The following is a 57,671-nucleotide window of genomic DNA, read 5'->3' on the forward strand; positions in this document are numbered from 1 at the left end:
CAGCGCATCGAGACGTCCGGCGGTCGCGCCACCGGTGTCCTCACCCGCGACGGTCGTCGCTGGGCGGCCCGGCGGGCCGTCCTGGCCGACGTCTCGGCTCCGGCACTCTACGGCGACCTCCTCGACCCGGCCGTGGTCCCCGCACGGGTGGCCGACGATCTCGAGCACTTCGAGTGGGACATCCCCGTGGTCAAGATCGACTACGCCGTCGGCCGCACGATCCCGTGGCGCAGCCGCTCACTCGTGGACGCGGGCACCGTCCACCTGGGCGCCGATCGCAACGAGATGGTCCGCTGGATGGCCGATCTCACGACGGGCGTGGTCCCGCGCCGGCCGTTCCTGTTGATGGGTCAGATGACCGTGGCCGACCCGTCTCGATCACCGGCGGGCACCGAGAGTGCCTGGGCCTACACGCATCTGCCCCGTGGGGTCACCGGTGACGACGAGGCGTATGCGCTCGCCGCCCGCGTCGACGAGACCATCGAGGCCCATGCGCCGGGGTTCCTCGACGCCGTCGTGGGTCGCCATGTGCAGACGCCGTCCGATCTCGCCTCGTCCGACGCGAACCTGACCGGTGGGGCCGTGAACGGCGGTACGGCACAACTCCACCAGCAGCTCGTGTTCCGCCCCACCGCCGGTCTCGGTCGACCCGAGACCCCGGTCGAGAGGCTGTATCTCGCGAGCGCGTCCGCGCACCCCGGCGGCGGGGTCCACGGAGCGTGCGGGAACAACGCCGCCCGTGCGGCCATCCGCGCGGACGGCCGCACCGGTGCGCCACGACGGCGGATCACGACGACGCTGATGCGCAGCCTGTCCCGCTGACCACCCACGACAACCCATCTCGACCACGGAAGGTGCCCCACCATGCCCGCAGTGACACTCCAGACCTCCGCCACACCCGCCCAGGTGTGGTCGGTCCTCTCCAACGGTTGGCTGTACTCCTCGTGGGTCGTGGGGGCGTCCCGCATCCGCGAGGTGGATCCGGAATGGCCCCGCGAGGGAGCCCGCATCCACCACTCCGTCGGAGCGTGGCCCCTGCTCCTCGACGACGAGACGCACTCGGTCGCCTCCAGCGCCGGACATCTCGAACTGTCTGCGCACGGATGGCCGTTCGGGACCGCGCGCATCGCGCTGACCGTCGAGAAGTCCGAGGACGGATCGCTCCTCACCATGGACGAGCACGCCGAGACCGCCCCGTTCCGCTGGGCGCCGCGCGAGGTCCAGCGTGTGACCATGGCGCCGCGGCTGCGGGAGTGCCTGAGTCGTCTCGCGCTGCTCGCCGAGAACGGCGCCGCCTGAGCCGTCGGGTCCACGCCGACGTGGGCGGCCGGGTCAGTCGCGTGCGGGGAAGTGCTTGATGAGGGCCTCCTGCGCGACGGTGGTCGCGAGCACACCCTCGCGGGTGAAGAAGCGGCCCGACGCCAGCCCGCGCGAGCCGGCCGCCACGGGCGACTCCGTCGCGTAGAGCATCCAGTCGTCGAAACGGAAGTCGCGGTGGAACCACATCGAGTGGTTCACCGTGGCGGCGAACAGTCGATCGATCCCCCACGACAGACCGTGTGTGCTGATCACCGAGTCGAGCACGGTGGTGTCCGAGGCGTAACACATCGTCGCGACGTGCAGAAGCGGGTCGTCGGGCAGTTCGCCGTCGGCGCGCATCCACACACGGTTCTTCTCGATGCGTTCGCCGGCGTCGCGTGCCTTCCACGTCGGGTCGTTGGCGAAGCGGATGTCGATCGGGTGGATCGCGTCGACGAATGCCGCGATGCGGTCCTCGTATCCCTTGAAGTGCTCGCCGAGCGGCGGCAGGTGCTCGGGGTAGGGCACCTCGGGGATCTCGACGGCGTGCTCGAGCCCCGCGGTGTTGTCCTGGAAGGCGACGAGCATCGTGACGATCTCGGCGTCACCCTGCATCGCGGTGACCTGGCGGTTGGCGAAGCTGCGGGCGTCGCGCGACCGGTGCACGTGGTATTCGAGCGGCTGCGAGGTGTCGCCACCGCGGATGAAGTGCGCGTGCACCGCGTGCACGGGCGGCGCGCCCTTGGTGATGGTGCGCCCCGCGGCGATCACACCCTGCGCGAGCAACTGCCCACCGAACGTCCTCGGCGTCTTCTGCTCCGGATGACGGCCGACGAACACGTCGTCGCCGGCATCGGTCAGATCGAAGAGTTCGAGCAGTGTGTCCAGATCACTCTGCATCGTCGTTCCCACACGTCCGCCCCCCGGTCGGTCCGCTAGTGATCCTCTTCCCCGATTCGGTGGACGTGGATCAGATTGGTGGAGCCCACCGTACCGGGAGGGGCGCCGGCGACGATGACGACCTGGTCGCCCGCGACGAGTCGACCGATCTTGAGCAGCGAGCTGTCGACCTGACGGATCATCGCGTCGGTCGTCTCGACGGAGTCGACGAGGAACGTCTCGGTGCCCCAGCTCAGGGCGAGCTGGCTACGGACCTCGGGGAGCGGCGTGAACGCCAGCAACGGGAGCCTCGTGTGCAGGCGGGCGAGACGGCGGACGGTGTCGCCGGACTGGGTGAACGCGACCAGCGCCTTGGCGTCCAGGCGCTCACCGATGTCGCGGGCGGCGTAGGAGATGATGCCGCGCTTGGTCCGCGGCACGTGGCTGAGCGGGGGCACGTCCCGGGTGCCGTTCTCGACGGCGTTGACGATCCGCGCCATCGTGCGGACGGTCTCCATCACGTACTTGCCGACCGAGGTCTCCCCCGACAGCATCACGGCGTCGGCACCGTCGAGCACCGCATTGGCGACGTCGGAGGCCTCGGCACGGGTCGGACGGGAGTTCTCGATCATCGACTCCAGCATCTGCGTGGCGACGATGACGGGCTTGGCGTTCTCGCGGGCCATCTGGATGGCCCGCTTCTGCACCAGCGGCACCTCCTCGAGCGGCAGCTCCACACCGAGATCTCCACGGGCGACCATGACGGCGTCGAAGGCGAGGACGACGGCCTCGAGGTTGTCGATCGCCTCCGGCTTCTCCAACTTCGCGATCACCGGGACGCGCCGCCCGACGCGATCCATCACGTCGTGGACGAGTTCGATGTCCGACGGCGACCGCACGAACGACAACGCGATGAGGTCCACGCCGAGGCGCAGCGCGAACTCGAGGTCGGCGATGTCCTTCTCCGACAGGGCCGGGACGGAGACGTTCATCCCGGGCAGGGAGACACCCTTGTTGTTGCTGACCGGGCCGCCCTCGGTGACACGGCAGACGACGTCGTTGCCGTCGATGTCGGTGACGGTCAGTCCGACCTTGCCGTCGTCGACGAGCAGCCGGTCACCGGGTTGGGCGTCGGCGGCGAGCTCCTTGTAGGTGGTCGACACCCGGTCGTGGGTGCCCTCGACCTCGTCGACGGTGATCCGGACCTGCTCGCCGGTCGCCCACTCGGTGCGTCCCTGCTCGAACCGACCGAGTCGGATCTTCGGGCCCTGCAGGTCGGCGAGGATGCCGACCGCGCGCCCGGTGGCGTCCGAGGCGGCGCGGACACGCTCGTACATGGCCTGGTGGTCCGCGTGGCTGCCGTGGCTGAAATTCAGCCGCGCGACGTCCATCCCGCTCTCGACGAGGTCCCGCACGCGCTCCGCGCTGTCGGTCGCTGGGCCCAGAGTGCAGACGATCTTGGTGCGGCGATTCACGGACGTGAGCCTAGTCCTCCCCACCGGGTGCCACCACGACCGCGCCGAGCTGTCACCCGCCGTCCACCCGGCCGTGACCCGACGTGCCTGGCACGCCTCGGATCTCGGACGCGTGCGTCAGTGAGGCGGGGGCGCGGGCGTGTCGGACTCGCCGTCGGACGACGTCGATGTCGTCGACGCGCGCTCGTCCGCGGCCCCCGACTCGTCCGGTGATCTCGATGCGTCCACCGCGTCCGGGGCGTCTTTCTCGTCCCTGGCCTCCGGCTCGTCCGGCTCGTCCGGGGCATCCGTCTCGTCCGCGAGCTCCGGGTCGTCCTGCGGTCCCGGCTCGTCGGGGTGCGCCGGTTCGTGCCCGGGACGGTGCACCTCGTCGGGATGCTCCCGGCCCTTGGGGGCGAGGACGACGTAGGCGAGGGCGCACAGGAAGACGATCGCCGCGGTGAACACGTTGATCCGGACGCCGAACACGTGGGTGGCGGTGTCCTCGCGCAGCAGCTCGATGAAGAACCGTCCGAAGCAGTACCCGGCGACATACCCGGCGAAGAGCCGACCGTGGCCGATGCGGAAGCGGCGGTCGAGGGCGATGAGCGCCACGACGACGAGGACGTCCCAGACGAGTTCGTAGAGGAACGTCGGTTGCACCGTGTCGACGACGGTGCCGGTCGAGTGGCCGTCGATCAGCCCGGGACCGACGTTGCCGTTCGCGTCGACGCGTTCGTAGATCTTCAGGCCCCACGGCAACGTCGTGTGCGCGCCGTAGAGCTCCTGGTTGAAGTAGTTGCCGAGTCGGCCGATCGCCTGCGCGAGCAGGATGGGAGGTCCGATCGCGTCGCCGAACGCCGGCAGCGAGATGCCCGAGCGCCGGGTCCCGATCCACGCGCCGACCGCCCCGAGCAGCACGGCACCCCAGATGCCGAGGCCGCCGTCCCAGATCTTCAGTGCGTCGATCGGGGTCTTCGGACCGTCACCGAAGTACGTCCGCCAGTCGGTGGCGAGATGGTAGAGCCGACCGCCGATCAGGCCGAAGGGGACCGCCCAGATGGCGACGTCGAGGACCTCGCCCTCACGACCGCCGCGCGCCACCCAGCGACGGCTCCCCCACCAGACGGCGACGATGATGCCGACGATGATGCAGAGGGCGTAGGCGCGGAGCGGGAAGTCGCCGAGATACCAGACACCCTGCGGCGGGCTCGGGATGTAGGCGAGGACCGTCGGGGCACGTGAGGTGTCCGGGGCAATCACCGTGTCACAGTAGCCGAGCGCACTCCGTCGGCCAGCTCACCGACGAGCCCCGCGACCGCGGCGTCGCCGTCGTGTACGGCACTGACCAGCGCCGACCCGACGATGACACCGTCGGCGTAGGCGGCGATCTGCGCGGCCTGGGCGCCGCTGCGCACGCCGAGCCCGACACCGATCGGGATCTCCGAGTGCGTACGGATGCGGGCACACAGTTCCGGGGCCGCGTCCGACACGGCGTCACGCGCACCGGTCACACCCATCGTCGACGCCGCGTAGACGAACCCGGAGGACTTCTCGACCGTCATGGCGAGGCGCTCCTCCGTCGACGACGGTGCGACGAGGAAGATGCGGTCGAGACCATGGGTCTCGGAGGCGGCGATCCAGGTGTCGGCCTCCTCCGGGATGAGGTTGGGGGTGATGATGCCCCGACCGCCTGCGGCGGCGAGATCGCGAGCGAACGCGTCGATCCCGTAACGCAGCACCGGGTTCCAGTACGACATCACCACCGGCGCGCCTCCCGCGTCGGCGACGACCTCCGCGGCGGCGAACACGTCGCGCACACGCGTACCCGCGGCGAGCGCGGTGTCGGCCGCGGCCTGGATGGTGGGACCGTCCATCACCGGATCGGAGTACGGGATCCCGAGTTCGACGATGTCGCAGCCGGATTCGACGAGGATGCGGACCAGCTCGCGGGAGCGGGCGGGATCCGGGAAACCCACGGGCAGATAGCCGATCAGTGCGGCCCGCTGCTCGGCGGCGCACCGTGCGAAGACGTCGGCGAGCCGGTCGGTCACGACGCCGAGCCCGGCTCGTCGAAGAGGCCGAACCACCGTGCCGCGGTGTCGACGTCCTTGTCACCCCGGCCGGAGAGGTTGACCAGGACCGCGGCGTCGGGACCGAGCTCGCGCCCCAGGGTCAGAGCACCCGCGACGGCATGGGCGGACTCGATCGCCGGGATGATGCCCTCGGTGCGACTCAGCAGCGACAGTGCCTCCATCGCCTCGGTGTCGGTCACGGGCCGGTACTCGGCGCGGCCGGTCTCCAGCAGGTGCGCGTGCTCGGGACCGACGCCGGGATAGTCGAGACCGGCGGAGATGGAATGGGATTCGATGGTCTGCCCGTCGTCGTCCTGCAGCAGGTACGAGAACGCGCCCTGGAACGCGCCGGGTGTCCCACCGGTGAAGGTCGCCGCATGCCGCCCGGACTCGACGCCGTCACCGGCCGCCTCGAACCCGACGAGACGCACACCCTCGTCGGAGATGAACGGGTGGAAGATGCCGATCGCGTTCGACCCGCCACCGACACACGCCGTGACCGCATCGGGCAGCCGACCGATCGTCGAGAGCATCTGCGCGCGCGCCTCCAGGCCGACGATGCGCTGCAGGTCACGGACCATCAGCGGGAACGGGTGCGGGCCCGCGGCGGTGCCGAAGCAGTAGTAGGTGTTGTGCGCGTTGGTGACCCAATCGCGCATCGCCTCGTTGATGGCGTCCTTGAGGGTGGCCGACCCGGCGTCGACCGCGACGACGGTCGCACCGAGCAACCGCATCCGCGCGACGTTCAACGCCTGGCGCTCGGTGTCGACGCGGCCCATGTAGACGATGCACTCGAGCCCGAACAGCGCGCAGGCGGTGGCCGTGGCCACGCCGTGCTGACCGGCGCCGGTCTCGGCGATGATGCGCGTCTTGCCCATCGTGCGGGCGAGCATCGCCTGGCCGAGGACGTTGTTGATCTTGTGCGAGCCGGTGTGGTTCAGGTCCTCGCGCTTGAGGAAGATCCGCGCGCCGCCCGCATGCTCACGCAGCCGCTCCGCCTCGAACAGCGGGGACGGACGGCCGCTGTAGTCGCGCTGCAGACGGTCGAGCTCGGCGAGGAAGTCGTCGTCGACGCGGGCCTTCTCGTAGGCGGTCGTGACCTCGTCGATGACCGCCATGAGGGCCTCGGGCACATGCCGCCCGCCGAACGAGCCGAAATATCCTCGCGCGTCGGGATCGGACGCGGTGCGCTCCGCCAGTCCCCTGCTCGCGGTGGGGAACTCGGTGTCGAACGGTGATCGGTCGTGCGTGGTCATCGGGTCACCGGACCGGCTTGGGGCACGACGGGTGCGTGCCGGCGGTGACGAGTTCGGCGACCGCGGCACGCGGATCACCCCGCGTCACCAGCGCCTCCCCGACCAGCACGGCGTCCGCGCCGGCTCCGGCGTAGGCCAGCAGGTCCGCGGTTCCGTTGACGCCGCTCTCGGCGACGCGGATGGTCTCGGTGGGCAGTCCGGGGGCGATCCGGGCGAACACGTCCCGATCGACCTCGAGGGTCTTGAGATTGCGGGCGTTGACGCCGACGACGGTGGCCCCCGCCGACAGCGCACGGTCGGCCTCGGCCTCGGTGTGGACCTCGACGAGCGCGGTCATGCCGAGGGATTCGACGCGATCGAGCAGGGAGGCCAGGACGTTCTGTTCCAACGCGGCCACGATCAACAGCACCACGTCGGCACCGTGCGCGCGGGCCTCGTGGATCTGGTACGGGCCGACGATGAAGTCCTTGCGCAGCACGGGGATACCGACGGCGGCGCGAACGGCGTCGAGGTCCGCCAGGGAGCCGCCGAACCGTCGCTCCTCGGTGAGCACGCTGATGATGCGGGCGCCGCCGTTCTCGTAGGCGCGCGCCAACTCGGCGGGGTCCGGGATGTCGGCCAGGGCGCCCTTCGACGGGCTGGACCGCTTGCACTCGGCGATGACCGCGATGCCGGGCTCCCGCAGGGCCGCGGTCGCGTCGATCGGGTCCGGGGCCTTCGCGGCGGCGGCTTTCACCGCGGCGAGGTCGAGCGCGGCCTCCCGCGCGGCGACGTCGGCGCGGACGCCGTCGAGAATCGAGTCGAGGACGGTGGGCGAACTCATACGCGGTCCCCTTCCAGCGTCTCGAGATCGATAGGCGGCACCGTCACGGTGTGACCTGTGATGTGCAGCCAGGGTAGCCCGCCCACGGGAGGCCCCCGGTGTCGGGGTCAGCGCGTCAGGCCCGCGTCGTCACGGGGCGGGATCGTCGCCGCGCCGCCCGTCGTCCGGTCGCCCGTCCGAGGAGGTCGGCCTGGTGGCGGTCGGGTCGGTGGGGTCGTCGCCGGTGTCCTGGGCGTCCCACAGCATCCGCTCGGTCACACCCGTGGCGGGGTCCGCACCGGTGGTCGTCGGCGCCGGCGACGCCTGGTCGTCGGCGGGCCGCTCGGCGAACACGGTCGCCTCCAACTCGGCGCGCCGGGCCGCGGGCGAGCGGTAGCGCGACGACATCGCGGCCCCACCCCGTGCGATCCGCAGCAGCACCGTGGCGGCGCAGACGGACAGGACCGCCCCGAGGACCACGACGATCGCCACCCACGGGTGGGTGTCGACGGATGCGACCTGGTAGCGACCGGCGAGGTCGATCGACCGGGCCGCGTAGCTGCCCGGGTCCTTCCCCGTCAGCAACGAGATGACCGGCAGCAGCGAGACCACGCCGATGAGGGCGACGACCACCGCCGTGAGCCGCAGGGCCCATCCCTTGAACGCGGCGGCCGCCGCGACGGCGGCGACGAGCACGATCGCGACCGGTGTCAGCCACGGGCTCCAGTCCGACCCGTGCACGGTGAACCCGCGGGCCGGGCTCAACCCGTCCTGCGCGGTCAGGTTCGCCCACGGCAGGCGCGACGCACCCCACAGTGCCGCCGCGGCGAGGACCAGGAGGACGGCCGCGACCCGGACGTTGCGCCGACGCATCGTGGCGGCGTCGGGAACGACGACCGGCCGGCGCGGGGTCTCCGGATCGGGTGCGGGGTCGGTCATCGGGGGGCTCCCGCCTGGGCGTCGGGTGCGACGTCGCCGGACGCCTGCGGCGTGACGGTCGCGGGGGTCATGGTCTCGGCGGCCGCGATCGCGGTGAGCACCGTCCGCGCCTTGTTGCGGGCCTCGTTGTACTCGTAGTCGGCGTCGCTGTCGGCGACCACACCACCTCCGGCCTGGACGTAGGCGGTGTCGCCGGACATCACGGCGGTACGGATCGCGATCGCCGTGTCGGCGTCGCCGGCGAAGTCGAGGTAGCCGACGACACCGCCGTAGAGACCACGTCGGGTGATCTCGTGGGTGTCGATCAGTTCCATCGCCCGGACCTTGGGCGCCCCGGTCAGGGTCCCGGCGGGGAAGCAGGCGGCGACGGCGTCGAGTGCGGACGCCTCGTCGCGCAAGCGCCCGGTCACGGTCGAGACGAGGTGCATCACGTGGCTGTACCGCTCGATGTGGCGGTAGTCGTGCACCGTCACGCTGCCCGGCTCGCACACGCGCCCCAGGTCGTTGCGTCCGAGGTCGACGAGCATCAGGTGCTCGGCGTTCTCCTTCTCGTCGGCCAGGAGGTCCTTGGCGAGCAGGTGGTCCTCGTCCTCGGTCGCGCCCCGCCAGCGGGTCCCGGCGATGGGGTGGGTCGTCGCCGTGCCCTGGGACACGGTCACCAGCGCCTCGGGCGAGGACCCGACGATGGTGAACGGCTCGCGCCCGACACCGGGCATCCGCAGGAGGTACATGTACGGGCTCGGGTTCGACGACCGCAGCACGCGGTACACGTCGACGGGGTCGGCCTCGGTGGTCATCTCGAAGCGCATCGAGGGCACCACCTGGAACGCCTCGCCCGCCTCGATCTCGCCGACCAGCGAGGTGACGACGGTCGCGTACTCGTCGCGGGTGCGCTGTGCGGTGTAGACCGGGTCCGGCCGGTGATACGTCGAGACCGTCGACGGCGCCGGCGCGGTCAGCGCGGCCGTCATCCGGTCCAGGCGGGCGACCGCGTCGTCGTAGGCCTCGTCGACGCGGGCGTCGGTGCCGTCCCAGTTGATGGCGTTGGCGATGAGGGTGATGGATCCCTCGTGGTGGTCGACCGCGGCGAGGTCGGCGGCGAGCAGCATGACCATCTCGGGCAGGTGCAGATCGTCGACGCAGGTGTCGGGGAGTCGTTCGAGGCGGCGTACCGCGTCGTAGGCGAGGTAGCCGACGAAACCGCCGGTGAGCGGGGGCATGTCCGGGAGGCGGTCGGTGGCGAGCAGCCGCAGCGACTCGGCGAGCGCGGCGAGCGGGTCCCCGTCGCGGGGAGCACCGTCGGGCACGGTTCCCCACCAGTGCGCCTCACCGTCGACGACGGTCAGCGCCGCGGGCGCACCGGCCCCGATGAACGACCACCGCGACCACGACCGGCCGTTCTCCGCCGATTCCAGCAGGAACGTCCCCGGCCGGTCACCCGCCAGCTTCCGATACGCCGACAACGGCGTCTCGGAGTCGGCGACGACCTTGCGGGTGACGGGCACGACGCGGTGATCGCGCGCGAGGTCCACGAACTGCTCACGGGTCGTGGTGCCGTCGGTGGGGACGCCATCGCGGCGCGTCGCGTCGGTGCTCACGGTTCCCTAGTGTCCCAGCGGCTCGCCGCCGACGCCCCAGTGGGACCGCGGCACCTCGGTGATGGTCACCCACACCGAGTCGGGGTTCTTGCCCGTGGCCTTGGCGTACGCCTCGGTGACGGCGGCGATGGTCTCCCGCTTCACACGGTCGGACAGTCCGGGCGTCTGGCTGATCTGGATCAACGGCATGGGCTACTCCTGGGAGGGGGTCGTGGTCAACGGGAGGGTGCGGGAGGCGTCGAAACAGCTGTACGTCCCGGTGTGGCATGCGGGTCCGGTCTGCTCGACCGTGAGCAAGACGGCGTCACCGTCGCAGTCCAGGCGCACGTCGCGCACCCGCTGCACGTGCCCGCTGGTCTCCCCCTTCACCCAGTACTCGCCGCGCGAACGCGACCAGTACGTCGCCCGCCCGGTGCGCAGGGTGCGGTCGAGCGCCTCGGCGTCCATCCAGGCCAGCATCAGCACCTCACCGGTGCGGTGCTCCTGGGCGATCGCGGCGATCAGACCGTCCGGCGACACGGTGAGCCGCTCGGCGATCTCCGTCGGCAGTGCCATCGCTCTCCTCCTCCGACCTCGTCGGCGGGACCATCCCGTCAGCGGACGGTGATCCCGTCCCGGCGCATCGCGTCCTTGACCTCGCCGATCCGCAGTTCCCCGAAGTGGAACACCGACGCGGCGAGGACGGCGTCCGCACCCTCCCGGACCGCGGGTGCGAAATCCTCGACCGCCCCGGCGCCACCACTGGCGATCACCGGCACCCCCACCGCGGCGCGGACCGCGGCGATCATCGGCAGGTCGAAACCGTTCTTCGTGCCGTCGGCGTCCATCGAGTTGAGGAGGATCTCCCCCACCCCGAGATCCTGTCCGCGACGGGCCCATTCGACGGCGTCGATGCCGGTCCCCCGGCGACCGCCGTGGGTGGTGACCTCCCATCCCGACGGGGTGGGCGCCGAGCCCTCGGGCACGGTCCGGGCGTCGACGGACAGCACGATGCACTGCGACCCGAAGTGGCGGCTCATCTCGCCGAGCACCTCGGGACGCGCGATCGCGGCGGTGTTGACGCCGACCTTGTCGGCACCCGCGCGCAGCAGTTGGTCGACGTCGGCGACGGTGCGCACCCCGCCCCCCACGGTGAGCGGGATGAACACCTGATCGGCCGTGCGGGCCACCACGTCGAGCATCGTCGAGCGACCGGAACTCGAGGCGGTGACGTCGAGGAACGTCAGCTCGTCGGCACCGGCGGCGTCGTAGGCGGCCGCGAGCTCCACGGGATCACCCGCGTCCCGCAGGTCGACGAAGTTGACGCCCTTGACCACGCGTCCGGCGTCGACGTCCAGGCACGGGATCACGCGTACCGCGACCGTCATCGCACATCCTCCCGGTCTCGTGTCATCGGAAGTCCTCCGGATCGCCCACGCCCGCGATGATCTCGAGCAGCTCCTCGTGCACACCCGGGCTCGCGGCGAGCATCGACGACGACGACGCGGTCCACGGTGCGCCGGTCAGGTCGGTGACGACGCCACCGGCAGCCGTCACGAGTGCCGCACCGGGCGCGTTGTCCCACGGGTGGTGACCGAAACAGACCGCGCCGCCGAGGTTCCCGGCCGCGGTGAACGCCATGTCGATGCCGGTGCTGCCCAGCAGGCGCAGGCGGGACACGCGCCGCGACGCCTCGCCGAGAACGTCGACACGCCACCGCCCGGGGAACCGGCCGCGACTGTCGAGGTTGAACGCGCCGACGGCGATCACCGTGTCGTTCAACGCGGTCCGCGACAACCGCGGCAGCGGCTCGCCGTTGCACAGCACCGGTCCGTCCACGACGGCGGCGTACCGACGGTCCATCAGGGGGAGCCAGGTCAGACCGAGGACGGGCTGCCCGTCGTGCAGGAGCCCGAGCAGCATGCCGGCCAGCGGCAGACCGGCCGAGTAGTTGTAGGTGCCGTCGACGGGATCGACCACCCACACCGTCCCCGTCGTCGGGTCCGGCCCGCCGAACTCCTCGCCGTGCACACCGATACCGGTCTGCTCGGCCAGCTGCGCCGACAGGGTGCGTTCGAGTTCGAGGTCGAGTTCGGTGGCGAAGTCGTTGCCGCCCTTGTCGACCGCGCTGGGCGCACCGACGCCCTCGACGAACCGCGGCTCGGCCGCGTCGAGGAGTGCCGAGGCGATGGACAGCAGACGCGGCGGGTCCAGATCGGACGGGAGATCGGGGGGCAGTGCCATCAGACCGCGGCCACCGCCGCCAGCGCGTCGGGCAGGGTGAAGCGACCGGCGTAGAGGGCCTTGCCGACGATCGCGCCCTCGACACCGTCGTCGACGAGTCCGGCGATGGCGGTGAGGTCGTCGATGGTCGAGACGCCACCGGAGGCGACCACGGGTGCGGTCGCCGTCTGCGCCACCTGTGCCAGCAGGTCCAGATTCGGGCCGGTGAGGGTGCCGTCCTTGCTGACGTCGGTGACGACGTAGCGGGCGCACCCGTCGCGTTCGAGGCGCTCGAGCACCTCCCACAGGTCGCCGCCGTCGGACACCCAGCCCCGACCGCGCAGCCGCCATCCCCGGTCCTCGTGGACGGCGTCGAGTCCGATCGCGATGCGGTCGCCGTACTCGCCGACGACACGGGCGCACCAGTCCGGGTTCTCCAACGCGGCGGTGCCCAGGTTGACCCGGGTGCATCCGGTCGCCAGCGCGGCGCGCAGGGAGTCGTCGTCGCGGATGCCGCCGGACAGCTCCACCTTCACGTCCAGTTCGCCGACGACCGCGGCCAACAGATCCCGGTTGTCGCCACGCCCGAACGCCGCGTCGAGGTCGACGAGGTGGATCCACTCGGCGCCGTCGGACTGCCACGCCAGGGCGGCGTCACGGGGTGAGCCGTAGGTCGTCTCCGACCCGGCCGCGCCCTGCACGAGACGGACCGCCTGACCGTCGGCGACGTCGACCGCCGGCAGCAGTTCCAGGGTGGTGCCCATTCAGCTCTGTCCTTCTTCTCGGGGGGATGTGGTGTCGGGGGTGTTCGCGGCGACGGCTCGGTCGACCATGCGGCGGGCGACGAGGCCCATCACCGCGACGACGGCGACGATGCCCACCAGGACGACGACCAACGCCGCGACCGGGGACGCCTGCGCCACCGCGAGCGTGGCCACCGCGACGACGGCGAGACCGACGACACCGGCGCCCATCACGCAGACCGCCAACCGCGCGACCGAGAACTCGCGCCCACCGGTCACAGGCTGCGCACCCAGTTGGTCAGCAGCGCCGCCCCGGCGTCACCGGACTTCTCGGGGTGGAACTGTGTGGCCGACAGCGCGCCGTTCTCGACCGCCGCGAGGAACGGCCCGCCGTGCTCGGCCCAGGTCAGCGTGGCCGGCCGCAGACGGGTTCCGTCGGTGTCCATCTCCCATTCCTGCACCGCGTAGGAGTGCACGAAGTAGAAGCGCGTGTCGGCGTCGAGGCCGTCGAACAGGATCGACCCCTCCCCGGCGCGGACGGTGTTCCAGCCCATGTGCGGCAGGACGGGGGCGGGCAGTCGGCGCACGGTGCCCGGCCACTCGCCGCAGCCCTGCGCGTCGACGCCGAACTCGACCCCGTGCTCGAACAGGATCTGCATCCCGACGCAGATGCCGAGAACCGGACGGCCACCCGCGAGCCGGCGACCGATGATCCGCTCACCGCCGACGGCGCTGAGTCCGGCCATGCAGGCGGCGAAGGCGCCCACACCCGGGACGACGAGGCCGTCGGCCTCGAGGGCCGCATCTCGATCGGCCGTCACGGTCACCTCGGCGCCGGTGCGTTCCAGGGCACGTTGTGCCGACCGGAGATTGCCCGACCCGTAGTCGAGGATGGTGACCCGTGCCGTCACAGGGCGCCCTTCGTCGACGGCACTGCCCCGCTGCGACGCGGGTCCGACTCACACGCCGCGCGCAGGGCGCGGGCCACCGCCTTGTACTGCGCCTCGGTGATGTGGTGCTGATCGCGGCCGTACTCGACACGCACGTGCAGCGCGATCCGCGCGTTGAGGGCGAACGACTCGAAGACGTGCCGGTTGATGACGGTGTTGTACGCGACGCCGGGGTTGCCGCCGATCACCGCGGTGAGGAGGTGCTCGGGTTCGCCGGTGTGCACGAAGTAGGGCCGTCCCGACACGTCGACGGCGGCGTGGGCGAGGGTCTCGTCCATCGGGATCCAGGCGTCGCCGAAGCGACGGATGCCGACCTTGTCCCCCAGTGCCTCGCCGAAGGCCTGTCCGAGCACGATCGCCGTGTCCTCCACGGTGTGGTGCGACTCGATCTCGACGTCGCCGCGAGCGCGCACGGTGAGGTCGAAGCTGCCGTGCGCGCCGAACGCGGTGAGCATGTGGTCGAAGAACGCCACGCCGGTGTCGATGTCGGTGGCGCCGGTGCCGTCGAGGTCGAGGTCGACGGTGATCGACGACTCACGGGTGGTGCGTTCGATGTGCGCCGTGCGGTGCTCGCTCACTGGGCTGCTCCTGACGATGTGGTGGCCGCGACGCCGGTGTGGGCGACCTGCGCGGCCGCGGAGAGGAAGGCGTCGTTCTCCTCGGGCAGACCGACGGTTGCCCGCAGGTGGCGCTCGATGCCGACGTCCCGGATGAGGACCCCGCGGTCGAGGAACTCCTGCCAGGCGGCGTGGGCGTCGTCGAAGGTGCCGAACAGCACGAAGTTCGCGTCCGACTCGACGGTCACGTACCCGAGGTCGCGCAGTCCCTCGACGACGCGACCGCGCTCGGCGACGATGTGCGCGACACCGGCCAGCGTCTCACCGGCATGACGTAGCGCGGCCCGCGCGGCCGCCTGGGTGAGCACCGACAGGTGATACGGGAGACGCACCAGCGCAAGCGCTTCCACCATCGCCGGTGCGGCGACCAGATAGCCCAGTCGACCTCCGGCGAACGCGAACGCCTTGCTCATGGTGCGACTCACGACGAGGCGGTCGCCGAGTTGGTCGAGCAGCGAGACGGCACTCGGGCGGTCGGAGAACTCGGCGTAGGCCTCGTCGACGACGACGATCCCCGGTGAGGCGGCCGCGATCGCGCGGATCTCGTCGGGCGCGAGGGACTGACCGGTCGGGTTGTTCGGCGACGTCACGAACACCACATCGGGCCTGCGACGGGTGATCTCGGCGACAGCGGCATCGACGTCGAGGGAGAAGTCGGCGCGACGCGGCGCGGCCAGCCAGGCGGTGTCGGTCCCGGTCGCGATGATCGGGTGCATCGAGTACGACGGCACGAAACCCAGGGCGGTCCGCTCGGGCCCACCGAACGCCTGCAGCAGCTGCTGCAGGATCTCGTTCGAGCCGTTCGCCGCCCACAGGTTGTCGACGGTCACCGCGACCCCGGTCGCCGTCGTCACGTAGGCGGCGAGGTCGGTACGCAGCGCGACCGCGTCCCGATCGGGGTAGCGGTGCAACCGATCGGCGGCCGCGCGGACGGACTCGGCGACGTCGTCGACGAGCGCCTGCGACGGCCGGTGCGGGTTCTCGTTCGTGTTCAGCGCGACCGGCACGTCGAGTTGTGGTGCGCCGTAGGCGGACCGACCCCGCAACGCGTCGCGCAGCGGCAGGTCGTCGGTGCCGAACCGGGCGCCGGGCGCGGTCATCGGCGACCACCGGGCTCGGCGAAGCGGACGCGCACGGCGTCACCGTGGGCCGGGAGATCCTCCGCGGTGGACAGGGCGACGACGTGGGGGGCGACCTCGGCCAGGGCGTCGCGGTCGTAGTCGACGACGTGGATGCCGCGCAGGAACGTCTGCACCGAGAGTCCTGAGCTGTGCCGTGCCGATCCCGACGTCGGCAGGACGTGGTTGGACCCGGCGCAGTAGTCGCCCAGGCTCACCGGCGCGTAGCGCCCGACGAAGATCGCGCCGGCGTTGCGGACGCGGTCGGCGACGGCAGGGGCGTCGGCGGTCTGGATCTCGAGGTGTTCGGCGGCGTAGGCGTCGACGACGGCGAGCCCGGCGTCGATGTCGTCGACGAGGACGATGCCGGACTGGGGTCCCGCCAGAGCCGTGCGGACGCGGTCGTGGTGCTTGGTCTGCTCGACCTGACGGTCCACCTCGGCATCGACCGCGTCGGCGAGGGCGGGACTGTCGGTGACCAGCACGGAGGCGGCGAGCACATCGTGTTCGGCCTGACTGATGAGGTCGGCCGCGACGGCGACGGGATCGGCGTCGCCGTCGGCGAGGATGGCGATCTCGGTCGGCCCCGCCTCGGAGTCGATGCCGACCATGCCGCGACAGAGCCGCTTGGCGGCGGTGACGTAGATGTTGCCTGGGCCGGTGATGAGGTCGACCGGTTCGAGCTCGGTGTCGTCGGTGTCGGTACCGCCGTAGGTCAGCAATGCGACGGCCTGCGCGCCGCCGACGGCCCACACCTCGTCGACGCCGAGGAGTGCGCATGCGGCGAGGATGGTCGGGTGCGGCCACCCGCCGAACGCACTCTGGGGCGGCGACGCCACGACGAGGGACCCGACCCCGGCCTCCTGCGCCGGGACCACGTTCATCACGACGCTCGACGGGTACACGGCGTTGCCGCCGGGGACGTAGAGACCGACCCGACCGACCGGGACCCACTTCTCGGTGACCGACCCGCCGGGTGCGACCTCGGTCCGCGTCGAGCCGCGGCGCTGGTCGGAGTGCACGATCCGGGCCCGCCGGATCGACTCCTCGAGTGCCGTCCGGACGTCGGGGTCGACCCCCGAGAGAGCACGGTCGAGCACGTCCGCGGGGACGCGGACGGAGTCGGGACGGACACCGTCGAACCGCTCACCGGCGTCGAGCGCCGCGGTCGTCCCCTCGTCCCGGACCGCCGCCACGACCGGTGTGACCGCGGACAGCACCGCGTCGACATCCGTGCCACCGCGCGGCAGGGCACGCCGAAGCTGGGCCGTCGACAGGGTCGAACCACGCAGGTCGGTTCGGGCGAGCATCGGGACGCGATTCTCCTCGGGTGGGATCCGGATGGGCGTGTCCAGCGTATTCGGTGGTGCGACCCGTTTTCGAATCGCACCTCGCCCGGGACGACGACAGCGGCCGCCGACCCCTGCGGGGGTCGGCGGCCGCGGACGGACTCCCGGCGTCAGGCCGGGGGCATTCTGACGATCAGGCCAGGCTGGCCGTGTCGATGACGAAGCGATACCGCACGTCGGAGGCGACGGCGCGGTCGTAGGCCTCGTTCACCTGGTCGGCGTTGATCTTCTCGATCTCGGCGGCGATGTGGTGCTCGGCGCAGAAGTCGAGCATCTCCTGCGTCAGCCCGATCCCGCCGACCATCGAACCCGACAGCGACCGACGGTTGGTGAGCAGCGAGAACGCCGCGACCTGCAGCGGGTTCTCGGGCACACCCAACTCGACGAGCGCGCCGTCGATGGCGAGCAGACCGATGTACTGGTCGAGCGGGAGGTTCACCGACACCGTGTTCAGGATCAGGTCGAACTGGCCGGCCAGATCCGTGAACAGCTGCTTGTTGTCCTTGGTGGCGTAGTAGTGGTCGGCACCGAACCGCTTGCCGTCCTCCTCCTTGCTGGTCGTCTGGCTCAGGACGGTGACCTCGGCGCCGAGCGCGTGGGCGATCTTGACACCGACGTGCCCGAGGCCGCCCATGCCGATGATCGCGACCTTCTTGCCCGGCCCGGCACCCCACTTCTTCAGCGGTGCGTACAGGGTGATGCCCGCGCAGAGCAGCGGGGCGGCGACGTCGAGCTCGATGCCCTCGGGGATCTTGAGGACGAACTTCTCGGTCACCACGACCTGCTGCGAGTACCCACCGTGGGTGAACTCGCCCTCGTAGGTCTTCGAGTTGTACGTCTGGACGACGCCCTTCTCGCAGTACTGCTCGTCGCCGTTCTTGCAGGGGGCGCACTCACCGCAGGAGTCGACGAAGCAGCCGACGCCGACACGGTCGCCGACCTTGTGCATCGTGACCTCGGAGCCGACCTCGGCGACGATGCCGGCGATCTCGTGGCCCGGCACCACGGGGTACTTGGTGCCCTTCCACTCGTTGCGCGCGGTGTGGATGTCGGAGTGGCAGATGCCGGCGAACTTGATGTCGATCCGGATGTCCTTGGGACCCAGATCGCGACGCTCGATGGTGGTGATCTCCAGCGGATCGGTCGCGGAGACAGCGGCGACGGCGTTGACGGTTGTCGTCACGAAATCGGTTTCCTCTCGTACGTCGTGGCACGCGTGCGGATGACGCGTTGTACGAGCGGTTCCAACTCATGAGAGCGCGAAAGTATGCCCGCATGCGCATGAACGACGGACGAAAGGGACAGATCGGGACTAGAGATCCAGGCCCAGATCGAGGGCGGCGACCGAATGTGTGAGACCGCCCACAGCGAGGAAGTCGACGCCGGTGCGGGCGTAGTCGTGGGCGTCGGCGAGCGTGAGACCGCCCGAGCTCTCCAGCAACGTCGCCGATCCCGCGCGCGTACGGCGCGAGACCGCCATCTGGGTCTCCCACAGCTCGAAGTTGTCGAGCAGGATCAGCTGCGCGTCGAGTGCGAGCGCCTCGTCGAGTTGGGCGAGCGAGTCGACCTCGATCTCGACGGCGATGTCGGGTGCGGCGGCACGCACGGCTCGCCACGCCGCCTCGACCGATCCGGCCGCGGCGATGTGGTTGTCCTTGATGAGCGCGGCGTCACCGAGACCCATCCGGTGGTTGAGACCGCCGCCGGCGCGGACCGCGTACTTCTGCAGCGACCGCAGACCGGGGAGCGTCTTGCGGCTGTCGCGCACGGCGGCGCCGGTGCCGTCGATCGCATCGACCCATGCGGCGGTCGCGGTCGCGATCCCGGACAGATGGCACAGCAGGTTCAGCGCCGTGCGTTCCGCGGTGAGCAGTCCGGCCGTGGGACCGGTCAGCCGCAGGACGGTGTCCCCGGGGGCGACCCGGGTGCCGTCGGCGACGCGGTCGTCGATCGTCGGCGCCCCGCCGAGCACCTCGGCGAAGACCGCGAGCGCCACGTCGACGCCGGCGACCACACCGTGGCCCCGGCTCGCGACGACCGCGGTGGTCGTCGCACCCGCAGGGACGGTCGCGGCGGTGGTCACGTCGGGTCCGTATCGCAGGTCCTCGGCCAACCCCTCGGCGACGACGCGCCGGACGTCGTCCGCCGGCGGGGGGACCAGCACCGTGTCGCCGCGCGTGGTCTGGCCGACGGCCCCGTCGGCGCTCACTCCCCGCCGCCGCCGGGTGTGCCGATCGCGATCATCGCCTCGACACTCGCGCGGGCGGCGTCGGCGACGGCGCGGTCGAGGTGTACCTCGTCGGTGCCGTCACGCAGGCTGCGCAGCAACGCCTCGGGCGTGATCATCTTCATGTACCGGCACGACGCCTTCGGGTTGACCGGCTGGAAGTCGACACCCGGCGCGGCGCGGCGCAACTGGTGCAGCATCCCGATCTCGGTCGCGACCAGCACCTCCCGGGCCCCCGTCTCGCGGGCCGCGTCGAGCATGCCGCCCGTCGACAGGATCTTCACCTTCTCGGCCGGGACCGCACCCTCACCGGCGAGGTAGAGCGCCGAGGTCGCGCACCCGCACTCGGGGTGCACGAAGAGATCGGCCTCGGGGTGGGCGCTCGCCTGGGCGGTGAGCTCGTCGCCGTTGATGCCCGCGTGCACGTGGCATTCACCGGCCCAGATGTGCATGTTCGTCCGGCCGGTGACGCGCTTGACGTGGGCGCCGAGGAACTGGTCGGGCAGGAACAGCACCGTCCGGTCGGGATCGATGGACGCGACGACCTCGACCGCGTTCGACGACGTGCAGCAGACGTCGGTGAGCGCCTTCACCTCCGCGGTGGTGTTGACGTAGGAGACGACGACGGCGTCGGGGAACTCGGCCTTCCACGCGCGCAGCTCGTCGGCGGTGATCGAGTCGGCCAACGAGCACCCCGCGCGCGCGTCGGGGATGAGCACCGTCTTCTCGGGCGCGAGGATCTTGGCGGTCTCGGCCATGAAGTGGACACCGCAGAAGACGATCGTGTCCTCCGGCGCCGACGCCGCGATCCGCGACAGGGCCAACGAGTCGCCGACGTGGTCGGCGACGTCCTGGATGGCCGGCAGTTGGTAGTTGTGTGCGAGCAGCGTCGCCCCGCGCAGGTCGGCGAGCCGCCGCACCTCGGCGGCCCATTCCGGTCCCGGATCGGTGGGGTCGACCGGACCCGGGGTGACACGGTCGGGGGTGGCGGCGGTGGTGATCGACACGACCGCCCTCCTTTCGGTGGAGGTCTCGACGGGGCTGCGCCGAGCTGGTGTCGACGCGAACGTCGAGAGGTTTTCGACTGGCGGTCGAAAACGTGCGTCCAGACTAACACCGCCCGGCGGGGCCCTATGCTCAGGCCATGCCGCCGAGCATCCTGCACGAGGTGCTCACCGCCGTCTTCGGTGTGCGGGGCCTCTCCGAGGGCACACCCCACCTCGCGGTCCTGTTGTGGCAACGAGGTCTCGACCCCCAGGCGGGCACCTGGTCGCTGCCGGGCGGTCTGCTCGGTGCCGACGAGGACCTGCGGACCTCGGCGCGGCGCCAGCTCGCAGAGAAGGTCGACCTGCGCGAGGTCGCGCACATCGAACAGTTGTCGGTGTTCTCCGCGCCCGACCGCGTACCCGGGCCGCGGGTCGTCGCGTCGACGTATCTGGCTCTCGTACGACCGGATTCGGTGAGCACTCCCCCGTTCGACACCCGCTGGCACCCCGTCGACGACCTGCCGGTGACGAGCTTCGACCACGGCGCGGTGGTCTCGTCCGCGCGGCGACGTCTCGCGGCGAAGCTCTCGTACACGAACATCGCGTTCGCACTCGCCCCGACCGAGTTCTCGATGTCGACACTGTCCGACATCTACGGTGCCGCACTGGGATACCCCGTCGACTCGACGAACCTGCTGCGGATCCTGTCCCGGCGGGGTGTCGTCGGCGCGACGGGCACCACCGGACCGACAGGGCGGTCCGGGGGGCGTCCGCCCGCGCTCTACCGCTTCACCGACACCGGGCTACGCGTCACCGACGAGTTCGCCACCCTGCGACCGCCGCCCTGATCGCAGCCGCTCGGTGCGCCCCTCGGGAGGCGACGCACTACCGGTAGACGACCTCGACGCTGCGGAACGCACCGAGTGCATGATCGGCCCGGAACATCTCGTGGTCGGCGTGGTGCCGGCGGGCCGAGTCCTCGGCGAATCGCACGATGTCGTCGACGAACAACTCCTGGTTGCCGATCGCGTCCAGGATCGCGGGCTCGATGTCGTGGTCGACCAGACCCGACTCGTCGGAGTTGGCGTGTGCCTGGGCGAGCGAACCGCCGCAGATGCGCGCGTACCGCCGCCATTCCTTGGACGACAGGTCGTCCAGGTCGATGTCGTCGCGGAACGGGGCGCGCTCGCGGATCATGTGGCTGACGCCGTCGAGTTCGGCGTACCCGTAGAAACGATCGCCGCGCACCAGGTGCACGTGCTGGGCATGCGCGATCCGCTCGGCGCGGCCGTCGACGACGACGGGCGCCTCCTGCACGAGACCGTCGAGCGCGGAACGCCGCGCCTGCTTCGCCTCCAGGATGATGTCGTCGTACCCGGTGCGGTCGGGACCCTCGACGAGCATGTAGTAGCGGTCCAGACCGAGTGAGGCGGTCCCCTGCCCCTTGCGCTCGCACACGTCCTTGATCCGCATCCGGCCGGCGCGGTCGGGGATCGTGATGTCGTTGTCGGCGACGTAGCGATCGAGCATCGCCTGGAACTCCCCGACCCGATGGGTCACCGGCACGTGCTCGTCGTCGGCGCGGAAACCCGTGCGGGACTCGTTGCAGTACTTGCGTTTCAGCCACTTCTTCCGCGACTCCCACGCGGAGTCGAAGAGATCGACGATCAACTCCGGGGCGTTGTCCCGGCGCATCTGTTCGTCCTTCTCGTGACCCTGCGAGGCGAACCGTGACATCGCCGCCACGTAGCCCTCCAGGAACGCGGTGACGATCGCACGGCACTTCTTGGCGCCCTTGCCGCCCTCCTCGTCCGCCGCCAACCAGAACCCGACCGCGCCGCGCTTGAGATCCCACGTGAACGGCGCGTAGAACGCCTCGTCGAAGTCGTTGGGGCCGAAGACGGGGACGTTGTCCACGTCGGGCATCACCCCGAAGTTCTCCGGGTGCACGTCGCCGAGGGCCAGGACCGTGGGCATCGTCGCGTCCTCGCCGGCCATGTCCCGGTAGAACAGCAGCGCGGTGCCGCGGAAGAACGAGAACACCGAGCCGGCCAGCTTGTCGAATTTACGCTGAGCCTCGATCTCGCCACCGGCGATCCGGAAGTGGTGGTCCTCGCGCAGGGTCGCCCGCAGATACTGTCGGCGGTCCTCCCCGGTGAGAGCGCGCGGCAGCATGACGACCACGCCGGAGGCACATGCCTGCGCGAGAGCGCGGAACTGCTCGTGACGGTCGACGGCACCGGATCGGCGCGCCGAGTCGCCGCCGCCGCCGTCCGATCCACTGTCGGCCAGCTCCTCGATGAGCTCCGCCTTGGTCATCGTGGACCGGCCGGGGATGTCGTGCTGCTGGGCGATCTCGTACAGCTCGGCGCGGGTGGACTGTGACAGCTCGTCGGGTGAACTCACCGTCTCGACCCTAGTCGGACGGTGTGGTCCCGACATCCGGTTGCGGGAGCGGCGACTCCGTCACCCTCGGGCCGTCCCCGGTGGGGGTCTCGACACCGAGATCGGCGCGTCCGGCCATGAGCAACGCCGGCAGGTAGGCCAGCAGCACCCCGAGGGGCGCGAAGATCACGACGGCCCAGGAGAGTCCGAGCGCGCCGACGGCGTCGAGTGCGGCGCCGTCGAGGCGCAGACTCGGCGCGGTCCGGAAGAACCCACCGACCGGCGTCGTCGAGGGTCCCGGGAGTCGGGCCGAGGCGATCAGACCGCCGATCCACACGGCGACCGCCGAGCCCGCCATCGCCCCGGCGGTCGCGGCCACGACGGCCACCGACCCACGCACCGGACGCGCCCACCAGGCGCCCACGCCGCCGATGACCCCGGCGACGAGGCTGACGCAGGCGAACAGGGCGACGGCGTCGAATCGATGACCGGTGTCGGCCCCGAGCGTCCCGGCACGACCGGGCGCGACGACCACCCCGGTCACACCGGGAACGATCAGCCCCCAGACGATCCCGGCGGTCGCGCAGACCACGGCCACACCGAGGACCACGCATCCGGCGACTCGCGTCGTGCGGGCGAGATCGAGACGCGCCACCTCCGGTGGGGTTCCGGCGTCCGGCTCGTCGGTCGGCAGCGAGGTCATCGTCCGCCGAGCGCGGAGGAGTCGACGTGTCCGTGCCGGGAGCACCGAGCGGTCCATCCGGTGGGGACCACCTGGACCACCATCCGCCGTCCGCACCGACCGCAGAATCGTGGGGGTTCGAGGCCCAGACGTGCCGCCTCGGGGATCGCCTGGTCCACGGCGGCGTCGACCGGCACACCGGTGTACACGCCGAAGGCGAGCGGCTCGGTCAGAGGGGTGATCGGGCCGGCACCGGCGTCACGCTCACCGGTGGACTGTTCGACCATCACCACACCCACTCCTGCACTCAGATGCTGTCGTTGAGCGCCTTGATCGGCATCTGCAGGTCGACGAGGAGATCGAGGTCGTCCTCGGCGGGACGGCCCAGCGTCGTGAGGTAGTTGCCGACGATGACCGCGTTGATGCCGCCGAGGATGCCCTGCTTGGCCCCGAGGTCGCCGAGGGTGATCTCGCGGCCGCCGGCGAAGCGGAGGATCGTGCGCGGGAGGGCGAGCCGGAACGCGGCCACCGCCCGCAGTGCGTCGGACGCCGAGAGCACCTCGAGGTCGCCGAACGGCGTCCCCGGGCGCGGGTTCAGGAAGTTCAACGGGACCTCGTCGGGCTCGAGGGCGGCGAGGTCGGCGGCGAACTCGGCACGCTGTTCCAACGACTCGCCCATGCCCAGGATGCCGCCGCAGCAGACCTCCATGCCGGCCTCGCGCACCATGCGCAGCGTCTCGAAACGCTCCTCCCACGTGTGGGTGGTGACGACGTTCGGGAAGTGGCTGCGCGCGGTCTCCAGGTTGTGGTTGTAGCGGTGCACACCCATCGCGGCGAGCTCGTCGACCTGCTCCTGCGAGAGCATGCCCAGCGAGCAGGCGATCTGGATGTCGACCTCGTCGCGGATGGCCTCGATGCCCGCGGCGACCTGGCTCATGAGGCGCTTGTCGGGGCCGCGGACGGCCGCGACGATGCAGAACTCTGTGGCCCCGGTCTTCGCGGTCTGCTTGGCCGCCTCGACGAGCGAGGGGATGTCGATCCACGCGCTGCGCACCGGCGAGGTGAACAGTCCCGACTGCGAGCAGAAATGGCAGTCCTCGGGGCAGCCGCCGGTCTTGAGCGAGATGATCCCCTCGACCTCGACCTCGGGGCCGCACCAGCGCATACGGACGTCGTGCGCCAGCTGCAGCAGGTCGGTGAGGCGGTCGTCACCGAGCTGCAGGACCTGCAGCACCTCGTCGCGACCCAGTGCCTCACCTCGCTCGAGGACCTTCTCGCGCGCGACCTCCAGGATGTCGGGGCCCCCGGCGCCGCCCTGTGCGTCGGTCTCCTCCGGTCGGACTGGGGCCTGGGTCACGCGAGCTCCTCGGGGTCGAGATGTGGGGGTCGAGATGGTGGGGGTCGAGATGTGGTCGGTCGTGGTGCGCGGTCACCGTCCGATCGCTCGGTCGACGGCCGCGGACCGTGGATCAGTGTGCCCTATCCGCGGGTGAGCCCGGCGACCCACTCCGGCGCGAACCACGACGGGGCGCGGTCGCGGAACTCCGCCGGCGACAGCCCGCCGGCGCCGGCGGGGATCACACCCACGACGGGGATGCCGGTCAGCCGCGGGAGGTCGTCACGGTTGCACCGGCTGGCGAGGTCCGGTTCGTCCGGCCAGGACCCGATGACGATGCCGGTCACCGCGACCCCGCGGGCCCGGGCCGCGGCGACCGTCAACTCCGCGTGGTTGAGCGTGCCGAGGCCGGCAGCCGCGACGACCACGATCGGTGCGGCGAGTGCCTCGGCGACGTCCAGCGCGGTGAGGTCGGGGCCGAGACGGACGAGCACGCCCCCGGCGCCCTCGACGAGGACCACCTCGTTCTCGGCGACGCGGGCCACCACGTCCAGTACGTCGGGCAGGGTGAGCGGCGCCATCCCCGCGCGGTCGGCGGCGGTCTCGGGGGCGAGCGGATCGGGGTAGCGGATGCCCTCGGCGACCTCGGTCACCCCGGCCAGGCGGACGACCTCGGCGATGTCACCGGGCTCGTCGTCGACGACGCCGGTCTGTGCGGGCTTGCACACCCCGACCGTGGCACCGGCGGAGCGCGCCGCCACGGCCAGTGCCGCGGTCGCGACGGTCTTGCCGACGTCGGTCGAGGTTCCGGTGACGAGCAGCGTCGTCACACGGCCCCCGCCATCGCGGCGTCCCGCGCCGCGGACACGACAGCTGCGGCGCGGGTGATGTCGTCGTCGGTCAGGTCGGCGCGGGCGGTCAGGCGCAGTCGCGCGGTGCCCGGCGGGACCGACGGCGGCCGGAAGCAACCGACCTCGACGCCGGCCTCGCGGCATCGCCGAGCGGCCTCGAGCGCCGGAGCCGGTTCGCCGATCACGAGGGACACGACGGCCGCCGAGGGCTCGTCCCCACCGCATGCGGCGGCCAGCCGCGCGGCGACGTCGCGGACACGGACGGCGAGCGCGGGGTCGTCGCGCAGGATCGCCAGCGCCGCGGACGCCGCGCCGACGGCCGCGGGAGCGAGCCCGGTGTCGAAGATGAAGGTGCGGGCGCGGTCGACGAGGTGCTCGCGCAGCAGGTGCGATCCCGCGACGACGCCACCCTGGGAGCCGAGCGACTTGGACAGGACCCCGGTCACGACGAGATCGGGGGCACCGGCCAGCCCGTTCTCGACGACGACGCCGCGACCTCCCGGACCGCGCACACCGATCGCGTGCGCCTCGTCGACGAGCAGTGCCGCACCGTGGTCACGTGCCGCCGCGTACAGCTCCGCGACCGGGGCCACCGCGCCGTCGATGCTGTAGACGGAGTCGGTGACGACCAGCGCACGCTCCTCGGTGCGCGCGGCGAGTTCGGCGCGGACGGCGGCGTGGTCGCCGCGGTCGACGACCACGACGCGGGCGCGCGACAGCCTGCATCCGTCGATGAGCGACGCGTGCGCACCACCGTCGCTGACGATGAGGTCGCCTCGACCCATCAGCGCGGACACCGCGCCGACGTTGGCCATGTAGCCCGAACTGAACACCAGCGCGGCCGGGACACCGAGGAACGCGGCGAGCTCCGTCTCGAGCGCATCGTGCGCGGCCGTCGTGCCCACCACGAGTCGCGACGCCGTGGCGCCGGCTCCCCACTCCTGCGCGGCTCGGGCCGCGGCCGCGGTGACCCGGGGATCCCGCGTCAGGCCGAGATAGTCGTTGGAGGCCAGGTCGAGGCGGGTCGCCGTCGGTGTCCGCGGTGTGAGCACGCGGTGCAGGCCCTCGGCCGCGCGCACCCGCGCGGCCTCCCCCATCCACGCGAGCGCGTCGGGGCGGGGGTGATCCGCTTCTCGGGGGTCGGGCGTGTCGATCATCGCGGCCAGCGTCTCACACGGTGCGATCGGTGGCCGCGCCGTCCACGGGCGATCGGTGACGCTGCGGGCCGCCGGTCAGCCGGCGTGGGCCGCGACGACCGCCGAGATCCCCGCGACGATCGTGTCGAGGTCGTCGTCGGTGCAGATGTAGGGCGGCATCGTGTAGACGAGATCGCGGAACGGTCGCAGCCACGCCCCCGCGTCGAGCGCGGCCGCCGTCGCGACGTCCATGTCGACCGGACGGTCGAGCTGGACGACGCCGATCGCGCCGAGCACGCGGACGTCGACCACCTGCGGCAGGTCGCGCAGCTCGCCCAGACCGGCGCGCAGGCGGTCACCGATGTGGGCGACCTGCCCGCGCCACTCCCCCGTCGCCAGCAGCGACAGCGACGCCGAGGAGACCGCACAGGCGAGCGGGTTGGCCATGAACGTGGGTCCGTGCGCGAGCACACCCATCTCCCCGTCGCTGATCACCTCGGCGACGTGGTCGGTGCACAGGGTCGCCGCCATCGTCATGTAGCCGCCGGTGAGCGCCTTTCCCAGACAGAGGATGTCGGGGGCGACACCGGCGTGGTCGGAGGCGAACAGCTCGCCGGTCCGACCGAACCCCGTCGCGATCTCGTCGAAGATCAGCAGCACACCGTGGTCGTCGCAGATGCGGCGGAGGTCGCCCAGCAGTGCCGGGTCGTGGAATCGCATCCCCCCGGCGCCCTGGACGACGGGCTCGACGATGACCGCGGCGATCTCGTCGCGGTGTTCGGCGACGGTCGCCGCCAGTTCGGCGACGTAGTCGGCGTCGTGGTGTGTCGGCGGTGCCGGCACGAACAGCTGGTCGGGCAGCACACCCGTCCACTGGGCGTGCATGCCGCCGTCGGGGTCGCAGACGCTCATCGGGGTGACGGTGTCCCCGTGGTACCCGCCGCGCCAGGTGAGCATCCGCGTCCGCCCCCGGATGCCCTGTCCGCGCCAGTACTGCAGCGCCATCTTCGCGGCCACCTCGACCGCCACCGATCCCGAGTCGCAGAAGAAGACCCGTCGCAACGGATCGGGGGTGATGTCGACGAGCGTGCGCGCCAGGCGGGCAGCCGGCTCGTGGGTGAGTCCCCCGAACATGACGTGGGCCATCGCACCGAGTTGCTCGGTGACCGCCGCGTCGAGGACGGGGTGGGCGTACCCGTGGACCGCCGCCCACCATGAGCTCATCCCGTCGACCACGGACCGTCCGTCGGCGAGGTGCAGCCGGGTGCCGGCCGCGGAGTCGACGACGACCGGCGGTGTGCCGGGACGTGCCGAACCGTAGGGGTGCCAGATGGCGGCGGCGTCGATCGTCGCGATCTCGGAGGCGGTCAGGCGCGGGGTCGGCGCCGGGGTCGGGGTGGCGGAGGTAGCCATCCGAGCAACGCTAACGGGTCCCTCCGCGCGCGATCCGGGGGCCGCGACCGGGCACCTGCGGCCAGGTCGCCCGTGTGGTGAACGTGGAGATCCGGCAGATGGCCGGTAGATTACGACCACGTGGTGACCGCCCCGATTCGCTCGACGGAGCGGACACAGCCGCCCCGGGCCGACCGGGGGGCCGCATACCGCATCGACCTCGACGGTCTGCGGGGCGTCGCGATCGCTCTCGTCGCGTGTTTCCACATCTGGTTCGGTCGGGTGTCCGGCGGCGTCGACGTGTTCCTCACCCTGTCCGGGTACTTCTTCGTCGGGTCGCTGCTCAAGCACGTGCTGGTCAGTCAGGGCCCGTCCGTGACGGTGTGGGCGGCCGTCGACCCGCGCACCCGGCTCACCCGCCTTCTCCGGCGTCTGCTGCCCGCGCTCATCGCCGTGCTGCTCGCGATCACCGTCCTGACGATCGTCGTGCTCCCGCAGACCCGCTGGGTCGCGGTGGGCCGCGAGATCGTCGCGAGCGCGCTGTACTACCAGAACTGGCATCTGGCGTTCAACAGCCAGGACTACACGGCCGCGAGCTCGGCCAACAGCCCCCTGCAGCACCTCTGGTCGATGTCGGTGCAAGGGCAGTTCTTCGTCGTCACGATGCTCACCGCCCTCGCCTTCTGCGGCGTGGTGAAGGTGGCCTCGCGATGGATCCCGGCGCTGACCCGACCCACCGTGGTGCGCTCGCTCGTGTCGATCGCGATCCTCGGGGTCGCCGCGGTGTCCTTCTACTGGGCGCACATGCGGATGGGCGTCAACCAGCAGTTCAACTACTACGACACCATCGCGCGCACCTGGGAGCCGCTGGCGGGCGGACTGCTCGCGGTGTGGATGCCGAAGGTGCGCGTCCCGAACGTCGTCCGTGCCCTCGTCGGGGTGGTCGCACTCGCCCTCATCGTCACCTGCGGGTGGTGGATCGTCGGCGTCGAGGAGTACCCCGGCCCGATGGCACTGGTGCCCGTGCTCTCGACCCTCGCACTGATCTGGGCCGGCGCCACCGCCATGCAGCGCGGTGAGCCCGTCGGACAGCCTGTCGTCAACCGCGCGCTGGCGGGACGGTTCCCGGTCTGGCTGGGATCGATCTCCTATGCGCTCTACCTGTGGCACTGGCCGCTGCTGATCTTCTACCTCGCCTGGCGGGACAAGAACCACGCGTCGTTCGCCGAGGGCGTCGGGCTCATCGCACTGTCGATCGGGTTGGCGTGGCTCACCAAGCGCTACGTGGAGGACCCGTTGCGCGCGCCGCGGTCGGCGACGACGCCCGCCGCCACCGGTGGCAGGCACCGCGTCGCCGACCACTCCCACGCCGACGGCGCCGCGACCGCCGAGTCCCTGCTCGACCCGGCCCCACCGGCAGGGCGTGGCCGCCGCCTGCGTCTGGCGACGCCCGGCTACGCGGGGATCCTGACGATCTTCCTGGTCGTGGGCACTCTGGCGACCGGAGTCGGGATCACCGCCTGGCAACGGCACGTCGACGGGATCGTCGTGGACACCACGAACCTCGACCCGCGGATCTATCCCGGCGCCCGCGCGTTCCTCGACGGCGCCCCGGTCCCGCGGGTCGACGCCGTCCCGAGCGCGCTGGAGGTGCTCAAGGATCTGCCGGAGACGTCCTACAACGGCCACATCTCCGACTTCACCGACCCCGAGATCCACGTCGGCGTCTACGGCGACCCGTCCGCGACCCGCACCATCGCCCTGGCCGGTGGGTCACACGCCGAGTACTGGATCTCCGCGCTCGACATCCTCGGCAAGCAGGACCACTTCAAGGTCGTCACCTACCTGAAGATGGGGTGCCCGCTCTCCACCGACCCGAACCCCACCTCCGACGGGGTGCCCTACCCGCAGTGCGCCGACTGGGTGCGTCGGGTGATGGACCGCATCGTGGAGACACGACCCGACGCGGTCTTCACCAACTCCACCCGGCCCCGGTACGGCATCACCGACGACTGGGTGCCCCCGGACTACGTCGGCATCTTCCAGCGCTTCCAGGACGCGAACATCCCGGTGCTCGGGGTGCGTGACTCGGTGTGGCCGCACAACGCGAAGGGCCCGATCGACACGCCGACCTGCCTGGCCGACGGGGGCGACGCCCGGTCCTGCGGCACCGATCGCGCGTCGAGTTACGGCCCGACCAACCCCACCGAGGACCTCGTCGCGCGGTTCCCGACCCTGCACCCGATCGACCTGTCGAGGGGCTGGTGCAGCGACACCTTCTGCCCGGCGATCATCGGCAACATCACCGTGTACCACGACTGGCACCACCTCAGCGCGACGTTCGTGCGGAGCCTGGCACCCGAGCTGCAGCGCCAGATGAGGGCGGCGTTGCCCTGGGCCTGACCCGTCGTGTGAGGCATGTCCGCCGGAGATGAGGTCCGACCGTGGTGCCGATAGGGTCGTGACATGACGTCACGAGCGTGGGAATGACCGCGGGCCCCAGCACCACCGACGGCGATCCCGTCGACGACACCCCGCCGGAGACCGGTGGCGCGGAGACGCTCGAGGTGTGGCCCGGCGACGCCTACCCCCTCGGCGCGACCTACGACGGCGCGGGCACCAACTTCTCGGTCTTCTCCGAGGTGGCCGACGGTGTCGACCTGTGTCTGATCGGCAAGGACGGCAGCGAGATCCGCGTGCGCATGGACGAGGTCGACGGGTTCGTCTGGCACTGCTACCTGCCGTCGGTGGCCCCCGGCCAGCGATACGGATACCGCGTGCACGGACCGTACGACCCCGCGCGCGGCCTGCGCTGCGACGCGTCCAAACTCCTCGTCGACCCGTACGGCAAGGCGTTCCTCGGCGAGTTCGACGGCGACCGGTCCCTGTACTCGTATCCCATCGAACTCCCCGGGGACGACGGGCCGCCGGAGACCACCCCCACCCCCGACGAGACCGCCACCCCCGTACCCACGCCTGCCGAGCTCGAAGAGGTGGTCCACCCCGACGAGCCGCTGGTACGCAGCGCCGACGAGGAGGACCTCTCGGCCGAGCTGGCGGCGACCGACTCCTCCGACGACGCGACGGTTCCCGGCATGCCCGGGCTGGACTCCCTGGGCCACACGATGGTGTCGGTCGTGATCAACCCGTTCTTCGACTGGCAGCACGACCGCGCGCCCCGACGGCCGTACCACGAGACGGTGATCTACGAAGCACACGTGAAGGGGATGACGGCGACCCACCCGGAGGTCCCCGAACACCTCCGGGGGACGTACGCGGGGCTCGCCCATCCCGCGATCATCGAGCACCTCACCGGTCTCGGTGTCACCGCCATCGAACTGATGCCGGTGCACCAGTTCCTGCAGGACCAGACCCTGCTCGACCAGGGGCTGCGGAACTACTGGGGCTACAACAGCTTCGGCTTCCTCGCCCCGCACGCCGACTACGCCTCCACCACCCGCGCGGGCAGCGCGGTCACCGAGTTCAAGGCGATGGTGCGGGCCTTCCACGAGGCCGGCATCGAGGTCATCCTCGACGTGGTCTACAACCACACCGCCGAGGGCAACCACATGGGGCCGACGATCTGCATGCGCGGCATCGACAACGCCGCGTACTACCGACTCGTCGACGGTCAGCCCGAGATGTACATGGACTACACGGGAACGGGCAACAGCCTCAACGTGCGGCACCCGCACACGCTCCAGCTGATCATGGACTCGCTGCGGTACTGGGTGCTCGAGATGCACGTCGACGGTTTCCGTTTCGACCTCGCCTCGACCCTCGCCCGCGAACTGCACGACGTCGACAAGCTGTCGGCCTTCTTCGACCTGGTCCAGCAGGACCCGGTCGTCAGTCAGGTCAAGCTCATCGCCGAGCCCTGGGACGTCGGCGAGGGCGGCTACCAGGTCGGCAACTTCCCCGGCCTGTGGACCGAGTGGAACGGCAAGTACCGCGACACCGTCCGCGACTACTGGCGGGGGGAACCGTCGACCCTGGGTGAGTTCGCCTCCCGGTTCACCGGATCGTCGGATCTGTACGAGGCCACCGGCCGCCGGCCCGGCGCGAGCATCAACTTCGTCATCGCCCACGACGGCTTCACGTTGCGGGACCTGGTGTCGTACAACGAGAAGCACAACGACGCCAACGGCGAGGACAACCGCGACGGCGAGAGCCACAACCGCTCGTGGAACTGCGGTGTGGAGGGTCCGACCGACGACCCGCAGATCGAGGAGCTCCGCCTGCGCCAGCAGCGCAACATCCTCCTCACCCTCGCGCTGAGTCAGGGCACGCCGATGATCGCCCACGGTGACGAGATGGGGCGTACCCAGCAGGGGAACAACAACGTCTACTGCCAGGACTCGCCGCTGTCGTGGATGGACTGGACGTTGGCGGAGAAGAACGCCGACCTCGTCACGTTCACGAGCAAGGCGTTCGCGCTGCGGACCGACCACCCGGTGTTCCGTCGGCGACGGTTCTTCGTCGGCCGTCCGATCCGGACCGGCGAGGAAGCCCGCGACATCGCGTGGCTGACCCCGAGCGGCACCGAGATGACCCCGGAGGACTGGGATTCCGGCTTCGGCCGCAGCCTCGCCGTCTACCTCAACGGCGACGGGATCAACGAGAAGGACGTGCGCGGACGGCTCGTCGTCGACGACACGTTCCTGGTGTGCTTCAACGCGCACTACGAGCCGATCGACTTCGTGCTGCCGTCGAGCTACTACGGCTCGCAGTGGGAGGGCGTGCTCGACACCGCGAGTCCGGTCGGTGACACCGACGTCACCGCCGACTCGGGTGGGACCGTCGTCGTCCGCGACCGTTCGGTCCTGGTGCTGCGCAAGGTCGCCTGACGTGCCACGTCCACCTCTCGTCGCGACGTATCGCCTGCAGTTGACGGCGGAGTTCACCTTCGCCGACGCGGAGGCCGTTCTCGACCACGTCGCCGGCCTCGGCGTGAGCCACCTGTACCTGTCCCCGATCAACACCGCGACGGCCGGGTCGACACACGGGTACGACTGGATCCCACCGGTCGCGGTCGCACCGGTGCTCGGTGGCCTCGACGGGTTGCGTCGGCTGCGTGCCGCGGCGGCCGATCGGGGACTCGGGATCGTCGTCGACATCGTCCCCAACCACACCGGCGTCGAGGACCCGCGCCAGAACAGCTGGTGGTGGGATGTCCTGACCCACGGGGCGGAATCGGTGTACGCGCACCACTTCGACATCGACTGGTCGACGGACAACGGCGCAGACGGGAAGATCGCGCTGCCGGTGCTCGGCTCTGCCGACGACGTGACCGCACTCGAGATCGACGCGGACGCACACGAACTCGCGTTCTACGAACACCGATTCCCCCTCGCGCCCGGCACACCCACCGGCGATCCCGCTGCTGCACACGACGCGCAGGCGTACCGCCTCGTGCCGTGGGACGCCGGGATCATCGGCTACCGACGGTTCTTCGCCGTCAACGGTCTCGCGGGTCTGCGCCAGGAGGATCCCGACGTCTACGCCGCGACCCATGCGCTGGTGCACACCCTGGTCGCCGAGGACCTCGTGGACGGGATCCGTGTCGACCATCCCGACGGTCTCACCGACCCCGTCGGCTACCTGCGGCGACTCCGCGCCGACATCGGTGACGACCGTGTGCTGTGGGTGGAGAAGATCCTCGGGACCGACGAGATGCTCGATCCGGTGCTGCCCGTCGACGGGACCACCGGGTACGACGCACTGCGGTGGGTCGACGGTGTGTTCGTCGACCCCGCCGCGCGCGCGGAGTTCACCGCGATCCACCGCGAGGTGACCGGTGACGACGGCGACGCGTCGTGGCTGCACGACGCCGAACACGACCGCAAACGCCGCACACTGGACGAGCTGTTCCCCGCCGAACGGGCGCGACTGTCGCGGGCGATCCGCGCGGCGGCCCGCGACACCGGCGATCTCGACGCGACGGCGGTGCCCCAGCACGAACTCGACGACGCGCTCGGTGAGGTGATCGGGCGTCTCGGCGTGTACCGGGCGGACTATCCGGCTCTGGCGGGTCTGCTGTCGGACACCCTCGACTCGGTCCGCGACGCCCGACCGGATCTGACGGCCGCGGTCCGCCTGCTCGCGGCCACCGTGCTCGACGACGGCGAGCCGGCGGTTCGCCTCGCCCAGGTGTGTGGCGCGACCACCGCGAAGAGCGTGGAGGACAGCCTCTTCTATCGGACGGCCCGGCTCGTCGCGCTGCAGGAGGTCGGCGGCGATCCCGGCCGGTTCGGCGTCCCCGTCGCCGAGTACCACGAGCGCGTGGCCGCGCGATCGGCCGACTTCCCGCGGTCGATGACCACCTCGTCGACGCACGACACCAAGCGCGGCGAGGACGTCCGGATCCGGGTCATCGCGCTGACCGCACACCCCGAGCGGTGGCGTGACCTGGTCGCGACGATGCGGTCGCAGACCCCGCCACCCGACGGTGTCACCGGACTGTTCCTGCTGCAGAACATCATCGGCACCTGGCCGGCCCACGGTGGCGTCGACGACACGCTGCGTACCCGCCTGCACGAGTACGCGACGAAGGCGATCCGCGAGGCGTCTCTCATCACGACGTGGACCTCCGTCGACTCCGATGCCGAGGACGCCGTACACCGCTGGATCGACGCGGTCGTCGACGGTCCGGTCGGCGAGGCGATCGCACGGCACGTCGCCGAGACGTCGTCGCAGGTGGAGTGGATGCTCCTCGCGCACAAGGGCCTGTCGCTGCTGACGCCGGGCGTTCCCGACGTCTACCAGGGCACCGAGTGGTTCGAGGACTCCCTCGTCGACCCCGACAACCGGCGTCCGATCGACTGGACGGCGTCCACCGACCACCCGAAGGTCCGACTGGTCCGCGCGGCGCTCGCGGCCCGTCGCGCGCACACCTCGGCATTCACCTCCCCCGCAGCGCATCGACCCCTGCCGGTAGCGGGGCGTGACGCCGATCGCGTGGTCGCGTTCACGCTCGCCGAGGGTGACACACCGGAGGTGGTGGTGGCGGTCGCCACCCGCCCCGGCCTGGAGGCCTCGATCGACCTGGGCGCCGATGGCTGGCTCGATCGGGCCACGGGCGAGAAGGTCTCGGGCACACTGGAGATCGGAGCAGTTCCGGTGACCGTGCTGGAGCGCAGCACGAAGGGGTGACGCGGGCGATGACGCTGGTGGCCGGGATCGACTCGTCGACGCAGTCCTGCAAGGTGGTCGTGCGCGACGCCGACGACGGCACGCTCGTACGGTCCGGTCGGGCATCCCATGCCGACGGCACGGAGATCCATCCCGATCGGTGGTGGGACGCACTGCAGACCGCCGTCGCCGACGCCGGCGGTCTCGATGGCGTCGCGGCACTGTCGGTCGGCGCCCAGCAGCACGGCATGGTGTGCCTTGGCGAGTCCGGCGAGGTCGTGCGGGATGCGCTGCTGTGGAACGACACCCGATCCGCCGACGCCGCGTCGGACCTCGTCGACGAGCTCGGTGGTGCGCAGGCATGGGCCGATCGGGTCGGTGTCGTGCCGGTGGCGGCGATCACCGCCGCCAAACTGCGATGGCTCGCCGACGCCGAGCCGGCCTCGGCGGACAGGACGGCGGCTGTGTGCCTCCCCCACGACTGGCTCAGCTGGCGACTACGTGGCGGTGACCTCGACACGGTGACCACCGACCGCAGCGACGCCAGCGGCACAGGCTATTTCGCCGCCGCGACGGGTGACTACGACCGAGAGCTGCTGCGCACCGCGTTCCGTGGTCGCGATCCGCATCTGCCCCGGGTGGCCGGACCGTCGGAGACAGTCGGCGAGACCGGGTCCGGTGCGCTCGTCGGCGCGGGAGCCGGCGACAACGCCGCCGCCGCGCTCGCCGTCGGCGCACAGCCCGGTGACATCGTGGTGTCGCTGGGGACGTCGGGGGTGGTGTCCGCGGTGTCCGGCACCCCCACACACGACGGATCGGGGTACGTCGCGGGGTTCGCCGACGCGACCGGCCGACACCTCCCGCTGGTGTGCACGCTCAACGGCGCACCGGTCCTCGCCGCGACCGCGCGCATGCTGGGCGTCGACCTCGAGCGGCTCGCCGATCTCGCGCTGTCGGCACCGTCGGGTGCCGAGGGCGTCGTCATGGTGCCGTACTTCGAGGGAGAGCGCTCCCCCAATCTGCCGACGGCGCAGGCGAGTCTGTGGGGGATGACGCTGCAGTCGTCACGACCCGAGGTGATCGCCCGCGCCGCCGTCGAAGGCCTTCTGTGCTCGCTGCGCGACGGTCTGGACTACATCCGCGCCTGCGGTGTCGACGCGCGCCGGATCCTGCTGGTCGGCGGCGGCGTGCGGTCCGCCGCCGTGCGCGCGATCGCACCGGTGGTCTTCGGGATGCCGGTCGCGGTGCCCGCACCCGGTGAGTACGTCGCCGACGGCGCCGCCCGACAAGCGGCCTGGGCGTTGTCGGGCGCGGAGTCCGCGCCGACCTGGGCCGCGCCGATCACCGAGACCGTCGAGGCCGACGAGGACCCCGCCGTCATCGAGCGCTACCGCGAGGCGCAGGGGACCATCTACCGCTGACCCGCCCCGACCGCACCACCCCACCCACCCCGACTGTGCCGACACCCACCGCCGACCGGGCCACAACCCACCGCCGACCGGGCCGCAACACCTCGTCGAGCGCGCACTCGTCGCCGCCCGCCGTGTGTCACACCGCTCGACGGGCGGTGTCGGCACGGTCGAGGAGTCAGCGGTCGCGGAGGAGTTCCTCGAGGGTCGCGCGGGTCCCGTTCTCGCGCAGCGAGGTCAGCGTGCGGGTGTAGGGCTCCATGAACCGCGGGGCGTCGACCAGATCACCGAAGAGGTCGCGGACACCGACGAACGCCCGCGGGTCGTCCCGGCTGGCACGCGCCAGCGGGGTGAGCTCGTCGGCTCGACGGTCCACGACGTCGATGGGATCGCCGGACTCGTCGACGCCCTCGGCATAGCGGGTCCAGGTCGCGATCACCGCGGCGGAGATGTCGACGGATCCACCTGCGGCCAGACGATCCCGCACCACCGGGACCATCCACTGCGGGATGCGGTCCGACGACTCGGCGCACAGCCGCGCCACGGTGTCCCCGATCGCGTCGTTGGAGAACCGCTCCACGAGCGTGTCGATGTACTCGTCGAGATCGACCCCCGGCACCGGCGGGAGGCTCGGACGCCCCTCGGTCTGCATGTAGGCCCGCAGGAGACCGGCGACGAGGGGGTCACGGGTGGCGTCGGCCACAGCTCGATGGCCGAGCAGATACCCTGCGTAACAGAGGGTCTGGTGGCCGGCGTTGAGCAAGCGGAGCTTCATCAGCTCATACGGCTCGACATCGGGCACCACCTGCACGCCCACCTCCTCGAACGGCGGCCTGCCGTCGCAGAAGTCGTCCTCCAGAACCCACTGCGTGAACGGTTCTGCCACGACCGGCCACCGATCGGCCACCCCGGTCCGGGCCGCGACCTCGTCGGCGAGATCGCCCGGCGTGGCGGGGGTGATCCGGTCGACCATGCTGTTCGGGAAGGACGTGTGGCGCTCGATCCACTCGGCGAGTTCGGGGTCCTTGGCGCGGGCGAACGCCGTGAACACCCGCCGGGCCATGTGGCCGTTGCCCGGGATGTTGTCGCACGACATCACCGTGAACGACGGGACACCCCGCTCCCGACGCCGCCGCAGCGCCTCGGTGACGAGACCGAATGTCGTGCGCGGGACCGCGGCCGCCGCGAGATCGGCCTCGACGGCCGGCGCGGTGAGGTCGAAATCGCCGGTGGACCCGGAGATGTTGTACCCACCCTCGGTCACCGTCAGCGAGACGATGCGCGTGGTGGGAGCGGCGAGCATCTCGACGACCTTCTCGGGATCGTCGGGGGCGTAGAGGTAGTCGACGATCGACCCGACGACCGCGGTCTCGACGTGCCCGTCGGGGTGTTTCAGGGTGAGCGTGTACAGGCCGTCCTGCGGCACGAGCGCATCCCGCATCCGCTGGTCGCCCGGCAGGACGCCGACACCGCAGATGGTCCACGGCAGTTCGGGGTCGCGGGTGAGCAACCGGTCGACGTACATCGCCTGGTGCGCACGGTGGAACCCGCCGACACCGAAATGCACGATGCCGCAAGGCCGGTCGTGGCGGGGATACCGGGGGGTGTCCGTACCGACGATCGTGGCGAGGTGGGCGTCGTCCAGGGGTGTCGCGGACCGGGTGTCGGATTCCCCCGCGTTCGTCGTCCGAGTCATGCCGATCGCCTTTCCGTCGAGAGTTCCTGGGGGAACACCACTGCCTTGATGCTGCCGGCGACGCGGTCGGCGTCGAGAGCCTCGGCGACCTCGTCGAGTGCGAACCGGCCGGTCACCATCCCGTCCAGGTCGACCAGGCCCGCGGTGACGAGTGCCGCGGCCGTGGGCCAGGTGTTCGCGTAGCGGAACACCCCGGTGAGGACCAGTTCGCGGTTCTGCACGATCGAGACGGGGATGGTCAGGTCCGTCGCTCCCATCCCGACGAGCACCACCCGTCCGGCGGGCCGGACGACGCCGATCCCGGCGGTGATCGCCGACGGTGCCCCGGAGGCGTCGACGAACGCGTCGACCGGCTCGAGCTCGCCGACGGCGTCGGGACCGACGACCGAGGTGGCACCGAAACGACGGGCGGTGTCCCGCCGGGCGGCATCGATGTCGGAGACGACCACGCGCGTGAGACCGAAGGCACGCGCGACCTGGGCGCAGACGAGACCGATCGGCCCCGCACCGGCGATCATGACCGAATCTCCCGCGCCGACAGCGGCTTTACGCATCGCCGCGATGCCCACGGAGAGCGGCTCGAACAGTGCGGCCGCGACATCGCCGACCGAGTCCGGCACCGCATGCGCGAACGCCGAACCGATCGTCGCGTACTGCGCCAGCGCCCCGTCGACGGGCGGTGTGGCGTAGAAGCGCATGTGCGGGCAGAGGTTGTAGTCCCCCCGTCGCGACTCCACCGAGTCCGGGTCGGGACGTTGCGGTTCGATCGACACCCGCTCGCCGATGCGGTCGGGCGACACGCCCCTGCCGACCCCGACGATGCGCCCCGCCGCCTCGTGGCCCAGGACGATCGGGGCGGTCACGACGTACTCGCCGATACGTCCGTGGCGGTAGTAGTGCGCGTCGGAACCGCACACTCCGACCGCGGTGATCTCCACCAGCACGTCACCGGGGTCGGGGGTGGGCACGGACCGCTGTTCGAGCTCGACACGACCCGTCTCGACGAGCACCGACGCCCGCATGGTGTCGGGTATGACCGAAAGATCGCCCGAAAGTGTTGTCTGCGTCACATCCAGGATGCTAGCGTACTGATCATATGACCCGCCAGTGAGCATTTGCTCACCTCTCAACGACGAGAAGGGACGACGTTGACCGCGCCGCAGTCGCCTCGCCAGTCCACCGCCGAGTCCGGCCAGGACATCCGGCTGCTGCTGCGCGCCGCGACGATGTACCACCTCGAGGGGGCCACGCAGGCGGAGATCGCGGCACGTCTCGGCGTGTCACGCCCCACCGCCGGCCGCCTGGTCTCCCGGGCCCGGGCGCAGGGACTGGTCACCGTGAGCGTGGCCGCACCCGAGCACCTCGGGAACTCGATCCACCCTGACACCGAGCGAGCGGTGGAGAAGGCGTTCGGCCTCGACGAGGTGTTCGTCATGGACGAGCCCGCCGACGGGTCCGCATCGGGCAACGCCGCACTCGGCCGCGCCGGGTCGTCGATCCTCGCCCGCCGCATCCACCCGACCGACACCTTCGCGTTCACCTGGGGACCCGAACAGGTGGCGGTCGCCGATGCGTTGTCGACACGCAACGCGTCCTGCCGACGGGTCGTGCAGATGGACGGCTCGATGACCTCCGTCGACTACCACACCGGCGTCGACCACGCCCTGACGCGATTCGCCGAACAGCTGCACGCACAACCGATGCGACTGATCGCGCCGCTCTACGCCGACGTCGAGACCGTCGCGGCGATGCGTCGCGACTCGATCATGTCGCAGGCGTTGGTGGCCGCCGAGCACGCCGAGATCATGCTCTTCGGCGTCGGTTCGGTGTCCACCTCGACGACGTTGTTCGAGGGCGCGTACATCGACAGCGCAGTGCTCGGGGAGCTCGAGGATCTCGGCGCGGTCGGTGAGATCGGCGGGCGGTTCTACGACATCGACGGGACACCGGTCGCATCGTCGCTCGTCGGACGCACCGTGTCGGTGTCACTCGACCGTGTCCGCGACTGCGCGACCACCATCCTCGTCTCCGGCGGAGCGCATCGCCAGGAGTCGATTCTCGGAGCGCTGCGCGGCGGGTTCGCGACCATCCTGGTCACCGACCTCGACACCGCGCGGTGGCTGCTGTCGGAACAGAAAGGTCAACGGTGACTGCACAACTCACGGCCGCAGGGGCAGCCCTGCGGAGATCGGCACGGCGGGCCTGGCGCCGCAGGACGACAGGTGTCGCCATCGCGGCCGCCGTCGGTCTGACGGCCACCGGGTGCGCGGGAGCAGGCTCGTTCACCGACGGTGGCGGTGACGCCGTCACCATCGCCCTCGTGTCGAACTCGCAGATGACGGACGCGATCTCGCTGTCCGGACAGTTCGAGAAGGACAACCCCGGTGTGAAGCTGAAGTTCGTCACGCTGTCGGAGAACGAGGCCCGCGCCAAGATCACCGCCTCGGTGGCCACCGGCGGCGGCGAGTTCGACGTGGTGATGATCAGCAACTACGAGACGAAAATGTGGGCCGAGAACGGGTGGTTGGTCAACCTCACCCCGTACATGGACGCCACCCCCGGTTACGACGCGAACGACTTCATCCCGACCCTCAAGGACGCGCTGTCCTACCAGGGTGGGATGTACTCGGCGCCGTTCTACGGCGAGTCGTCGTTCTTGATGTACAACAAGAAGATGCTGGCCGACGCCGGCGTCACCATGCCCGCGAAGCCCACGTGGCCGCAGGTCGCCGAGGCCGCCCGGAAGCTCGACCGCCCCGGTGTGTCCGGGATCTGCCTGCGCGGCAAGCCCGGATGGGGCGAGGTCCTCGCGCCGCTCGACACCGTCATCAACGCCTTCGGTGGTCGGTGGTACGACGAGAACTGGAACGCCCAACTCACGAGCCCGCAGGTGACCGCGGCGGTGAAGTTCTACGTCGACACCGTCCGGAAGTACGGCGAGCCCGGAGCGGCGTCGTCGGGATTCCAGGAATGCGGAAACCTGTTGTCGCAGGGCCAGGCTGCGATGTGGTACGACGCCACCTCGGCCGTCTCGGTGCTGGAGAGCCCCGACACCTCGACCATCGCCGGCGACGTCGGGTACGCCCAGGCGCCCAGCATGGCCAAGGGCGACAACGGCTGGCTCTACACGTGGTCGCTGGGCATCCCGTCGAGCAGCGCGAAGAAGGACGACGCCTGGAAGTTCATCAACTGGATGACCGACAAGAAGTACATCGCGTACGTGGCCGACAAGCTCGGCCCCAGCCACGTGCCGCCGGGTAGTCGACTCTCGACCTACCAGCTGCCCGCCTACAAGGCGGTGTCCTCGGCCTACGCCGAGCCCACCCTGTCGGCGATGACCGCGGCCGACCAGCAGCACCCGACACTCGAGCCGGTGCCCTACACCGGGGTCCAGTTCCTGGCCATCCCCGAGTTCCAGGATCTCGGTACCCGCGTCAGCCAGCAGATCAGTGCCGCGATCGCGGGACAGATCAGCGTCGAGGACGCGCTGAAGCAGTCCCAGACCTACGCCGAGGCAGTCGGCGACACCTACAAGAAGGACAGGTGACCCGTGGCCACCACACTCGAAGCGCCCCGTCCGGACACCCCGTCACCGCGCGAACGGTCACCCATCGTCTCCGGACGTGACCACATCTCGCGCGCCGAGGGATGGCGTCGTAGAGGGCCGCTGCTGCCGGCACTGATCTTCATGATCGTCGTCACCCAGATCCCGTTCGTGGTGACGCTCTACTACTCCACCCAGTCGTGGAACCTGGTACGCCCGGGATCACGAGAGTTCAACTGGCTGAACAACTATGTCGAGGTCTTCAAGGACAACCAGTTCTGGACGGTCACGCTCAACACGATCCTGCTGATCGTCGGCACGGTGATCTTCTCGGTGGTGCTCGGTCTGATCTTCGCGCTGCTGCTGGACCGGAAGTTCATCGGGCGCAGCATCGTCCGCACACTGCTCATCACACCGTTCCTGGTGACCCCGGTCGCCTCGGCCCTGCTGTTCAAGACGAGCCTGCTCTCCCCCACCAGCGGACTGCTGAACTACGTGCTCAGCCCGTTCGGGGTGCAGACCGACTGGCTCAGCGAGTACCCCCTGGCCAGTGTCATGGGTGAACTGGTGTGGCAGTGGACGCCGTTCATGATGTTGCTGATCCTGGCCGGCCTGCAGTCGATGCCGAAGGACATCTCCGAGGCGGCGAAGGTCGACGGCGCCACCAGCTTCCGGTTGTTCCGCGAGCTGACCCTGCCGCACCTGCGCCGGTTCATCGAGCTCGGCACCGTCCTGGGCGCGATCTACCTGGTCAACACCTTCGACGCCGTCTACATGATGACCTCGGGCGGTCCCGGGGTCGCGAGCTCGAACCTGCCGTTCTACATCTACCAGCGGGCCTTCCTCGGCTTCGACATCGGACAGGCCGCCGCCATGGGTGTCGTCACCGTCGTCGGGACCATCGTGGTCGCGACGCTGGCCCTGCGACTCATCTTCAAGTCCTTCGACGGAAGCCAGGAGGCGGTCTGATGGCCACCACGACCCCGACCCGCCCGGTCCCGACGGACACCGCACCCGCACCGGTGATCCGGCGGAGGCGAGACCCTCGGGCCGGACTGCTCACCGCGTTCACGTGGATCGTGTCGATCGGCTTCTTCTTCCCCGTCCTGTGGATGGTGCTGACGGCGTTCAAGAAGGAGAGCGACGCCAACACCAACCCGCCGACCTTCCTGTTCACCCCGACACTCCAGCAGTTCCGCAACGTCTTCGACGCGGGAATCGCCACGCCCCTGTTGAACTCGGTGTTCGCGACGGTCGTCTCGACCCTGCTGGTGCTGTTGCTGGGCGTGCCGGCGGCTTTCGCGCTGTCGCTGAGGCCGGTCCGCAAGACCTCCGACGCGCTGTTCTTCTTCCTCAGCACGAAGATGCTGCCGATCGTCGCCGCGATCATCCCGCTGTACGTGATCGTCGGTCAGATCGGGATGCTAGACAACATCTGGACGCTCGTCATCCTCTACACGGCGATGAACCTGCCGATCGCGGTGTGGATGATGCGGTCGTTCTTCCTCGAGGTCCCGCGGGAACTGTTGGAGGCCGCGAGCATCGACGGGGCGAGCCTGTGGACGTCGGTCCGCGAGGTCATCCTGCCGCTGATCTCCCCGGGGATCGCGGCCACCGCACTGATCTGCGTCATCTTCTCGTGGAACGAGTTCTTCTTCGCCGTCAACATGACCGCGGTGAACGCGCAGACGATGCCGGTGTTCCTGACCGGGTTCATGTCCGGGCAGGGACTGTTCTGGGCGCAGCTGTCCGCCGCGTCGGTGCTCGCCGCCCTCCCCGTCGTCATCTGCGGCTGGATCGCGCAGAACAAGTTGGTCCGGGGACTGTCCTTCGGCGCCATCAAGTGACCGCAGCGATCACATAGCCACACCCACACCCGAAGACCCTCTCGCACACAGGAGAATCCCATGGCTTCCATCAGCTACGACAAGGCGTGCTGCGTCTACCCCGGCGCCGACAAGCTCGCCGTCGACTCCCTCGACCTCGACATCGCCGACGGCGAGTTCGTGGTCCTCGTCGGACCGTCCGGCTCGGGCAAGTCCACCGCGCTCAGGATGCTCGCCGGCCTCGAGGAGATCGACAGCGGCGCCATCACCATCGGCGGCACGAACATGGTCGGGGTCGCCCCCAAGGACCGGGACATCGCGATGGTGTTCCAGAACTACGCGCTGTACCCCAACAAGACCGTCGGCGAGAACATGGGTTTCGCGTTGAAGATGCGCGGGATCGGCGTCGAGGAGCGCACGAAGAAGGTCGCCGAGGCGGCCAAGCTGCTCGACCTCACCGACTTCCTCGACCGCAAGCCGGGCAAGCTGTCCGGCGGTCAACGGCAGCGCGTGGCCATGGGTCGGGCGATCGTGCGTGAGCCGCAGGTGTTCTGCATGGACGAGCCGTTGAGCAACCTCGACGCCAAGCTGCGGGTGCAGACCCGCACCCAGATCGCCGCTCTGCAGCGACGTCTCGGCACCACCACCGTCTACGTCACCCACGACCAGGTCGAGGCGATGACGATGGGTGACCGCGTCGCCGTGCTGCGCGACGGGAAGCTGCAGCAGTTCAGCACCCCCACCGAGCTGTACGACCGGCCGGTCAACGCGTTCGTCGCCGGCTTCATCGGTTCGCCGGCGATGAACCTGTTCTCCGCACCGATCACCGACGGGGGTGTCGAGGTCGGCGGCGACACGCTCGCCGTCGAGCGCACCGCCATCGCGGCGGCCGGACGGTCCGGCGCGGACGACACGGTGATCGTCGGCGTCCGACCCGAATCGCTCGGGCTGTCCGACGACGGCCAGGGCATCCGTGCCACGGTGGCGCTGCTGGAGGAGCTGGGCAGCGAGACCTACGTCTACGCCACCCTCGACGATCCCGCCGTCCGCACCCTCGACGGCGGTCCGGTCACCCTGGTGGCACGCACCCCCTACCGCGCGCCGGCGAAACTCGGTGAGCAGGTGCGGTTCCGGCAGACCGAGCCCACCGTGCACCTGTTCGCGACCGACACCGGTGAACGCCTCGGCGACTGACCCCGACCACCCCCGCGCGGTGTGCCGCTCGCCGCCGCGCGGGGGTTTCCACCGGTCCGTAGGCTGACACCGTGACGCAGCAGACGTTCTCGGTGTGGGCTCCCTCGGCGGCGAGCGTCGGCCTCTGGCACGACGACACGGTGACCCCGATGTCCCGCGACGGACAGTGGTGGAGCGTCGCCGTCGACGTCGACGGGGAGTCGGCACGGTACGGCTACGTCCTCGACGACGGCGCCGACATCCTCCCCGATCCCCGTGCACCCCGGCTCCCGGACGGCGTGCACTCCCCCGGCGCACCGGACGACCCGACGTCGTTCGCGTGGACCGACGCGGGGTGGACGGGTCGGCACGTGGGCGGAGCCGTGATCTACGAGATGCACGTCGGGACCTTCACCCCCGAGGGCACTTTCGATGCCGCGATCACGCGCCTGGGTCACCTCGTCGACCTCGGTGTCGAATTCGTCGAGGTCATGCCGATCAACGGGTTCAACGGTGTCCACAACTGGGGCTACGACGGCGTCGCCTGGTACGCCGTGCACGAACCGTACGGCGGGCCGGACGGATTCCGCCGATTCGTCGACGCCGCGCACGCCGCCGGTGTCGGGGTCATCCTCGACGTCGTCTACAACCACCTCGGGCCGTCGGGGAACTACCTGCCCCGCTTCGGGCCCTATCTGACCGACGGGTCCAACACCTGGGGTCAGTCGCTCAACCTCGACCAGGCCGACTCCGACGCCGTCCGCGCGTACGTCATCGACAACGCGCTGCGGTGGATGCGGGACTTCCACGTCGACGGTCTCCGTCTCGACGCGGTCCACGCCCTCGTCGACCACACCGCGATCCACGTCCTCGAGGAACTCGCGGTCGCGACGGACTCTCTCGCCACCGCGCTCGGTCGGCCGTTGTCGTTGATCGCCGAGAGTGACCTCAACGACCCGCGTCTGGTCACGGGACGCGGGGACGGGGGCTACGGTCTCGCCGCACAGTGGGACGACGACGTGCACCACGCCATCCACACCGCGGTCTCCGGTGAACGACAGGGCTACTACGCCGATTTCGGCAGCCTCGACTGCCTCGCGACGGCGCTGACGCGCGGCTTCTTCCACGCGATGACCTACTCGTCGTTCCGGCGACGCCGGCACGGTCGACCGATCGATCCCACGCGGGTCGCACCGTCGCAGATGGTGGTCTACACCTGCGACCACGACCAGATCGGCAACCGCGCGATCGGAGATCGCCCGTCGGCTTACCTCGATCACGGCCAGCTGGCCATCAAGGCCGCTCTGGTGCTGACGTCGGCCTACACCCCCATGCTGTTCATGGGTGAGGAGTGGGGCGCGTCGACGCCGTTCCAGTTCTTCACCTCCCACCCCGAACCCGAACTCGGGAAGGCGACCGCCGAGGGCCGCAAGGCGGAGTTCGCCGACCACGGATGGGACGCCGAGGAGATCCCCGATCCGCAGGACCCGGAGACCTTCCTGCGATCGAAACTGGACTGGTCCGAGCCGACGGGACCGGACCACGCGCGGCTGCTCGACTTCTACCGCTCGGTGATCGCGCTGCGGCGATCCGTCCCCGACCTCACCGACGACCGGTGGGAGTCCGTCTCGGCGTCCCACGACGCCGAGGCCGGCTGGTTCGCTCTGCACCGGGGCACGGTGAGCACGATCTGTGTCCTCGGCGACGGTCCGACGACGGTCCCGATCCCGGTGGAACCGCTGCTCGCGTGGGAGCCCGTCGACGTGTCCGACGCCGGCACCACGTCGCCGGGACACAACGTCGTGATCGGTCGTCGACTCACGTCGTGAGACGAGAAATACCGCAGGAAGCGGAGGAGTTGACTCCGGTATGAGTGTGTCGTTCTCTGTCCTGGATCTCGCGCCCGTCGTCGACGGTTCGTCCGTCTCCGAGGCGCTGAACCAGTCGATCGCGCTGGCGGTCGCCACCGAGCAGCTCGGCTATCAGCGGTTCTGGTTGGCCGAGCACCACAACATGCCCGGCATCGCCAGCTCCAGCCCGGCGGTGATGATCGGGCAGGTCGCCCGGGCGACGGAGACCATCCGCGTCGGATCGGGCGGCATCATGCTGCCCAACCACGCACCGCTCGTCGTCGCCGAGCAGTTCGGGACCCTCGACGCACTGTTCCCCGGTCGGGTGGACCTCGGCATCGGACGCGCGCCCGGCACCGACCAGGTGACGGCACACGCACTGCGTCGGGCCGCGAACCCGTCGGCGGACGACTTCCCCCAGGAACTGGCGCAGTTGCGGGCGTTCCTCGCCGGACAGTTCCCGCCGGAGCACCCCTACTCCGCGATCACCGCCGTACCCGGGGAGGGCGCGGCGGTGCAGATGTGGATGCTGGGTTCGTCGACCTACAGCGCCCAGGTGGCCGGACTGCTGGGCCTGCCGTTCGCCTTCGCCCGCCACTTCGCCCCCGCCGCGACGTACGACGCCCTCGCCGTCTACCGCGACAGCTTCCGACCGGGAGCGCTCGACGAGCCGTACGCGATGCTGACGGTGACCGTCGTCGCGGCAGGCGACGACGCGGCCGCTCGCGACCAGGCGGCCCCCCACCGACTCGCGATGGCCCGACTGCGCGAGGGCGGCCGTCCCGGGCGTTATCCGACCGTCGCGCAGGCACTCGCCGAACCCCTCACCCCGATGCAGGAGGCCACCATCGGCGACGCCGCGTCGGCATGGATCGTCGGCGGACGGCAGAAGGTCGCCGACGAGATCGGTGCACTGGTCGAATCGACAGGCGTGCAGGAGATCATGGTCAGCTCGATGCTCGCGGACTTCGACGCCCGCCTCGAGTCGCATCGCATCGTCGCGGACATCCTCGCCCCTGCCCACGCCTGACGCCCGACGCCCGACGCCCGACGCCTGACGTACGTCTCACGGTCCGCCCCACGTCGAGTGGGCGCTAACGGACGTCGAGTGGGCGCTACCGGACGTCGAGTGGGCGGTAGCAGACGTCGAGTGGCAGAGTCGCCCAACCGACGTCCGGACACGCCCAACCGACGTCTGCTAACGCCCAACCGACGTCCGGAAACGCCCAACCGACGTCCGGAAACGCCCACTCGACGTGGTGCCGACAGGCTCTCGCCGGCCGTGACAGATCAGGTCATGTAGCGATAGGCCGGCGAATCCGGGTGCAGCTGTTCGACTCTCAGCCGAGACGCGTTCATCCGGTCCAGCAGGGACGGAAGACTGTCCGCCGATCCGAGTTCGATGCCGACGAGCGCGGCACCGGTGTCACGGTTGTTGCGCTTGACGTATTCGAAGAGCGTGATGTCGTCCTCGGGTCCGAGCACGTCGTCGAGGAAGCCGCGCAGCGCGCCGGGCTCCTGCGGGAAGTCGACGAGGAAATAGTGCTTCAGTCCCTGGTGCACCAGCGACCGTTCGATGATCTCGCCGTAGCGCGACACGTCGTTGTTGCCACCCGACAGCAGGCACACGACCGTCGAGTCCGGCGGCAGCGACAGCTGGTCCAGCGCCGCCACCGACAGCGCGCCCGCGGGTTCGGCGATGATCCCGTCGTCCTGGTACAGCTCGAGCATCGTCGAGCACAGGGCACCCTCGTCCACGTGGACGATGTGGGTCGTCCCCGGCGCGAGCACCAGGTCGGCGACCTCGACGGTCGATCCGGCGGGGAGATCGGGATGGGCTGCGACAGACGGCGACAGCGGTGCGAGGACGTCCACGACGACGCCGCCGACACGTTTGACGGCGGCTCCGTCGACGAACGGATCGATGTCGCCGAGCGTCACCGGACCGCCGTGCACGAGCGCCGCCGACAACGACGCCGCACCCGTCGGTTCGACGCCGACGACGATGACGTCGGGGTCGGCGTCGCGCAGCAGGGTCACCATCCCGGCGAGACACCCGCCCCCACCGACGGGTATCACGACGACGTCGGGGACACGGCCGAGCTGCTCGACGATCTCCGCCGCGATGGTGCCCTGGCCGGCCGCGGTCCGTGGGTCGTCGAAGGCGTGGATCCATGTGGCCCCGGTGCGCAGGACGTCGGCCTGCGCGGCGGCGGCCGCGGCGTCGTAGGAGTCCCCGACGGGGATCAACTCGACGGCGTCCCCGCCGTGCCATCCGATCCGGTCACGCTTCTGCTTCGGGGTGGTTGTCGGCACGTAGATCCGCCCCTGCACACCCATCGCCTGGCACGCGTAGGCGACCCCCTGGGCGTGGTTGCCGGCACTGGCCGCGACGACCCCCGCCGCCCGTTCCTCCGCCGACAGCTGCGCCATCGTGTTGTAGGCGCCCCGGATCTTGTAGGACCGGACGGTCTGCAGATCCTCGCGTTTGACGTGGACGGACGCGCCGGTGAACCGGGACAGCCGGGTGTTGCGCTGCAACGGCGTCCGGTCGACGACGTCGCGCACCCGCACGGCGGCGGCCCGCACGTCCGCAGCGGTCAGCGGCGGGCCGCCCGCGATCACGGGCGACTCGACGTCACCGCCCGGACCGTGCCCGGTACGCGCTGATGTACTCACAGCGCCCATCGTCTCATCCGCGACGACAGACCACGGCGCGGTCTCCGGCCGGGCCGGGGTTCAGTCCTGGACCGCGGGCTCCAGCACGAACACCGGGATCTCCCGATCGGTCTTCTTCTGGTAGTCGTCGTACGGCGGGTAGGCCTCGACGGCCCGCTCCCACCACTCGGCCTTCTCACCACCGAAGACCTCACGGGCCACCATGTCGAGGACCTTCTCGCCGTCCCGGAGCTCGACGTGCGGCTCGGCGGCGATGTTGTAGTACCAGACGGGATGTTTCGGCGCACCGCCCAGGGACGCGACGACCGCGTACCGACCGTCGTGCTCGACCCGCATCAACGGGGTCTTGCGCAGCTTCCCGGACTTGTTGCCCACCGTCGTGAGCAGCACCACCGGCATCCCGTTCAATTCGGTGGCCTCCGTGCCCCCGGACGCCTCGATCTTCTCCGCCTGTTCACGCGCCCAATCGCTGGTGCTCGGCGCGTACTCGCCCTGCAACGGCATGGTGTCCCGTCCTCTCTGTGATGGGTGACCCGCGACACGGGAGTTCGGACTGCCGAACTTCTGGCTACGGGCTGTCGTACACTGTGGTCAACGCGGTGCGGACGTCGGCATTCCGACCGACCGACCCGCACCTGACGATCGTGACACGGGAGACGACGGGAGGGCCGACGATGACCACAATCGAGACGACGACCGGCACGCGAGCCGTTCCGTCCGTCGACGTCGCGGGCGTCCCCTGGCCCGCCTACAAGGTGCACGCACTCGTCGTCGGGCTGCTCGCCACCGTGGTCCTGGGTCTCGCGACGCAGTCGGCGGAGATCACGGTTCTCGCCGGTGCCGCGATCACCACCGCCGTGTGGTGGGCCCTGCGCGTCGCCCATCTCGACCTCGCAGGTCGAGTTCACCGCAAGCACCGCGACTGACGTCTACCCGGCCGACTCGAAGACAGCCAAGCGCAACTCGGGCGAGCCCGCCAACTCCTCTGTGAAGATCGGTCGGCTCGCGTCTCGTCCGGCGACCACGCCGTCACCGACGGTCGGCCGTCGATCTGTCAGCCAGGCGACCACACGGTTGCTGTCGCGGTCGACGAGCGCCACTGCACGGTCGGCAGATGATGTCGTGAGCACGGCGCGCGGGATCATCTCGTCGTCCATGGGATCCAGAGTCTCCGGGAGTCGGGCGCCCACGCCGAGGACGTACGGCCCGTCGAACGTCGCGACCACCCGCATCGCGTACCGCTCGACCGTCCCGTCGACGCGAACCCACTCACCGGCGAGCCGGTCGCCGACGTCGGCGTGGAGCACGAACGCCACGGTCCGCCGGACGTCTGCGACGCGTGCACATCCCGAGAGCCAGTCGGTCATCGACCCGCGGGCGGGATCGGCGACGAATTCCGGTGACACACGGTCGGCCAGGCTCCACGCCCATGCCCACACCGGTGGCTCCGGCGGTGGCGTCTCGGTCGCCTCGCCGATCCACATCAGAATCGCGTGGACCTGTCGGGACGGCCCCAGAACGGGCTGGGCGAACGCGAGGCGCGGACCACCGATGTCGAGCAGAGCCTGCGACGGCTTCAGATTGTTGAGAACCGTCTCGAGCAGATGCAGGACTGTGCTGTACACCGGGCCGCGGAACATGTTCGAGACCGGCCGCCACTGTTTGGACCGCGGGCCGACCATCACGACCGCGGGGGTACTCCCCGACGTCTCGACGAGGAACCAACCGTCACTCATCCCACCTCCACGCGCGCAGCGGCCACCTCTTCGACCGACGTCATTCGCGCAATCGGCAGCGCAGGGAGAAGTGCCCGTCGAGCACCTTCGTCATCTGGTCGGTATCGGCCACCGATCCCGCCCAGGCGACGTAACCATCGGGCCGGACCACGATCACCTCCGGGTAGGACGCGGGGAGTCTCTCCGCGACGACGACTTCGGCGAACGGGACACCCGACATGCGGTCGACGACCTCGCCGGCGGCGAGGATCACGATGCGGCCCCGGGCGAGCAGTGCCGACACCGTGGTCGCGACGCCGTCGACGACGACCTCGTGGTCAGGCAGGAAAGAGCCGGTGAGCCCGTCCTCGACACCGGGGACGTCGTGCCGCAGAGAGTGGCCGTTGATGCGATCACCGAGCCAGTCATGGGTCTCACCCTGGCACAGCATGGCCGAGACGACCCGACGAAGCGGGTCCTGCGCGGGGTCGGGGTCCATGATCGACGCTTGCAGCCTCGTGTTGTCGACAACCCACCGTCCCACAGGTTGCCGCTCCTGCGAGTACGTGGCGAGCAGTGCCTCGTCGGCAGCGCCGGACACCACGGCAGCGAGCTTCCACCCGAGGTTCACCGCGTCGGAGATTCCCGTGTTCAGTCCCTGACCGCCGAGCGGGTAGTGAATGTGGGCCGCGTCCCCGGCGAGGAACAGCCGTCCGTCGCGGTAGTCAGCAGCGATACGGCTGTAGTCGCTGAATCGGTTGAGGTAGTGCGGCGACACCAAGTCGACATGCGACCCGACGACGCGATCCACCGCATCACCGAACTCTTCCGGCGTCACCGGCGCGTGCCGGTCGGCCGCCGGACCGTCGAACTCGAACACGATCACGCGACTGTCCCCGAACCGGTTGAGATTCAGCAGCGTCCAGCCACGCTCTGTACGGTTCCACCCGGCCCGGAGCTGTTCGGGGTGGGGCACCTGCGCCAGGCCGAGGATCGCGCGCATCGTCGGCGGGTACTCCGTCGTCGCGAAATCACCCGAGCGCAGCACCGCGCTGCGTCCACCGTCCGCGCCGACCACGTAGCGGGCTGTCAGTCGGTGCTCGTTCCCGTCCGCGTCGCGCGCGACGACGGTCGCGTGGTCCGCGGATTGCTCGACGGTGTTGACGGTCATCCCCCGGATCACCTGCGCGCCATGCGCTGTGGCCTTCGCTGCGATCGCGCGTTCGAGATCGGCCTGGGCGATACCCATCATGACCGGTCCGTCGATGGTGCGCGATCGCAGCGTCAGCCATGGATACCCCGCGAACTGGAACAGCTCGGAGGAGATGGTCGTGTGATCGTTGGTGCGACGTGGGACGGCGACGACCTGCCTGCGCGCGAGGGTCGCGATGGCGCGCGCGTGATACGTCCCCGCCTTGGGGTACTCGCTCACTGCATCGCGACTCTCCAGTACCACGGCGGAAATGTCATGCAGCGCCAACTCGTTGGCGATCAACATCCCCACCGGCCCACCGCCGACGACGATCACGTCGTACATCTACGTGTTCCTCCTCGCACCGAGATCGACCGGGAGAGCGGCAGGTCGCCGCAATCCGGTTCCCAGATCCCATTCGATCGCCGACGGCTCCACCCGCAGGGACAGGTCGGGGTAGCGCGTCACCACACGGGTGAGTATCGCGATCAGTTCGATCTGCGAGAGCGCCGACCCCATACAGCGGTGCATCCCATATCCGTACTGCAGGTGCCGACCCCGTGGCCGATCCAGCCGGATCTCCAACGGCGCGTCGAACACGGCGGGATCTCGGTTGGCCGCGTTGATGTGGGGGTAGACGATGGCACCCACGGGCAGCTGTCCACCCGCGGTGTCGAGCGGTCGGGTGAGCTCGCGGGGGAACGAACCCGGCGTCCCCAGCGGCATCAGCCGAAGGATCTCCTCCACCAGGTCCGGCACGAGGGCCGATTCGTCGACGACCCGCTCGTACAGACTCCGTTTCGCCAGTGCGGCATACAGGGTCTTGGCCAACATCGTCGCGACGTTGTTGTCACCACCGAGCACGATTCCCATCACCGTCCCGCTGATGAGGGCGTCGTCGACGGCGGCGAATTCGGGCTGCCCGGCGCGACGCTTGTAGACGGCCAGCAGTCCGGTGTCGTCGTGCTCGATGTCGGAGGCGACCAGCTCCTGCACCCAGCCATAGAGCTCGGTCCACGAATCCACGATCAGCGGGATCTCGTCGCGCCGTGCGAGTTGGATCCGTCTACCCAACTCGTTCATCCACCGCGCGTGGTCGATCGAGATGCCGAGCAGGGTACACACCACCTGTGCAGGCACCAGCCGGAAGACCTGAGCCATGATGTCGGGCTCGGCGGACTCGTCGAGCGCGTCGAACGCCGCGTCGGCGAGGGCGATGATGGTCGGTTCGAGCGCAGCCATGGCGCGGGCACTGAACTCGTGGGACACGAACTCTCGCACCACACCGTGCACCGGGGCGTCGAGGTTGATGAGCACCTCAGGAGCCCAGTTGGTGGGCATGAACGACGGGCCACCGTCGACGTTGCACAGGGTGCGGCTGGCGGTGCGGTCGAGCATCACCGTCTTGACGTCGGCATACGACGTCAGGCTGATCGCGGTGTGCCCGCTGGGCAGCTCGACCTTCTGATACCCGTCGTCACCGGAGATCTCGCGGACATACGGTGCCGGTGTATCGAGATTCGGGATGTCGACGACCAGCGGTGGTGCCGCGATCGCGTCGGGGCGATGGATGGTCTGGGTCATTGCCGGATCTCCTCGGGATCGCAAGCGGAATCGGCGTCGACGGGGCCTGCATCGACGCCGGGGGTGATCGGTGTGGCGACGGGGCGCCGGAGCAGCAGCGCGACGACCACGGCGAGCATTAGACTCAGGGCGGCAAGCACCCAGAGCAGCGACGTGAACCCGTCGGAGAACGCGGCTCGCAACACACCGGTGTCCACCGAGCGGTCGACGCCTCCGATTTCACCGGTGACGACCTTGTCGACGATGCTCTCCCGCTCACCGGATCCCAGTGAGCCCGGCAGACGGTCGCGGACCTCGCCACCGACGCCTGCGGTCAGAGCACTGGCGAACACCGCGACGACGACGGCCTCGCTACCCAGCCGCACCGTGGACACCAGACCGGACACCATGCCCGACTTCTCGGCGGGTACCGATCCGATCGCCTGGCCGTCCACCAGCCCGACGCCGAGCCCGAAACCGAGGCCCAACAGCAGGTACGGGACACCGATGGCGCCGATGCTCTCCTCGGTACCGACCAGCGTGAGCAAGGCCGCGCCGGCGGCGAACAACAGCACACTGCCACCGAGGATCACCCAGACGGGGACGCCGCGGGTGTGCAGGGCCCCGGCGATGAGCGGTCCGACGATGACCGGCACGGTCATGATCAGCATCACCAGGCCGACGACTCCGGTCTCCAGCTGCCACACCGTGGACAGGAACGTCGGGTAGTACGTCAGCAGCGTGACGAAACCGACCGCACCGGCGACCGGGACGGCGAGCAGACCGACGAGGCGCGACGACCGGAGCAGGGTCAGATCGAGCAAGGGGTGGTCGACGGTGAGTTCGATTCGGAGGAACGCCGCGAACAACGCCACCCCGGCGACCAAGGTGCCGAGCGTCGCCGGCGAGCCCCATCCCCACGAATCCGACTGCACGACAGCCGTGATGATCAGGGTCAGCGATGACGCGAAGGCGACGGCGCCGGGGTAGTCGAGTCGGCCGGTGGAACGGACGGGAGTGTCATGGGCATTCGACGCGACGACGAGGGCCACCGACACCGCGATGACGACCGCGTTGAACCAGAAGATGCCCGACCATCCCACCAGGGCGATAGCAGTCGAGGAGATCGTCGGCCCGAGACCTAGTCCGACTCCGGCTGCCGTGCCGAACAGCGCGAACGCCCGCGCCGCGGCAGCGCCGTCGAAGGTGATCGCCAACAACGCCCCCGAGCAGGCGAAAATCATCGCAGCCCCCACACCAGCCAGTGCACGGCCGACGTCGAGGAGAAGGAGCGACGGTGCCAGAGCGCTCAGGACCGCCGCCCCGGCGAACAGCACACCGCCGAGAATCAGGCCGCGTCGGCGGCCGAGGTGATCGGCGATCGACCCGGCGACGAGGCTGAACACGGCGAAGGTGAGGTTGAAACCGTTGACCACCCACTGCAGCAGTGATGGATTCGAGCCGAGATCGGCGGCGATGTGCGGTAGCGCCACACCGGTTCCGGACACCCCTGTGGGTACGACGACGACACCGAGCAGGATTGCCGCCAGGAGGAGATTGGGTTTGGCGGTCGACGTGGTTCTCGTGGGTGATGCGGGTGCGGTCATGCGATGGGCTCCCCGTCTGTGATGTCACCGTGGTTCGCCCGCAGGAGTCCGGCGAGATCGGTGACGGTCTGGTCGTTGTCGACGAAACGCACAGCCCCCCAGCCGGAGCTACGCGCGGCAGCACAGTTGGCCTCGAGATCGTCGATGAGGACCGCGGTTCCGGTTGCGGCCCCGATCCTGGCCTCCGCGATCGCGAAGATCTCGGGTTCGGGTTTGCGACATCTGACGTCATAGGAGTCGACGATCGTGTCGACGTCGTCGTCGAGCCCGACCATCGGGCGCCAGTACGCCTCCCACTCGCGCACGTTGTTGGTGAGGATCCCAACCCGGTACCCCTGCGATCTGAGCTCGAGGACCAGGTCGCGCATGGCCGTGTTGACCTGATGGCCCGCGAACCACTGGCGACCGAATTCGACCTCCGACCGTGAGACGTCGATTCCTCGGGATGTGAGCCATCGGTGCATCCGACGGACCCACTCGACCTCGGTCAGCAGGCCGAGTTCGACGGGGGCGAGGACCTCGACCCCGAGGCCGTCGGCGACGCCCGCCATCGCGGCCTTGAGATCGGCCGGAATGATGCCGGTCTTGCGCTCGTACTCGGCGAACAGGTCCTCGATCGGGGGCGAGAGCACGCCCCCGAAGTCGAGGAACACCGTCGTGTAGCGCGACGCGGCGGTGACCGGCGGGACGGCGTCGACGCGCAGCGAGGCCGTCATCGCCCGACCGCCACGTGGGCACGTGCGTGCGACCGGGCGAAAAGCACACCGCACGACGCGATGGAGACGCCTTCCTGCATGATGTCGACGTCGAATCCGACGACCGCCTCGCAGGTGTCCGTGTGTGGCCGGACGAGTGCGCTCGTCGGCAGGTCGAGCTCGCCGAATCGGGTGAACGTCGCCGACAGGGAACGTATCCTTAGCCGTCGAGGACTGAGGCCGAAGTACTCGTCGGCACCGACGATCCCGGCCTGGCGTACCGCCTCGAAGATGACCGCTCCCGGGATGTGATCGAGCGGATGGTCGAACAGACTCGGGTGGTGCTGATCGACGATGACGTCGACCTCGAAACCGGCCGCGACGTGTCGCGCCGCCCCGACCACCACGTTGCGGCTCAGACCACGGCCGAGGGCCTCGGGCTGACGCGCGCCCACACTGCGATGCGGGTGTCTGCCGGGTTGCGGTTCGATGCCGCTCCGGTACTCGGCCAGCCCGAGCTTCGCTCGCCCCGACGCGCGGACGCGGGCCCAGACCCGTTTCGGCATCCACTGGATCGACATGGTCATGGTGACCGCGGCCATCCCATTCAGGCTGACGGTCATGTCGAGGGTGATGCCGATGGTCGTGTCGTCGCGGACCTTCTCACCCACGATCACCGCACTCAGCTCGCCGTTGCCGGGGGACGACGTCACCGTCATCGCATCGTCAGAGACAACGGTGACGGTAGCCGCATTGAAGACGAAGGACTGGTCGAACTCGACTCCCACGTGGCGATGTGCGATCAGGATCGACGCCTGCCGAAAGCACTCCAGGACGAGTAGCGGGTCGTATCGGTCGGCCGCGGGCCTCAAGTGGTCGCTGTAATAGCTGTGCGACTTCGGGAGGTGAACCCCGACACGGAAGTTGGGGTACCGATCGCAGACGATGTCGGTGAGGTAGACCTCGGACAGAGCGTCGCGGTGGACGTGCTCGCGCGGTACCAGGGTCGAATGTGAGAGACGAGGTTGCATCACGGATGTCACGGAAGCCCCTTGCTGTTGGTTCGGACGGCAGCACGGACGTGAGATGTCGCTGCGCGGCAACGGGCAGCGGTTCACGGTGTGCGGGTCGGGTCCAGCGGTCCGGTAGGTCTCGGGCTTTCAAGCAAGGGGCTCTCAAGCGACTCTGTTCGGACTGAGATCAGATTAGCGCCTGCAACGACATTTGTCGCGGTCAAGAATCAGCGCTGCACAGAAGTCGCCCCCACGGACCGATTCTGCGACTACTCTGCGCGCAAAATATTTGAATGCCACCG

At 70.1% G+C, this 57,671-nt stretch carries 53 protein-coding genes; 15 read left to right on the plus strand and 38 right to left on the minus strand.

Going from position 1 to position 57,671, the window contains the following annotated elements:
• Positions 1–822 (plus strand): phytoene desaturase family protein (locus ACXVUM_RS19690; protein WP_458523627.1); only part of this gene is annotated, 822 nt, incomplete at its 5' end.
• A 42-nt stretch (positions 823–864) separates the two neighbouring features.
• Complete coding sequence (locus ACXVUM_RS19695; RefSeq protein WP_458523628.1) at positions 865–1,299, plus strand: SRPBCC family protein; 435 nt, start codon at positions 865–867, stop codon at positions 1,297–1,299.
• A gap of 33 nt (positions 1,300–1,332) precedes the next feature.
• On the opposite strand, the gene ACXVUM_RS19700 is transcribed toward ACXVUM_RS19695, so the two are convergent.
• From ACXVUM_RS19700 to nadA, 21 genes are all read right to left on the minus strand, one after another.
• Positions 1,333–2,199, minus strand: coding sequence for an acyl-CoA thioesterase (locus ACXVUM_RS19700; RefSeq protein WP_458523629.1), 867 nt, complete (start codon positions 2,197–2,199; stop codon positions 1,333–1,335).
• A 35-nt stretch (positions 2,200–2,234) separates the two neighbouring features.
• On the minus strand, positions 2,235–3,653 hold the full coding sequence (gene pyk, locus ACXVUM_RS19705; RefSeq protein WP_458523630.1) for a pyruvate kinase: 1,419 nt from the start codon (positions 3,651–3,653) through the stop codon (positions 2,235–2,237).
• A 117-nt stretch (positions 3,654–3,770) separates the two neighbouring features.
• The gene (gene lgt, locus ACXVUM_RS19710; RefSeq protein ID WP_458523631.1) at positions 3,771–4,895 is read right to left on the minus strand and encodes a prolipoprotein diacylglyceryl transferase; all 1,125 of its coding nucleotides are present in this window, start codon (positions 4,893–4,895) and stop codon (positions 3,771–3,773) included.
• Complete coding sequence (trpA, locus tag ACXVUM_RS19715) at positions 4,892–5,686, minus strand: tryptophan synthase subunit alpha (RefSeq protein WP_458523632.1); 795 nt, start codon at positions 5,684–5,686, stop codon at positions 4,892–4,894. Before trpA ends, lgt begins: the two co-directional genes overlap by 4 nt.
• Complete coding sequence (gene trpB, locus ACXVUM_RS19720; protein WP_458523633.1) at positions 5,683–6,963, minus strand: tryptophan synthase subunit beta; 1,281 nt, start codon at positions 6,961–6,963, stop codon at positions 5,683–5,685. The genes trpA and trpB overlap by 4 nt, the downstream gene beginning before the upstream one ends.
• A 4-nt stretch (positions 6,964–6,967) precedes the next feature.
• Entirely contained in the window at positions 6,968–7,786 is an 819-nt protein-coding gene (gene trpC / locus ACXVUM_RS19725; RefSeq protein WP_458523634.1) for an indole-3-glycerol phosphate synthase TrpC, read from the minus strand.
• A gap of 129 nt (positions 7,787–7,915) precedes the next feature.
• Positions 7,916–8,704, minus strand: a complete 789-nt coding sequence (locus ACXVUM_RS19730) for a TIGR02234 family membrane protein (RefSeq protein WP_458523635.1) — start codon at positions 8,702–8,704, stop codon at positions 7,916–7,918.
• Positions 8,701–10,236, minus strand: a complete 1,536-nt coding sequence (locus tag ACXVUM_RS19735) for an anthranilate synthase component I (RefSeq protein ID WP_458523784.1) — start codon at positions 10,234–10,236, stop codon at positions 8,701–8,703. The genes ACXVUM_RS19730 and ACXVUM_RS19735 overlap by 4 nt, the downstream gene beginning before the upstream one ends.
• 72 nt (positions 10,237–10,308) lie before the next feature.
• Positions 10,309–10,491 carry a tautomerase family protein gene (locus tag ACXVUM_RS19740; protein ID WP_253648827.1) on the minus strand — a complete coding sequence of 61 codons (183 nt, stop codon included), beginning with the start codon at positions 10,489–10,491 and terminating at the stop codon, positions 10,309–10,311.
• Between the two features lie 3 nt (positions 10,492–10,494).
• Complete coding sequence (gene hisI / locus ACXVUM_RS19745) at positions 10,495–10,857, minus strand: phosphoribosyl-AMP cyclohydrolase (RefSeq protein WP_458523636.1); 363 nt, start codon at positions 10,855–10,857, stop codon at positions 10,495–10,497.
• A 38-nt stretch (positions 10,858–10,895) separates the two neighbouring features.
• Complete coding sequence (gene hisF, locus ACXVUM_RS19750; RefSeq protein WP_458523637.1) at positions 10,896–11,669, minus strand: imidazole glycerol phosphate synthase subunit HisF; 774 nt, start codon at positions 11,667–11,669, stop codon at positions 10,896–10,898.
• Positions 11,670–11,691: 22 nt separating this feature from the next.
• Entirely contained in the window at positions 11,692–12,525 is an 834-nt protein-coding gene (locus tag ACXVUM_RS19755; RefSeq protein ID WP_458523638.1) for an inositol monophosphatase family protein, read from the minus strand.
• Entirely contained in the window at positions 12,525–13,268 is a 744-nt protein-coding gene (priA, locus tag ACXVUM_RS19760) for a bifunctional 1-(5-phosphoribosyl)-5-((5-phosphoribosylamino)methylideneamino)imidazole-4-carboxamide isomerase/phosphoribosylanthranilate isomerase PriA (protein WP_458523639.1), read from the minus strand. The genes ACXVUM_RS19755 and priA overlap by 1 nt, the downstream gene beginning before the upstream one ends.
• Entirely contained in the window at positions 13,269–13,526 is a 258-nt protein-coding gene (locus ACXVUM_RS19765; protein WP_458523640.1) for a hypothetical protein, read from the minus strand.
• Complete coding sequence (hisH, locus tag ACXVUM_RS19770; RefSeq protein WP_458523641.1) at positions 13,523–14,158, minus strand: imidazole glycerol phosphate synthase subunit HisH; 636 nt, start codon at positions 14,156–14,158, stop codon at positions 13,523–13,525. Before hisH ends, ACXVUM_RS19765 begins: the two co-directional genes overlap by 4 nt.
• On the minus strand, positions 14,155–14,775 hold the full coding sequence (gene hisB / locus ACXVUM_RS19775; protein ID WP_458523642.1) for an imidazoleglycerol-phosphate dehydratase HisB: 621 nt from the start codon (positions 14,773–14,775) through the stop codon (positions 14,155–14,157). Before hisB ends, hisH begins: the two co-directional genes overlap by 4 nt.
• Complete coding sequence (locus ACXVUM_RS19780) at positions 14,772–15,914, minus strand: histidinol-phosphate transaminase (RefSeq protein ID WP_458523643.1); 1,143 nt, start codon at positions 15,912–15,914, stop codon at positions 14,772–14,774. Before ACXVUM_RS19780 ends, hisB begins: the two co-directional genes overlap by 4 nt.
• A complete protein-coding gene (hisD, locus tag ACXVUM_RS19785) occupies positions 15,911–17,242 on the minus strand; it encodes a histidinol dehydrogenase (RefSeq protein WP_458523644.1) in 1,332 nt (443 codons plus the stop codon). Before hisD ends, ACXVUM_RS19780 begins: the two co-directional genes overlap by 4 nt.
• Before the next feature lie 172 nt (positions 17,243–17,414).
• Positions 17,415–18,464, minus strand: a complete 1,050-nt coding sequence (locus tag ACXVUM_RS19790; protein ID WP_458523645.1) for an NAD(P)-dependent alcohol dehydrogenase — start codon at positions 18,462–18,464, stop codon at positions 17,415–17,417.
• 129 nt (positions 18,465–18,593) lie between these two features.
• Positions 18,594–19,490, minus strand: coding sequence for a carboxylating nicotinate-nucleotide diphosphorylase (gene nadC, locus ACXVUM_RS19795; RefSeq protein WP_458523646.1), 897 nt, complete (start codon positions 19,488–19,490; stop codon positions 18,594–18,596).
• Positions 19,487–20,509, minus strand: a complete 1,023-nt coding sequence (gene nadA / locus ACXVUM_RS19800; protein ID WP_458523785.1) for a quinolinate synthase NadA — start codon at positions 20,507–20,509, stop codon at positions 19,487–19,489. The genes nadC and nadA overlap by 4 nt, the downstream gene beginning before the upstream one ends.
• A 143-nt stretch (positions 20,510–20,652) precedes the next feature.
• Here nadA and ACXVUM_RS19805 point away from each other — a divergent pair, with 143 nt between their 5' ends.
• A complete protein-coding gene (locus ACXVUM_RS19805; RefSeq protein WP_458523647.1) occupies positions 20,653–21,342 on the plus strand; it encodes an NUDIX hydrolase in 690 nt (229 codons plus the stop codon).
• Positions 21,343–21,379: 37 nt separating this feature from the next.
• Here ACXVUM_RS19805 and ACXVUM_RS19810 read toward each other — a convergent pair whose 3' ends face one another.
• The 7 genes from ACXVUM_RS19810 to ACXVUM_RS19840 all read right to left on the minus strand — a co-directional run bounded on the left by ACXVUM_RS19810 (position 21,380) and on the right by ACXVUM_RS19840 (position 28,297).
• On the minus strand, positions 21,380–22,900 hold the full coding sequence (locus tag ACXVUM_RS19810; RefSeq protein ID WP_458523648.1) for a DUF2252 family protein: 1,521 nt from the start codon (positions 22,898–22,900) through the stop codon (positions 21,380–21,382).
• 10 nt (positions 22,901–22,910) lie between these two features.
• Positions 22,911–23,582: a DUF2567 domain-containing protein gene (locus tag ACXVUM_RS19815; protein ID WP_458523649.1), complete on the minus strand. Its 672-nt coding sequence runs from the start codon at positions 23,580–23,582 to the stop codon at positions 22,911–22,913.
• Complete coding sequence (gene bsaP / locus ACXVUM_RS19820; protein ID WP_458523650.1) at positions 23,579–23,848, minus strand: biotin synthase auxiliary protein BsaP; 270 nt, start codon at positions 23,846–23,848, stop codon at positions 23,579–23,581. Before bsaP ends, ACXVUM_RS19815 begins: the two co-directional genes overlap by 4 nt.
• Positions 23,849–23,868: 20 nt before the next feature.
• Positions 23,869–24,918: a biotin synthase BioB gene (gene bioB / locus ACXVUM_RS19825; RefSeq protein WP_458523651.1), complete on the minus strand. Its 1,050-nt coding sequence runs from the start codon at positions 24,916–24,918 to the stop codon at positions 23,869–23,871.
• Between the two features lie 122 nt (positions 24,919–25,040).
• Entirely contained in the window at positions 25,041–25,727 is a 687-nt protein-coding gene (gene bioD, locus ACXVUM_RS19830; RefSeq protein ID WP_458523652.1) for a dethiobiotin synthase, read from the minus strand.
• Positions 25,724–26,905 (minus strand): 8-amino-7-oxononanoate synthase, encoded by a 1,182-nt coding sequence (locus tag ACXVUM_RS19835; RefSeq protein ID WP_458523653.1) that lies wholly within the window; start codon positions 26,903–26,905, stop codon positions 25,724–25,726. Before ACXVUM_RS19835 ends, bioD begins: the two co-directional genes overlap by 4 nt.
• Before the next feature lie 75 nt (positions 26,906–26,980).
• On the minus strand, positions 26,981–28,297 hold the full coding sequence (locus ACXVUM_RS19840; protein ID WP_458523654.1) for an adenosylmethionine--8-amino-7-oxononanoate transaminase: 1,317 nt from the start codon (positions 28,295–28,297) through the stop codon (positions 26,981–26,983).
• Between the two features lie 123 nt (positions 28,298–28,420).
• Between ACXVUM_RS19840 and ACXVUM_RS19845 the strand changes: the two genes are divergently transcribed.
• The 4 genes from ACXVUM_RS19845 to ACXVUM_RS19860 all read left to right on the plus strand — a co-directional run bounded on the left by ACXVUM_RS19845 (position 28,421) and on the right by ACXVUM_RS19860 (position 36,828).
• Positions 28,421–30,679, plus strand: a complete 2,259-nt coding sequence (locus ACXVUM_RS19845; RefSeq protein WP_458523655.1) for an acyltransferase family protein — start codon at positions 28,421–28,423, stop codon at positions 30,677–30,679.
• Positions 30,680–30,762: 83 nt separating this feature from the next.
• The gene (glgX, locus tag ACXVUM_RS19850; RefSeq protein ID WP_458523656.1) at positions 30,763–33,123 is read left to right on the plus strand and encodes a glycogen debranching protein GlgX; all 2,361 of its coding nucleotides are present in this window, start codon (positions 30,763–30,765) and stop codon (positions 33,121–33,123) included.
• Between the two features lies 1 nt (position 33,124).
• Positions 33,125–35,428 (plus strand): malto-oligosyltrehalose synthase, encoded by a 2,304-nt coding sequence (gene treY, locus ACXVUM_RS19855; RefSeq protein WP_458523657.1) that lies wholly within the window; start codon positions 33,125–33,127, stop codon positions 35,426–35,428.
• 8 nt (positions 35,429–35,436) lie between these two features.
• Positions 35,437–36,828 carry a xylulokinase gene (locus ACXVUM_RS19860; protein WP_458523658.1) on the plus strand — a complete coding sequence of 464 codons (1,392 nt, stop codon included), beginning with the start codon at positions 35,437–35,439 and terminating at the stop codon, positions 36,826–36,828.
• A gap of 166 nt (positions 36,829–36,994) precedes the next feature.
• On the opposite strand, the gene ACXVUM_RS19865 is transcribed toward ACXVUM_RS19860, so the two are convergent.
• Positions 36,995–38,512, minus strand: a complete 1,518-nt coding sequence (locus ACXVUM_RS19865) for a mannitol dehydrogenase family protein (RefSeq protein WP_458523659.1) — start codon at positions 38,510–38,512, stop codon at positions 36,995–36,997.
• Entirely contained in the window at positions 38,509–39,534 is a 1,026-nt protein-coding gene (locus ACXVUM_RS19870) for an NAD(P)-dependent alcohol dehydrogenase (protein ID WP_458523786.1), read from the minus strand. The genes ACXVUM_RS19865 and ACXVUM_RS19870 overlap by 4 nt, the downstream gene beginning before the upstream one ends.
• Positions 39,535–39,660: 126 nt before the next feature.
• Here ACXVUM_RS19870 and ACXVUM_RS19875 point away from each other — a divergent pair, with 126 nt between their 5' ends.
• From ACXVUM_RS19875 to ACXVUM_RS19905, 7 genes are all read left to right on the plus strand, one after another.
• Positions 39,661–40,662 carry a sugar-binding transcriptional regulator gene (locus ACXVUM_RS19875; RefSeq protein WP_458523660.1) on the plus strand — a complete coding sequence of 334 codons (1,002 nt, stop codon included), beginning with the start codon at positions 39,661–39,663 and terminating at the stop codon, positions 40,660–40,662.
• An 80-nt stretch (positions 40,663–40,742) separates the two neighbouring features.
• Positions 40,743–42,059 carry an ABC transporter substrate-binding protein gene (locus ACXVUM_RS19880; RefSeq protein WP_458523787.1) on the plus strand — a complete coding sequence of 439 codons (1,317 nt, stop codon included), beginning with the start codon at positions 40,743–40,745 and terminating at the stop codon, positions 42,057–42,059.
• A gap of 63 nt (positions 42,060–42,122) precedes the next feature.
• Complete coding sequence (locus ACXVUM_RS19885) at positions 42,123–43,025, plus strand: carbohydrate ABC transporter permease (protein WP_458523788.1); 903 nt, start codon at positions 42,123–42,125, stop codon at positions 43,023–43,025.
• Positions 43,025–43,903: a carbohydrate ABC transporter permease gene (locus ACXVUM_RS19890; protein ID WP_458523661.1), complete on the plus strand. Its 879-nt coding sequence runs from the start codon at positions 43,025–43,027 to the stop codon at positions 43,901–43,903. The genes ACXVUM_RS19885 and ACXVUM_RS19890 overlap by 1 nt, the downstream gene beginning before the upstream one ends.
• A gap of 60 nt (positions 43,904–43,963) precedes the next feature.
• Positions 43,964–45,076: an ABC transporter ATP-binding protein gene (locus tag ACXVUM_RS19895; protein ID WP_458523662.1), complete on the plus strand. Its 1,113-nt coding sequence runs from the start codon at positions 43,964–43,966 to the stop codon at positions 45,074–45,076.
• A 71-nt stretch (positions 45,077–45,147) separates the two neighbouring features.
• A complete protein-coding gene (gene treZ, locus ACXVUM_RS19900) occupies positions 45,148–46,884 on the plus strand; it encodes a malto-oligosyltrehalose trehalohydrolase (RefSeq protein WP_458523663.1) in 1,737 nt (578 codons plus the stop codon).
• 40 nt (positions 46,885–46,924) lie between these two features.
• The gene (locus ACXVUM_RS19905) at positions 46,925–47,935 is read left to right on the plus strand and encodes an LLM class flavin-dependent oxidoreductase (RefSeq protein WP_458523664.1); all 1,011 of its coding nucleotides are present in this window, start codon (positions 46,925–46,927) and stop codon (positions 47,933–47,935) included.
• A gap of 260 nt (positions 47,936–48,195) precedes the next feature.
• Here the strand turns inward: ACXVUM_RS19905 and ilvA are convergent, their stop codons facing one another.
• Both ilvA and ACXVUM_RS19915 read right to left on the minus strand, forming a co-directional pair.
• Positions 48,196–49,593, minus strand: a complete 1,398-nt coding sequence (gene ilvA, locus ACXVUM_RS19910) for a threonine ammonia-lyase IlvA (RefSeq protein ID WP_458523665.1) — start codon at positions 49,591–49,593, stop codon at positions 48,196–48,198.
• 51 nt (positions 49,594–49,644) lie between these two features.
• Entirely contained in the window at positions 49,645–50,088 is a 444-nt protein-coding gene (locus ACXVUM_RS19915; protein WP_458523666.1) for a nitroreductase family deazaflavin-dependent oxidoreductase, read from the minus strand.
• A gap of 170 nt (positions 50,089–50,258) precedes the next feature.
• Here ACXVUM_RS19915 and ACXVUM_RS19920 point away from each other — a divergent pair, with 170 nt between their 5' ends.
• Positions 50,259–50,510, plus strand: coding sequence for a hypothetical protein (locus tag ACXVUM_RS19920; protein ID WP_458523667.1), 252 nt, complete (start codon positions 50,259–50,261; stop codon positions 50,508–50,510).
• A 3-nt stretch (positions 50,511–50,513) separates the two neighbouring features.
• Here the strand turns inward: ACXVUM_RS19920 and ACXVUM_RS19925 are convergent, their stop codons facing one another.
• From ACXVUM_RS19925 to ACXVUM_RS19950, 6 genes are read right to left on the minus strand one after another with little or no spacing between them, the layout of a single operon-like run.
• A complete protein-coding gene (locus ACXVUM_RS19925; RefSeq protein ID WP_458523668.1) occupies positions 50,514–51,320 on the minus strand; it encodes a GAF domain-containing protein in 807 nt (268 codons plus the stop codon).
• 40 nt (positions 51,321–51,360) lie between these two features.
• Complete coding sequence (locus ACXVUM_RS19930; protein WP_458523669.1) at positions 51,361–52,836, minus strand: FAD-dependent monooxygenase; 1,476 nt, start codon at positions 52,834–52,836, stop codon at positions 51,361–51,363.
• Positions 52,837–54,075, minus strand: a complete 1,239-nt coding sequence (locus ACXVUM_RS19935) for a cytochrome P450 (RefSeq protein ID WP_458523670.1) — start codon at positions 54,073–54,075, stop codon at positions 52,837–52,839.
• Positions 54,072–55,661: an MFS transporter gene (locus tag ACXVUM_RS19940; protein ID WP_458523671.1), complete on the minus strand. Its 1,590-nt coding sequence runs from the start codon at positions 55,659–55,661 to the stop codon at positions 54,072–54,074. The genes ACXVUM_RS19935 and ACXVUM_RS19940 overlap by 4 nt, the downstream gene beginning before the upstream one ends.
• Positions 55,658–56,377 (minus strand): HAD-IA family hydrolase, encoded by a 720-nt coding sequence (locus tag ACXVUM_RS19945; RefSeq protein ID WP_458523672.1) that lies wholly within the window; start codon positions 56,375–56,377, stop codon positions 55,658–55,660. Before ACXVUM_RS19945 ends, ACXVUM_RS19940 begins: the two co-directional genes overlap by 4 nt.
• Entirely contained in the window at positions 56,374–57,387 is a 1,014-nt protein-coding gene (locus tag ACXVUM_RS19950; protein ID WP_458523789.1) for an AfsA-related hotdog domain-containing protein, read from the minus strand. The genes ACXVUM_RS19945 and ACXVUM_RS19950 overlap by 4 nt, the downstream gene beginning before the upstream one ends.
• Positions 57,388–57,671: the final 284 nt, after the last annotated feature.

It is taken from the genome of Williamsia sp. SKLECPSW1, from assembly GCF_054332755.1.

Coding starts and splice junctions, on each gene's coding strand:
- ACXVUM_RS19695 (WP_458523628.1), top strand. CDS start 865: ATGCCCGCAGTGACACTCCAGACCTCCGCCACACCCGCCCAGGTGTGG.
- ACXVUM_RS19700 (WP_458523629.1), bottom strand. CDS start 2,199: ATGCAGAGTGATCTGGACACACTGCTCGAACTCTTCGATCTGACCGAT.
- trpB (WP_458523633.1), bottom strand. CDS start 6,963: ATGACCACGCACGACCGATCACCGTTCGACACCGAGTTCCCCACCGCG.
- trpC (WP_458523634.1), bottom strand. CDS start 7,786: ATGAGTTCGCCCACCGTCCTCGACTCGATTCTCGACGGCGTCCGCGCC.
- ACXVUM_RS19730 (WP_458523635.1), bottom strand. CDS start 8,704: ATGACCGACCCCGCACCCGATCCGGAGACCCCGCGCCGGCCGGTCGTC.
- ACXVUM_RS19740 (WP_253648827.1), bottom strand. CDS start 10,491: ATGCCGTTGATCCAGATCAGCCAGACGCCCGGACTGTCCGACCGTGTG.
- hisI (WP_458523636.1), bottom strand. CDS start 10,857: ATGGCACTGCCGACGGAGATCGCCGAGCGGCTCACCGTGTCGCCGGAC.
- hisF (WP_458523637.1), bottom strand. CDS start 11,669: ATGACGGTCGCGGTACGCGTGATCCCGTGCCTGGACGTCGACGCCGGA.
- ACXVUM_RS19755 (WP_458523638.1), bottom strand. CDS start 12,525: ATGGCACTGCCCCCCGATCTCCCGTCCGATCTGGACCCGCCGCGTCTG.
- priA (WP_458523639.1), bottom strand. CDS start 13,268: ATGGGCACCACCCTGGAACTGCTGCCGGCGGTCGACGTCGCCGACGGT.
- ACXVUM_RS19780 (WP_458523643.1), bottom strand. CDS start 15,914: ATGACCGCGCCCGGCGCCCGGTTCGGCACCGACGACCTGCCGCTGCGC.
- hisD (WP_458523644.1), bottom strand. CDS start 17,242: ATGCTCGCCCGAACCGACCTGCGTGGTTCGACCCTGTCGACGGCCCAG.
- ACXVUM_RS19805 (WP_458523647.1), top strand. CDS start 20,653: ATGCCGCCGAGCATCCTGCACGAGGTGCTCACCGCCGTCTTCGGTGTG.
- ACXVUM_RS19815 (WP_458523649.1), bottom strand. CDS start 23,582: ATGACCTCGCTGCCGACCGACGAGCCGGACGCCGGAACCCCACCGGAG.
- bsaP (WP_458523650.1), bottom strand. CDS start 23,848: ATGGTCGAACAGTCCACCGGTGAGCGTGACGCCGGTGCCGGCCCGATC.
- ACXVUM_RS19835 (WP_458523653.1), bottom strand. CDS start 26,905: ATGATCGACACGCCCGACCCCCGAGAAGCGGATCACCCCCGCCCCGAC.
- ACXVUM_RS19840 (WP_458523654.1), bottom strand. CDS start 28,297: ATGGCTACCTCCGCCACCCCGACCCCGGCGCCGACCCCGCGCCTGACC.
- glgX (WP_458523656.1), top strand. CDS start 30,763: ATGACCGCGGGCCCCAGCACCACCGACGGCGATCCCGTCGACGACACC.
- ACXVUM_RS19860 (WP_458523658.1), top strand. CDS start 35,437: ATGACGCTGGTGGCCGGGATCGACTCGTCGACGCAGTCCTGCAAGGTG.
- ACXVUM_RS19865 (WP_458523659.1), bottom strand. CDS start 38,512: ATGACTCGGACGACGAACGCGGGGGAATCCGACACCCGGTCCGCGACA.
- ACXVUM_RS19870 (WP_458523786.1), bottom strand. CDS start 39,534: ATGCGGGCGTCGGTGCTCGTCGAGACGGGTCGTGTCGAGCTCGAACAG.
- ACXVUM_RS19890 (WP_458523661.1), top strand. CDS start 43,025: ATGGCCACCACGACCCCGACCCGCCCGGTCCCGACGGACACCGCACCC.
- ACXVUM_RS19895 (WP_458523662.1), top strand. CDS start 43,964: ATGGCTTCCATCAGCTACGACAAGGCGTGCTGCGTCTACCCCGGCGCC.
- ACXVUM_RS19905 (WP_458523664.1), top strand. CDS start 46,925: ATGAGTGTGTCGTTCTCTGTCCTGGATCTCGCGCCCGTCGTCGACGGT.
- ilvA (WP_458523665.1), bottom strand. CDS start 49,593: ATGGGCGCTGTGAGTACATCAGCGCGTACCGGGCACGGTCCGGGCGGT.
- ACXVUM_RS19915 (WP_458523666.1), bottom strand. CDS start 50,088: ATGCCGTTGCAGGGCGAGTACGCGCCGAGCACCAGCGATTGGGCGCGT.
- ACXVUM_RS19920 (WP_458523667.1), top strand. CDS start 50,259: ATGACCACAATCGAGACGACGACCGGCACGCGAGCCGTTCCGTCCGTC.
- ACXVUM_RS19925 (WP_458523668.1), bottom strand. CDS start 51,320: ATGAGTGACGGTTGGTTCCTCGTCGAGACGTCGGGGAGTACCCCCGCG.
- ACXVUM_RS19930 (WP_458523669.1), bottom strand. CDS start 52,836: ATGTACGACGTGATCGTCGTCGGCGGTGGGCCGGTGGGGATGTTGATC.
- ACXVUM_RS19935 (WP_458523670.1), bottom strand. CDS start 54,075: ATGACCCAGACCATCCATCGCCCCGACGCGATCGCGGCACCACCGCTG.
- ACXVUM_RS19940 (WP_458523671.1), bottom strand. CDS start 55,661: ATGACCGCACCCGCATCACCCACGAGAACCACGTCGACCGCCAAACCC.
- ACXVUM_RS19945 (WP_458523672.1), bottom strand. CDS start 56,377: ATGACGGCCTCGCTGCGCGTCGACGCCGTCCCGCCGGTCACCGCCGCG.
- ACXVUM_RS19950 (WP_458523789.1), bottom strand. CDS start 57,387: ATGCAACCTCGTCTCTCACATTCGACCCTGGTACCGCGCGAGCACGTC.